General features: G+C 72.1%; 49 protein-coding genes and 4 pseudogenes. 33 read left to right on the forward strand and 20 right to left on the reverse strand.

The window, feature by feature from the left end:
• The first annotated feature begins 79 nt into the window (after positions 1-79).
• The 3 genes from J7F03_RS35870 (at position 80) to J7F03_RS35880 (ending at position 1,915) form a co-directional block, all read left to right on the forward strand.
• Positions 80-853, forward strand: a complete 774-nt coding sequence (locus J7F03_RS35870; RefSeq protein ID WP_214957022.1) for an alpha/beta hydrolase fold domain-containing protein — start codon at positions 80-82, stop codon at positions 851-853.
• 89 nt (positions 854-942) lie between these two features.
• Positions 943-1,575, forward strand: coding sequence for a TetR/AcrR family transcriptional regulator (locus J7F03_RS35875; protein ID WP_214957023.1), 633 nt, complete (start codon positions 943-945; stop codon positions 1,573-1,575).
• Entirely contained in the window at positions 1,568-1,915 is a 348-nt protein-coding gene (locus tag J7F03_RS35880; RefSeq protein WP_214957025.1) for a nuclear transport factor 2 family protein, read from the forward strand. Before J7F03_RS35875 ends, J7F03_RS35880 begins: the two co-directional genes overlap by 8 nt.
• Positions 1,916-2,006: 91 nt before the next feature.
• Here J7F03_RS35880 and J7F03_RS35885 read toward each other — a convergent pair whose 3' ends face one another.
• Positions 2,007-2,510 carry a hemerythrin domain-containing protein gene (locus J7F03_RS35885; RefSeq protein WP_214957027.1) on the reverse strand — a complete coding sequence of 168 codons (504 nt, stop codon included), beginning with the start codon at positions 2,508-2,510 and terminating at the stop codon, positions 2,007-2,009.
• A 139-nt stretch (positions 2,511-2,649) separates the two neighbouring features.
• On the opposite strand from J7F03_RS35885, the gene J7F03_RS35890 reads away from it, so the two are divergent.
• Together J7F03_RS35890 and J7F03_RS35895 are read left to right on the forward strand one after the other, a co-directional pair.
• Positions 2,650-3,192, forward strand: coding sequence for a hypothetical protein (locus J7F03_RS35890; protein ID WP_214957029.1), 543 nt, complete (start codon positions 2,650-2,652; stop codon positions 3,190-3,192).
• A 1-nt stretch (position 3,193) separates the two neighbouring features.
• Positions 3,194-3,787, forward strand: a complete 594-nt coding sequence (locus J7F03_RS35895) for a hypothetical protein (protein ID WP_214957031.1) — start codon at positions 3,194-3,196, stop codon at positions 3,785-3,787.
• A gap of 57 nt (positions 3,788-3,844) precedes the next feature.
• On the opposite strand, the gene J7F03_RS35900 is transcribed toward J7F03_RS35895, so the two are convergent.
• On the reverse strand, positions 3,845-4,381 hold the full coding sequence (locus J7F03_RS35900) for an isochorismatase family cysteine hydrolase (RefSeq protein ID WP_214957033.1): 537 nt from the start codon (positions 4,379-4,381) through the stop codon (positions 3,845-3,847).
• Between the two features lie 176 nt (positions 4,382-4,557).
• On the opposite strand from J7F03_RS35900, the gene J7F03_RS35905 reads away from it, so the two are divergent.
• On the forward strand, positions 4,558-5,367 hold the full coding sequence (locus J7F03_RS35905) for a VOC family protein (RefSeq protein ID WP_214957035.1): 810 nt from the start codon (positions 4,558-4,560) through the stop codon (positions 5,365-5,367).
• An 85-nt stretch (positions 5,368-5,452) separates the two neighbouring features.
• Entirely contained in the window at positions 5,453-5,938 is a 486-nt protein-coding gene (locus J7F03_RS35910; protein WP_214957037.1) for a DUF6328 family protein, read from the forward strand.
• Between the two features lie 57 nt (positions 5,939-5,995).
• Here the strand turns inward: J7F03_RS35910 and J7F03_RS35915 are convergent, their stop codons facing one another.
• Positions 5,996-7,540: a DUF6056 family protein gene (locus J7F03_RS35915; protein WP_214957038.1), complete on the reverse strand. Its 1,545-nt coding sequence runs from the start codon at positions 7,538-7,540 to the stop codon at positions 5,996-5,998.
• A 266-nt stretch (positions 7,541-7,806) separates the two neighbouring features.
• Here J7F03_RS35915 and J7F03_RS35920 point away from each other — a divergent pair, with 266 nt between their 5' ends.
• Entirely contained in the window at positions 7,807-9,288 is a 1,482-nt protein-coding gene (locus J7F03_RS35920) for a hypothetical protein (RefSeq protein ID WP_214957040.1), read from the forward strand.
• A 15-nt stretch (positions 9,289-9,303) separates the two neighbouring features.
• Here J7F03_RS35920 and J7F03_RS35925 read toward each other — a convergent pair whose 3' ends face one another.
• From J7F03_RS35925 to J7F03_RS35940, 4 genes are all read right to left on the reverse strand, one after another.
• The gene (locus tag J7F03_RS35925; protein WP_214957042.1) at positions 9,304-9,738 is read right to left on the reverse strand and encodes a hypothetical protein; all 435 of its coding nucleotides are present in this window, start codon (positions 9,736-9,738) and stop codon (positions 9,304-9,306) included.
• A 173-nt stretch (positions 9,739-9,911) separates the two neighbouring features.
• Positions 9,912-12,038 carry a PIG-L family deacetylase gene (locus tag J7F03_RS35930; protein ID WP_214957044.1) on the reverse strand — a complete coding sequence of 709 codons (2,127 nt, stop codon included), beginning with the start codon at positions 12,036-12,038 and terminating at the stop codon, positions 9,912-9,914.
• Between the two features lie 325 nt (positions 12,039-12,363).
• Positions 12,364-13,467, reverse strand: coding sequence for a serine hydrolase domain-containing protein (locus J7F03_RS35935; RefSeq protein WP_251073015.1), 1,104 nt, complete (start codon positions 13,465-13,467; stop codon positions 12,364-12,366).
• 254 nt (positions 13,468-13,721) lie between these two features.
• The gene (locus J7F03_RS35940) at positions 13,722-14,618 is read right to left on the reverse strand and encodes an alpha/beta hydrolase (protein ID WP_214957090.1); all 897 of its coding nucleotides are present in this window, start codon (positions 14,616-14,618) and stop codon (positions 13,722-13,724) included.
• A gap of 108 nt (positions 14,619-14,726) precedes the next feature.
• Here J7F03_RS35940 and J7F03_RS35945 point away from each other — a divergent pair, with 108 nt between their 5' ends.
• Positions 14,727-15,815 carry a helix-turn-helix domain-containing protein gene (locus J7F03_RS35945; protein WP_214957048.1) on the forward strand — a complete coding sequence of 363 codons (1,089 nt, stop codon included), beginning with the start codon at positions 14,727-14,729 and terminating at the stop codon, positions 15,813-15,815.
• Positions 15,816-15,920: 105 nt separating this feature from the next.
• On the opposite strand, the gene J7F03_RS35950 is transcribed toward J7F03_RS35945, so the two are convergent.
• Complete coding sequence (locus J7F03_RS35950; protein WP_214957050.1) at positions 15,921-16,340, reverse strand: arsenate reductase ArsC; 420 nt, start codon at positions 16,338-16,340, stop codon at positions 15,921-15,923.
• Positions 16,341-16,418: 78 nt separating this feature from the next.
• On the opposite strand from J7F03_RS35950, the pseudogene J7F03_RS35955 reads away from it, so the two are divergent.
• Both J7F03_RS35955 and J7F03_RS35960 read left to right on the forward strand, forming a co-directional pair.
• Positions 16,419-16,732 (forward strand): annotated as a pseudogene (locus tag J7F03_RS35955) (ArsR/SmtB family transcription factor).
• A gap of 34 nt (positions 16,733-16,766) precedes the next feature.
• Positions 16,767-17,321: pseudogene (locus J7F03_RS35960) on the forward strand (aquaporin); the annotation flags it as partial.
• Here the strand turns inward: J7F03_RS35960 and J7F03_RS35965 are convergent.
• Complete coding sequence (locus J7F03_RS35965) at positions 17,281-17,481, reverse strand: hypothetical protein (protein ID WP_374104443.1); 201 nt, start codon at positions 17,479-17,481, stop codon at positions 17,281-17,283. The pseudogene J7F03_RS35960 and the gene J7F03_RS35965 sit on opposite strands and share 41 nt — an antisense overlap.
• The gene (locus J7F03_RS35970; RefSeq protein ID WP_214957052.1) at positions 17,478-17,843 is read right to left on the reverse strand and encodes a helix-turn-helix transcriptional regulator; all 366 of its coding nucleotides are present in this window, start codon (positions 17,841-17,843) and stop codon (positions 17,478-17,480) included. The genes J7F03_RS35965 and J7F03_RS35970 overlap by 4 nt, the downstream gene beginning before the upstream one ends.
• 114 nt (positions 17,844-17,957) lie before the next feature.
• Between J7F03_RS35970 and J7F03_RS35975 the strand changes: the two genes are divergently transcribed.
• From J7F03_RS35975 to J7F03_RS41630, 3 genes and pseudogenes are all read left to right on the forward strand, one after another.
• Entirely contained in the window at positions 17,958-19,319 is a 1,362-nt protein-coding gene (locus J7F03_RS35975) for an NAD(P)-binding domain-containing protein (RefSeq protein WP_214957053.1), read from the forward strand.
• Positions 19,320-19,324: 5 nt separating this feature from the next.
• A pseudogene (locus tag J7F03_RS35980) lies at positions 19,325-20,506 on the forward strand (MFS transporter); the annotation flags it as partial.
• Positions 20,507-20,884: 378 nt separating this feature from the next.
• Complete coding sequence (locus J7F03_RS41630; RefSeq protein WP_251073017.1) at positions 20,885-21,310, forward strand: restriction endonuclease; 426 nt, start codon at positions 20,885-20,887, stop codon at positions 21,308-21,310.
• 229 nt (positions 21,311-21,539) lie between these two features.
• On the opposite strand, the gene J7F03_RS35985 is transcribed toward J7F03_RS41630, so the two are convergent.
• Positions 21,540-22,295, reverse strand: coding sequence for a DUF4328 domain-containing protein (locus tag J7F03_RS35985; RefSeq protein WP_214957054.1), 756 nt, complete (start codon positions 22,293-22,295; stop codon positions 21,540-21,542).
• Positions 22,296-22,576: 281 nt separating this feature from the next.
• Between J7F03_RS35985 and ctaD the strand changes: the two genes are divergently transcribed.
• Together ctaD and J7F03_RS35995 are read left to right on the forward strand one after the other, a co-directional pair.
• Positions 22,577-24,235, forward strand: a complete 1,659-nt coding sequence (gene ctaD / locus J7F03_RS35990; RefSeq protein ID WP_214957055.1) for a cytochrome c oxidase subunit I — start codon at positions 22,577-22,579, stop codon at positions 24,233-24,235.
• A complete protein-coding gene (locus J7F03_RS35995) occupies positions 24,232-24,627 on the forward strand; it encodes a cytochrome c oxidase subunit 4 (RefSeq protein WP_214957056.1) in 396 nt (131 codons plus the stop codon). Before ctaD ends, J7F03_RS35995 begins: the two co-directional genes overlap by 4 nt.
• Positions 24,628-24,714: 87 nt before the next feature.
• On the opposite strand, the gene J7F03_RS36000 is transcribed toward J7F03_RS35995, so the two are convergent.
• Entirely contained in the window at positions 24,715-26,355 is a 1,641-nt protein-coding gene (locus tag J7F03_RS36000; protein WP_374104441.1) for a cytochrome bc complex cytochrome b subunit, read from the reverse strand.
• 273 nt (positions 26,356-26,628) lie between these two features.
• On the opposite strand from J7F03_RS36000, the gene J7F03_RS36005 reads away from it, so the two are divergent.
• The 11 genes and pseudogenes from J7F03_RS36005 (at position 26,629) to J7F03_RS36050 (ending at position 34,276) form a co-directional block, all read left to right on the forward strand.
• The gene (locus J7F03_RS36005; protein WP_214957057.1) at positions 26,629-26,904 is read left to right on the forward strand and encodes an isoamylase early set domain-containing protein; all 276 of its coding nucleotides are present in this window, start codon (positions 26,629-26,631) and stop codon (positions 26,902-26,904) included.
• Positions 26,905-27,219: 315 nt separating this feature from the next.
• Positions 27,220-27,663, forward strand: a complete 444-nt coding sequence (locus J7F03_RS36010) for an LLM class flavin-dependent oxidoreductase (RefSeq protein WP_214957059.1) — start codon at positions 27,220-27,222, stop codon at positions 27,661-27,663.
• Between the two features lie 13 nt (positions 27,664-27,676).
• Positions 27,677-28,348, forward strand: coding sequence for an HAD family hydrolase (locus J7F03_RS36015; protein ID WP_214957061.1), 672 nt, complete (start codon positions 27,677-27,679; stop codon positions 28,346-28,348).
• 54 nt (positions 28,349-28,402) lie between these two features.
• Entirely contained in the window at positions 28,403-29,650 is a 1,248-nt protein-coding gene (locus J7F03_RS36020; RefSeq protein ID WP_214957096.1) for a cytochrome P450, read from the forward strand.
• A 20-nt stretch (positions 29,651-29,670) separates the two neighbouring features.
• Positions 29,671-30,150: a DUF5709 domain-containing protein gene (locus J7F03_RS36025; protein WP_214957063.1), complete on the forward strand. Its 480-nt coding sequence runs from the start codon at positions 29,671-29,673 to the stop codon at positions 30,148-30,150.
• A gap of 152 nt (positions 30,151-30,302) precedes the next feature.
• The gene (locus J7F03_RS36030) at positions 30,303-30,932 is read left to right on the forward strand and encodes a DUF5133 domain-containing protein (protein ID WP_214957064.1); all 630 of its coding nucleotides are present in this window, start codon (positions 30,303-30,305) and stop codon (positions 30,930-30,932) included.
• Between the two features lie 132 nt (positions 30,933-31,064).
• Positions 31,065-31,388: a plasmid stabilization protein gene (locus J7F03_RS36035; RefSeq protein ID WP_214957065.1), complete on the forward strand. Its 324-nt coding sequence runs from the start codon at positions 31,065-31,067 to the stop codon at positions 31,386-31,388.
• A 36-nt stretch (positions 31,389-31,424) separates the two neighbouring features.
• The gene (locus J7F03_RS36040) at positions 31,425-32,501 is read left to right on the forward strand and encodes an NAD-dependent epimerase/dehydratase family protein (protein WP_214957066.1); all 1,077 of its coding nucleotides are present in this window, start codon (positions 31,425-31,427) and stop codon (positions 32,499-32,501) included.
• A 68-nt stretch (positions 32,502-32,569) separates the two neighbouring features.
• The gene (locus tag J7F03_RS36045) at positions 32,570-33,370 is read left to right on the forward strand and encodes an SDR family oxidoreductase (RefSeq protein WP_214957067.1); all 801 of its coding nucleotides are present in this window, start codon (positions 32,570-32,572) and stop codon (positions 33,368-33,370) included.
• A gap of 90 nt (positions 33,371-33,460) precedes the next feature.
• Positions 33,461-33,679 (forward strand): annotated as a pseudogene (locus J7F03_RS41635) (SDR family oxidoreductase); the annotation flags it as partial.
• A gap of 201 nt (positions 33,680-33,880) precedes the next feature.
• Positions 33,881-34,276 (forward strand): hypothetical protein, encoded by a 396-nt coding sequence (locus tag J7F03_RS36050; RefSeq protein WP_214957068.1) that lies wholly within the window; start codon positions 33,881-33,883, stop codon positions 34,274-34,276.
• A 27-nt stretch (positions 34,277-34,303) separates the two neighbouring features.
• On the opposite strand, the gene J7F03_RS36055 is transcribed toward J7F03_RS36050, so the two are convergent.
• From J7F03_RS36055 to J7F03_RS36070, 4 genes are all read right to left on the reverse strand, one after another.
• Positions 34,304-34,492 carry a hypothetical protein gene (locus tag J7F03_RS36055; protein ID WP_214957069.1) on the reverse strand — a complete coding sequence of 63 codons (189 nt, stop codon included), beginning with the start codon at positions 34,490-34,492 and terminating at the stop codon, positions 34,304-34,306.
• 23 nt (positions 34,493-34,515) lie between these two features.
• Positions 34,516-35,094 (reverse strand): DUF6328 family protein, encoded by a 579-nt coding sequence (locus tag J7F03_RS36060; protein ID WP_374104442.1) that lies wholly within the window; start codon positions 35,092-35,094, stop codon positions 34,516-34,518.
• A 123-nt stretch (positions 35,095-35,217) separates the two neighbouring features.
• Complete coding sequence (gene rox / locus J7F03_RS36065) at positions 35,218-36,657, reverse strand: rifampin monooxygenase (RefSeq protein WP_214957070.1); 1,440 nt, start codon at positions 36,655-36,657, stop codon at positions 35,218-35,220.
• A gap of 298 nt (positions 36,658-36,955) precedes the next feature.
• A complete protein-coding gene (locus tag J7F03_RS36070) occupies positions 36,956-37,279 on the reverse strand; it encodes a hypothetical protein (RefSeq protein ID WP_214957071.1) in 324 nt (107 codons plus the stop codon).
• Between the two features lie 227 nt (positions 37,280-37,506).
• Between J7F03_RS36070 and J7F03_RS36075 the strand changes: the two genes are divergently transcribed.
• The 4 genes from J7F03_RS36075 (at position 37,507) to J7F03_RS36090 (ending at position 39,655) form a co-directional block, all read left to right on the forward strand.
• Positions 37,507-37,743: a hypothetical protein gene (locus tag J7F03_RS36075; RefSeq protein ID WP_214957072.1), complete on the forward strand. Its 237-nt coding sequence runs from the start codon at positions 37,507-37,509 to the stop codon at positions 37,741-37,743.
• A gap of 276 nt (positions 37,744-38,019) precedes the next feature.
• A complete protein-coding gene (locus J7F03_RS36080; RefSeq protein ID WP_214957073.1) occupies positions 38,020-38,595 on the forward strand; it encodes a DUF2231 domain-containing protein in 576 nt (191 codons plus the stop codon).
• Between the two features lie 116 nt (positions 38,596-38,711).
• On the forward strand, positions 38,712-39,047 hold the full coding sequence (locus J7F03_RS36085) for a hypothetical protein (RefSeq protein ID WP_214957074.1): 336 nt from the start codon (positions 38,712-38,714) through the stop codon (positions 39,045-39,047).
• A complete protein-coding gene (locus J7F03_RS36090; protein WP_214957076.1) occupies positions 39,044-39,655 on the forward strand; it encodes a hypothetical protein in 612 nt (203 codons plus the stop codon). Before J7F03_RS36085 ends, J7F03_RS36090 begins: the two co-directional genes overlap by 4 nt.
• A gap of 103 nt (positions 39,656-39,758) precedes the next feature.
• Here the strand turns inward: J7F03_RS36090 and J7F03_RS36095 are convergent, their stop codons facing one another.
• The 4 genes from J7F03_RS36095 to J7F03_RS36110 all read right to left on the reverse strand — a co-directional run bounded on the left by J7F03_RS36095 (position 39,759) and on the right by J7F03_RS36110 (position 42,343).
• Positions 39,759-40,112, reverse strand: a complete 354-nt coding sequence (locus tag J7F03_RS36095; RefSeq protein ID WP_214957078.1) for a VOC family protein — start codon at positions 40,110-40,112, stop codon at positions 39,759-39,761.
• Positions 40,113-40,363: 251 nt separating this feature from the next.
• Positions 40,364-40,567, reverse strand: a complete 204-nt coding sequence (locus tag J7F03_RS36100) for a hypothetical protein (RefSeq protein WP_214957080.1) — start codon at positions 40,565-40,567, stop codon at positions 40,364-40,366.
• A 48-nt stretch (positions 40,568-40,615) separates the two neighbouring features.
• A complete protein-coding gene (locus J7F03_RS36105; protein ID WP_214957082.1) occupies positions 40,616-40,909 on the reverse strand; it encodes a hypothetical protein in 294 nt (97 codons plus the stop codon).
• Positions 40,910-41,422: 513 nt separating this feature from the next.
• Entirely contained in the window at positions 41,423-42,343 is a 921-nt protein-coding gene (locus tag J7F03_RS36110; RefSeq protein ID WP_214957084.1) for a DUF3626 domain-containing protein, read from the reverse strand.
• A gap of 152 nt (positions 42,344-42,495) precedes the next feature.
• Between J7F03_RS36110 and J7F03_RS36115 the strand changes: the two genes are divergently transcribed.
• Both J7F03_RS36115 and J7F03_RS36120 read left to right on the forward strand, forming a co-directional pair.
• Positions 42,496-43,509 (forward strand): GlxA family transcriptional regulator, encoded by a 1,014-nt coding sequence (locus tag J7F03_RS36115; RefSeq protein WP_214957086.1) that lies wholly within the window; start codon positions 42,496-42,498, stop codon positions 43,507-43,509.
• An 81-nt stretch (positions 43,510-43,590) separates the two neighbouring features.
• Complete coding sequence (locus J7F03_RS36120; protein ID WP_214957088.1) at positions 43,591-44,340, forward strand: MBL fold metallo-hydrolase; 750 nt, start codon at positions 43,591-43,593, stop codon at positions 44,338-44,340.
• The last annotated feature ends 274 nt before the right edge of the window (positions 44,341-44,614 follow it).

Consider the following 44,614-nt stretch of genomic DNA (forward strand, 5'->3'; position numbering starts at 1 on the left):
ATTCGGAAAGACTCGTCTAGGACTCGTCCGGCCTTGACCGGGGGCTCCTCCTCGGTCAGGGCCGGCCTGACCGGCGCCCATGTCGGCGAACCCCGAACTGGGCGGGGCGTTGGCGGCCTTGGGCGACGGGGCGAGGGAGCCGTTCACCCGGGAGAACCTGGCCGCCCGGCAGGAGCGGGACGCCGCGGCCCGGCCCAGGCCGACGCTCCGCGATCTCCGGGCCGACGGCCGCGTCGAGGTGGACGAGCTGCGTGTGCCGGGAGCGCCGGGCGGGCCGGACGTCACGCTCGTGAGCGCACGGCCCGCCGGGCCGCTGCCGTTGCTGTACTACAAGAGTGCCGGCGGCGGACTCGCGGCGGCACTCGCCCTGCTCACCCGCGATCGGGGCGGGCCCGCACCGATCGGGCAACTGCTCCTCTGCCCGATGCTCGACGACCGCGACGCCACCTTCTTCAGCCACCAGATGGCCGGCATCGACACCTGGGACCGAACCTCCAACGCCACCGCGTGGCAGGCGCTGCTGGGCGACCGGTACGGGGCCTCGGACCTGTCGCCCTACGCGGCTCCGGCCCGTGCCACTGATCTGTCCGGGCTGCCCCCGGCCTACATCGAGGTCGGGTCTGCCGAGACCTTCAGGGACGAGGACGTGGCCTACGCCAATGCGATCTGGCAGGCCGGCGGCCAAGCCGAACTGCACGTATGGCCCGGAGCCTTCCACGGCTTCGACACCCTCGCGCCACGGGCGGCGCTCAGCCAGGACGCCCGCAACGCCCGCTCCCGCTGGCTTCGGCGCGTCCTTGCGCAGTCCGCCGCGCACGCGGTCGAGGCTGAGTGTCCGGCTGATCTTCCTTAGCGATTACGGCATTTGACCGAGCGTGTGGCGCCGGCCGGGTCGTCGCACGTGCTAGTTTGTGAGCGATCGTTCAACTACGGGGAGCGTCGATGGGTCGTCAACAGGTCTGGGACCAACGAGAGGTACTGACCTCCGCCATGCGGCTGTTCCGCCGTCGCGGATACCTCGGCGCCTCGCTGCGCGACCTCGAAGAGGCGACCGGAATGCACCCGGGCAGCCTGTACCGGGCGTTCCGGAGCAAGGAGGGACTGTTCAGCGCCGCGCTGGACGCCTACAACGAGCAGGTGGTCGAAGGCCGGGTCCGCGTCCACCTACGGGAGACCCCGGACCCGGTGGCCGGCATCCGCTCGTTCTTCACCTCGGCGTTCGAGGCGCACGCCGGTCCGGAACCCGATCCGGGGTGCCTGCTCACCAACACCGCGGTGGAGTCGTTCACCGTTCCGCAGGCCGTGGCCGGCGTACGCCGGGGGCTGGAGACGATCGAGTCCGGTTTCGCCGACGCGCTGACGCGTGCCCGCGCACAGCAGCTCCTGCCTGCGGAACTCGACGTAGAGATGTCGGCCGCCCAGCTCCTGACCCTCTACCAAGGCCTCCTGGTCCTCGTCCGCTCCGGCACGGCCGCCGCCAAACTCCACGCCATCACGGACGGAGCCCTGACCTCGATCGGGGCGGGCAAGCCAACCAACCCGACCAACCGAACCAAGAGGAACAGCGATGAGTGACCAACAGCAGCTCTGGAACGACTACGCCGCGTGCTGGTCGGCCGACCCCGCGATACGCCTCGCCGCGCTCGGCGCCGTCGCGGTGGACGACGTCACCTACCGGGACCCGGGAACCGAGGTCGCCGGTCTTGCCGAACTGGACGCGTACATGAACGGCTTCGCCGGGGCGTTCCCCGGACACCGCTTCCGCATCGACGAGGTCCTCGACCACCACGGCCGGTCGCTGGCCCGCTGGACCCAGGTCGGCCCGGGCGGCGAGACGTTCATGACGGGTGTGAGCAGCGCGGTGCACCGCGACGGCCTGCTCGCCGACGTGACCGGGTACTTCCTCCCCGCCTGAGCGCTTGAGGCTGCCCCGCCGCCTCGATGGCGCAGGTCATCGAGGGGACCGGGCGGGCTGGCCGTCCGCCGGAAGCCGCAGGTCGTCGCGGTCATCCCCGTACGACCGCGCGTACGTTCTCGATGCTGCCGCAGTCGGACGCGAGCTGCCGCTCCCGCTCCTGCAGGAACGCGGCACCGAGCTCGGCCCGCCGCTCGGCCGGGACGTTTTCCCGGGCGCCGTTGAGGATGGTCCGCTCCTCCTCGTCGATGTGGTGGGAGACCGCCTTGACCAGGTCCTCCAGGCGGGAGTCCCACTGGTCGGAACCGACCTCGGACACCTCGAGCAGTGCCAGCAGCGCCTCGTTGCCCTCGGCGTGCTCCTCGGCCCCGTGCTCGACCTCCTCGTTGTCGACGTCCCTGAACCTCTTCAGGGCGCCGTACACCTCGGCCTCCTCCGCCTCGCCGTGCGCGACGAGGAGCGCGGACAGCTTCGCGAGGGCGCCCGCCCTGTCCGCCTCCACACTGCGCATCCGACGGAAGAGTTCCTCCATCGTGCGGTGGTCCTTGAGGATCACGGCGACGACATCCTGGTTCTCCTGCTTGTCCGCGGCCATACGACGTTCCTCCTGTTGTCGGGCTTTCCCGGGCGCCTGCTCGTTGGCGGTGAGTTCAAACCCGGGTGTTTGCGGGGCGCCCACCCGGGCAGCCGCGTCAACGGAGACGAGGACGAGGAGCCCCCGGACGGAGGCCGAGATGTCAACCAACGCACTGATAGCCGTCATCGTCGTGGCGGCGGTCGTCGTGATCTTGTTGGCGGCACTGATGTGGACGCTGGCCCGACGACGCCACCTGCGTGAACGGTTCGGACCGGAATACGACCGCACCGTGGAGGAAAGGGGCGACAAACGGTCCGCCGAGCGCGATCTGCGTGCCCGCGAGGACCGGCACGACCGACTCGACATCAAGGAGCTTCCGGTCGAGCGCCGGCACGAGTACGCGGACGCGTGGACCGGCGTGCAACAGCGGTTCGTGGACCGGCCGGAGGGTTCCGTGGCCGAGGCCGACGAGCTGGTGACCCGGCTGATGAGCGAGCGCGGCTATCCCACCGAGGGATACCAGGGGCAGCTGCGGGACCTGTCGGTCGAGCACGGCCGCACGCTGGAGGAGTACCGGGCCGCCCACGACGTCAAGGTGCGCAGCGGTGACGGAGAGGCGACGACGGAGGAGCTGCGCGGGGCGATGGTCCACTACCGCACCCTGTTCGAGGACCTGCTCTCCGACGAGAGGAGCCGATGACATGCAGAACCGCGACGAGAAGGCAGGACGAGGGACATCCGAGCCCGTCCTGACGACGGAAGACCTCGCGCATCCCGCGCCGCCCGGTGACCGGGACCCGGCCGTCTACCCGGGCGAGGCCACGGGCGGGCGGAGCGAGACGGGGCAGACCCCGGCGCCGGCGGACGGGCCCCCCGGGAGCCCGGAACCGGATCGCGACCGGGGGCTTGAACCGGGACTCGTGCCGGAACCCGGCCGAGACGAGTTCGGGGAGCGGGACGCCGAGCAGAAGTCCGACGTCGACCGGGCGGCCTTCACGGAACCGGACACCGGCTCCCGGAGCGACGGGGAACCGCTCATGGACGCTGCGGAGGCCGAGCGCTACCGCACCACGTGGAAGGAGATCCAGGGCCGATTCGTGGACGACCCCCAGGAGGCGGTCCGCTCGGCGGACACTCTCGTGGCCGAGGTCATGCAGACGTTCGCGGGCACCCTTTCGGAACACCGGAGCGGACTGGAGAAGCAGTGGGACCGCGGTGAGCAGGTCGCCACCGAAGACCTCAGGCAGGCCCTGCGCGCCTACCGCTCGCTGATCAACCGGCTGCTCGACACCTGAGCCCGGAGCGGGCGGACCCGGCCGCCGAGCGACGCGTGCGGTGGAACCGTGGGGCGTTCACCGCAGGGCGTCGGCGGCGGGCACGACGCGGGCGGACATGTTGACCTCCATCATGCGCAAGGCAGCGTCGGCCAGATCCTCGTGGATGTGGGCGACGGCGTCACGCGCGACGGTGATCGACAGACGGCGGATGTGCGCGTCGAGGGCCGAGTAGAGCACGCACTGCTCGGTGACCTGCCCGCACAGCACGAGGTGGTCGACGTCCAGGGTGCGCAGCAGGTAGGCGAGCGGCGTCTCGTAGAACACGGAATGGCGGGCCTTGACGATGAAGTACGAGTCCTCGTCCGGCCTGACGGGCTCGACGAGGTCGGCGTGCGGGCCGGCGAGGGCCGCTTCCAGGATCTCGCCGAGGTGGGAGCGCCACTTTCCGAAGTTGTCGTTGGCGTAGATGACGGGAATCCGCCGGTCGCGCGCCTGCTCCAGCAGGTTCACCACCGCAGGAAGCGCCCGGGCGACGGAGGGAGTGAGCCGATCGGCATCGTCGTGCTCGTACGTGTTGAGCATGTCGATGATGACAAGAGCGGTCTTCGCCATGGCCACAAACCTCCCAGATCCTGGGGCGGGAGGCCGGTGACCGGGCCGGAGGAGGTCACCCGTCCCGCCGGTGCGCGCGGATCGGCACGACGGATCGGCGGGCGCGGTGCGTGGCTCGCGGCCCGGCGACGCCGACGGGACTACGGTGGAGAAGTCGTGTCCGAAGCCTGCGGCGGATGAGGTGGGCAGCTGTGTCGACGTGGACGTCGAGTCACGAGGTGTCGGGTGCGCCGTGCTGGGTGAGCCTCACGGCCCGGGACCTGGCCGCCGCCGAGCGGTTCTACGCTGCCGTGCTGGGCTGGGAATTCCGCCGCACCCGCCTCGGGGAGGACTTCTCGATCGCCTCCCGGGGCGGGGCTCCCGTCGCGGGCATCGGCGCACTGGCCGGACGCCTGGGCCTGCCGGTCGCGTGGACGCCGTACTTCGCGGTGGAGGACGCGGACGTCACCGCAGCGCGGATCCGGGAGCGCGGCGCCACCATGGCGGTCGGCCCCCTCGGCTTCGTCACCGGCCGGGCCGGCCTGGCCGCCGACCCCGCGGGGGCCGCCTTCGGGTTCTGGCAGGGCGAGGTCATTCCCGACTGGACGGTGGGCCGGGAGAGCGCGCCGGCGTGGCTGGAACTGCGGACGCGCGACGCGTTCGCGGCAGCCATCTTCTACGGTGAGGTCCTCGGCTGGGCCGAGGAGGGGTCGGGCTGCTGCACCGTCTCCTACGAGCACGACCACGTCGTGCTGCGTCACCGCCGCGTCACCGTCGCCCGCATCAGCGGGGGAGCCCTCGAAGAGGACCCGGACCCGCAGGTCCGCCCCCGCTGGCACGTCCACTTCACCGTGCCCGACCTGGAGGCGGCGGCCGAGGCCGCCACCCGCATGGGCGGGAGCACCGCCTCCGCCGTCGCGACCTCCAGCGTCAGCCGCGAACTCGTACTGGCCGACCCCGACGGGGCGCTCTTCACCGTCGTCGCACCCCAGGACACCGCCGGCTGAGGCGGCTCCTCGTGCGGCTCCGGGAGCATGAGGAGGGGGCTGCGGGGTAGGTGCTGTCGGACGGGACATTTCAGGGAGGCACGTCATGCCGGGAGGTACCCGGGAGGGTCGGGACGAGACCGCGGAAGAGCGCGCGGACCGGCAGTGGCAGGAGCTCATCCAGGAGATCCGTGTCGCCCAGACGGGAGTCCAGATCCTGTTCGGCTTCCTGCTCACAGTGGCCTTCACACCCGTCTTCGAAGGGCTCGCGCAGACCGAGAAGACGATCTACATCGTGACGGTGGTGCTGGGGTCGCTGGCGACCGGCGCGCTGATCGGGCCCGTCGCCTTCCACCGCATCGTCTCGGGGCGCCGGATCAAGCCCGAGGCGGTCGCGTGGGCCTCGCGCCTGACCTGCGCGGGCCTCGTCCTGTTGCTGGCCACCTGTACCGCGGCCCTCTTCCTCGTCCTGCGCGTCGCGGCCCACAACGGCCTCGTGCCGTGGCTCGTGGGCGGCGTGCTGGGCTGGTACCTGCTGTGCTGGTTCGTGCTGCCCCTGTGGGCGCGGATCCGCTACACGGCGGAGCACTGACCCCGGGGACCAGGACCCGGCCACGTCTTCGTAGGCCGGCGCGTGGTCGCGGAGAGCTCAGCCGCGGTGGATCCGGTCGATGCCGTACCACTTCGACACGCAGGCGGCGACCCAGTCCCGCTGGTAGTTCCGCGTGAAGAAGGGCTCGGCGAGACTGCCGATGTACAGGGGCTGGTAGGCCACATCCGTCGCGCCCCGCGCTGCCTCGCTCCGGATGCGGGCGTTCTGGGCGTCCCAGGCCACGGAACGGGTGACGGTGGCGGTCGTGAGGTCCTGGACGGCCGGTACGAGCACGGCCACCGAGGCCAGCGTCAGGCCGCCCGCCGCCACGGCGCTGGTCACGAGGACCGCGTAGGCCCTGTGGCTGCCCGCGAGCCACCGGCCGCCCCACGCCCCCAGCAGGGCCCCGTAGCCGCAGAGCGCCAGTTCCATCGGTACGAGATAGCTCGTCCACGTGCGGGCGTACGTCCACCCGGTCGGGCCGTAGCCGCTGCGCAGGCCCACCACCACCGCGAGCGACCCCAGCACCACCACGGGCACGGGGAGCAGCAGCAGGGGGATGAGCACCTTGCGCGGGACGGTCCGCCGCGGCTCCAGCATGCGGGGCGCGGGCCCGCGGAACACGCTCGCCAGGCCCAGCAGGACGCCGACGGCCGCGGCTCCGAGGTAGGCCCACTGGCCGGTGACGGAGTCCCACATGTGCAGCCAGTCCCGGATGGTGCCCTTGAGTTCGCCCGCGGAGAGCAGGGACTCCTTGGCCGGCTGCTGGGCCCGGCGCCACCGGGCGCCCGGGGAGGTGTAGAGCACGACCAGACCGCAGACGAGGCCGGAGCACCAGAGCAGGCACCAGGTGAACGGACGCCAGTTCCGCGTCAGGCCGAGAAGGGGCAGGCAGAGCAGCCCGACCGCGCCGGCGAGCAGCCCGCTGACGAGTGAGAACGGCTCGCTGAGGGTGCCGAGCGCGAAGCCGATGAGGAACGCCGAGACGAAGCCGGCCACGCGGACGGCGGTACGGGGATGGCGGACGGTCCGGATGGCCAGCAGGAGCGCCCACAGCCCGATGACGCTCGGAACGGTGTGGGAGATCGTGGCGGGGGCCCACAGCAGTACCTGGTAGCTGCGGGTGCCCGCGAAGTAGACGAGGGCCTGGACGACCAGGGCGCAGGCGGTCAGGAGCAGCAGCCGGGGTCTGCCGCCGAGGAACCGGACGAAGTCACGTCCCAGCAGGACCAGTACGACGGTGAAGGCGACGGCGATGACCGTCGGCAGGATCTTGGTCCCGGCCAGTCCGTCGCCGTAGACGACACCGCTCAGGAAGGCGTTGGCGATCCTGCCGTTCTGGGTCATGTAGAAGTCGGAGGTGATGCCGAAGACCCCCATGTCGCGGGATTTCCACGCGGCGCACCAGTCGTCGGACGTGGGCCGTACGTAGAGCCCGAGGAAGCACCCGACGGAGACCAGGGCTCCCGCCGCCGCGACGAGCGTCGCCCCGGCCGCCGGGAGGAGCCCGCGCAGGAAGGGGCGGCGGCCGGTTCCCCGGCCCGCCGCGGAGGGAGGGGGCTGGACGTCCTCGCCCTCGCCCTTGCCCGCAGCAGTGCTCATGTACCAGCCCTTCGCAGCGCGGCCGGGCCGAAGAGGCGGCCGATGCGGCCGCCGGGTGAGGTGACCGCACGGCCCGCGAACACCCATGATGTGCACGGCCCGCCGCCACCGGCATCCCGGGTGCGCCCGGACGGTCACGGAGCCGCGAAGCCCCTCGGGAATTCCCGCTCACCCGCGCGGCGGCGTGCCGTGGCAGCCTCCGCACGGCTCTCCCAGGATGGGGAATCCGGGGCCACGCGCAGGCGGTCCCTCCGGAGGGAGTGTCGATGCCCGGTGTCCTGCTCGGCCGTTGGGCGGTCGTCACGGTGGCCTTGGCCGGCCTCGCCGTTCCCCTCTGCGCCGGGGGCGACCACGCCCGCCGGCACCCGGGCGCGGCCGCGCGGCCGGTGTACCTCGTCCCGCCCGCGGGCCACCAGAGCCGTGGTCAGGCCGTGCTCCGTTACGCGGCCCTGCCGACGCTCGCCGCCCCCAGCGTCGGCCTCCTGTCCAACACGACCGCCGCCGAAGGCGTTCCGGCGTCCCTCGCCAAGGGCGCGCGGTACATCGAGGGCAGCAACGTCCTGCGGCTGTCGACCGGCCGGTGGATGTACCTTCCCGCCGCCGCGACGTCCTCGGCCGTGGTCGCCCCCGGCCATCCGCCGGCACGGCAGCAGATCGAGAAGAGCCGCGCCTGGCTGGCCTCCGGCCGGGTCCCGGGCAGATCGCCCGCGCAGCGCGCGGCAGCCGGGCGGGCCCTCCTCGCCATGCGCGCGCTGCTCCGGCCGAACGGCGCCATGGCGGCGGGGTGGAGCTACGGCTGGCAGTACTCCTGGCCGCGCGACTCCGGCTTCGCCGCCGCCGCGTTCGCGCACACCGGCCACGACGGCGAGGCCTACCGGATCCTGCGCCACAGCGCCGCGACCCAGCGCGAGGACGGCACCTGGGAGGCGCGGACGAAGCTCGACGGATCCGGGCCGCCCGACGGCAGGCGATGGCAGCTGGACGCCAACGGCTGGGTCCCCTGGGCCACCTGGCAGTGGTACCGGACGGCCCCTGGGCCCACCCGCCGCGCCCGGCTGCTCACCCTCTACCCGATGATCCGCAAGGCGGCCGACCACGCGGCGGGCTCCCTGCGGGCCGACGGGCTGCCCCCGGCGTCCCCCGACTACTGGGAGCTGATGACGCCCACCGCGAACATCGGCACGGCCGCGCCGCTGCTCGCCGGGCTCAACGCCGCCGCGGACCTCGCCCGCCAGGCGAACCGGCCGGACGACGCGGCGCGCTGGGGCCGGGCCGCCCGGCGGCTCTCCGCCGGGATCTCCGCGCGGTTCCGTCCCGAGGGCTACCAGCGCACCGCCGACGGACGGCACGGGCGCGACAGCGCGATCACGTTCATGGCGCCCCCCTTCAACGCGGCCCCCGCCGGCCTGGCCGGGGAGCTGGACGCCACGTACCGGGCGCTGCTCCTGCCCAATGGCGGACTGACCCCCGGGAACGACCCCAAGGCGCCCTGGGGCGGAAACGCCTGGACGCCCAGTACCGCCTTCTTCGCCCTCGCGTGGGCGGGTACGGGCCAGCCGGCGAAGGCCGGTCAGGTCCTGGACTGGATCCTCTCCAAGAGGAACCCGCTCGGCGAGCTGCCGGAGAAGGTGGACAAGCAGGGCAGGCCCTCCTCGGTCGCGCCCCTCGCGTGGACGGGCTCGATCGCCGTCCTGTCCCTCGTGGCGCTCGACGGCCCGGTGCTTCCCACCCCGCCCCTGCGGCCTTAGCGCGCAGGGCAAGGCTCAGACGGGCTCCGTCCCGTCGCCAGGCGGCGGCGCGGTGCGGAGCCGCTCCAGCGCGGCCAGGAGGTGGCGGTAGGCGAGCCTTTCGGCCGCCACCGCCCGCCCGAGGGGGAGGTGGTGCGGATCACGGCGTGACCGGGCCTGCGCCGCGGCGGCGAGGCGGAGCTCCCTCGCCCGGGCCACCTCGGCCCTGGCCTCGACGTACGCGTCGTCGAGGAGCCGGTGGTCGAGTACCTGGGCGAAGGCGCGCTCCTCCACGGCGTCGAGCCGGTCGAGGCCGGCGGCGCAGCTCGCGGGGGACGTCCCGGCACAGCCGTCCTCCAGGGCCCGGGACAGGGATCCCAGGGTCGCACCGAGCTCCGGGTACCCCCAGACCGGCGCGGCGTCGTTCCTGCACCCGGTGGCGAGGAACACCAGCACGGCGACGGAGGCCATGGCGCGGACCGTTCCCGGAGCCGGGCGCCCGCGCACGGCGCGGCAGGGGGAGGGAGCTTCCCGCACGGTGGAGCAAGGGGTCATGGGAGCCCCGATCGCCGGTGGTCAGGTGGGTCGGGCGCCGGCCTCGGCCGGGCCCCGACGTGGTGCGTAGCCATCGTGGCCCGCACCGGTCAGCGCTGCCACCCGGAGTCCGCGCGCCCGGCCTGCGCGAGGGTCGGGGGCTGGACCGCCCGGTGCCACGGGGAGGAGGGCGGGCGGCTGCCGGACGGCTCGGATCCGGCCGGGGGAGCCGTCGTGACGTGCAGCCCGGCGTCCAGGCCGAGGGCCGCGGCGACGGCCGTGCCGTCCGGCTCGGTCACGGCTGCCGGTGCGCCCGTATAGAGCATCTGGGACTCGTACCAGGACGGCGCACCGTCGGGGCCGGACACGCCGACCGTGCCGGTGCCCGCGCGCCCCGCGAGCAGGTGGCCCGCGACGCCGACGGCGCCGTAGCCGCCCTCGCCGCCCGTCTCGGTGACCGGGGAGAAGGCCGGCGCGGTTCCGCCCGCGGTGGCCAGGGTCGTAGCGACGGTGCCCGTGCCGGGGCGGCGGAAGTACAGGCGGACGCCGTCGCCCTGCGAGCCCGTCGAGAGCGGACCGGTGGTCGCCGGCAGCCCGGTCGGGAAGGGGCCGCCGACCGGGGCGTCCGGGGCCGGCTGGACCCAGGCCAGCACGCTCTTCGCCGTGGCCGCGAACACGTGCCGCCGCCCCGCCGCATCGGTCGCGGTGACCGGGTCGCCCTGCAGGCCGGCGCCGCCCAGGGCCTGCCACGCGCCGAAGGCGCCGTCGGGGGTGGCCTGGGCGCGGGCGCGCAGGGTGCGCCGGGAATCGCGTACGTAGACGGTCGCCCGGCCCGTGCGGTCCAAGGCGACGGACGGCGCGCTGATCGCCGAGGTGCCGGATATGTCGTCCGTGTCCGGGGTGCCCAGCGACTGCCACGGGCCGAAGGGGCCGTCGGGAGCGGCCTGGACGGCGTACACGAGCTCGCGCCCGTACTTCTGGGGCGTGGTGCCCAGGGTGGTGCGGGTGGCGAAGACCGAGATCCGGCCGTCGGGGAGCCGGACCGCCGTCGCACCCGCGTCGATCCCGGAACCGGGGAGGAACTCGGGCCCCTGCCAGGTGGCCTCGGGGCCGCCGCGCGACCAGTACGCCATCCGGCCGTCCAGGACCGCGAAGGCCCACAGCCGGCCGGCGACGCCCTCGGTCATCCAGGAGGTGCCCTCGCCCCGGCTGTAGCGGATGGTCTGGCTCCATCCGGCGCCGGTGGGCCGGGTGGCGGTCTTGCGGTCGCCGCAGCCGGCGGGGCTGCCGCACCAGTCCTGGTGGTCCGTCCAGGCGTAGGTCTTGAGGTAGCCGAGCTTCTCCTCGGCCGCCTGCGGGTCGAGCGTCGGGGGCAGGGCGCTGTTGGGATAGCTCACGTAGTTCTGGACCGAGAAGTGCGGCCGGTCCGCGGACTTCGCGTAGCGCTCGGCCGCGGCCTGCACGAAGCGGGCGCCGTACATGTGGTCCTGGTGGTCGAAGAAGGCGCCGCCGCCCTGCGACCGGCCGGGCGTCGGGTCCTGCGTGCGTATCGTCGTGGGCCGGTACATCGCGAAGACCTCCGCGATGGCCTCGACGGCCTGCTCCCTGGTGTACGAGAACGAGGGCTTGACCGGCGACCCGGAGGCCAGCTGGGCGCCCAGGGCGGAGACCCTGCCGTCCCACAGGCCACGGAGGCTGTCCGGATTGTCGCCGGAGATGCTGCGGGCCTCGCGCAGCTGCATCCACACCAGGTTGACCTCGGGCCTGGCGACGAGGACGTCCAGCTCGACGCTTCCCCCGCCGACGGTGGGTATGGACTTGCGCTGCCAGGCGCTGGTGCGGTTGCCGGTGGCCATCTGCGCGTAGGCGGCCCGTATGCCGTTCTGCCGGGCCTCCGCGTAGGCGGCGTGGTCGGCGGGCCCGGCCGGGTCCTCCAGGTGCGGGCTGTGGGCCTCGTTCCTGCCGTCGGACTCGCCGGAGGTCAGGTAGACGGTGGCGACCTCGACGCCCGTCGATATGGAGCGGCTCAGGTCGGGGTTCATGAAGAAGAGGTCGTCGTCGGGATGTGCGACGACCTGGAGGACCGTGCCCTCGGTCACACTCGGGCGCACGACCGCCTCGGGGGTCGCCGGCGCCTGGGCGTTTCCGTGTCCGTAGGCCCAGGTCGTCACCCCGGCGCCGCCGACGGCGAGCGTGGCGAGCAGGGCCGCGAGGCGGGTGCGGCTGGCCAGGGACATCTGCAACGCCTTGAGGATCGGTCCGGTGCGGAATTCCGCCGAGGGGGTGGGTCGGTGCCCCGATGGCCCCACCGCTTCCGGAGACGACCGGGCCCGATTATGCCTCGCGCGATTGCGACTGACACACCCTCAAGAGGTGTATGCGGTAAACCAAGTTGAATGCGGCATATGGTCTATATGTCTTATTTTGTATTACTTGGCCGAGTCGATCGGGAGACGGCACCCGCCACCCGGGATGTGGCCCGAACGGCCCCGCTGCCGCGCACGGTGAAGTCGGTCACATGCGCGGCAGCGGGTGCGGTCCGTCATTCCGTAATGCCGCTTCCTACCGCTTCGAGGTCTGCGAGCCGCTCTCCCCCTGGGCGTTCGCGTCGCCGCACATCGCCTGCCCGTAGAGCCTCTCCAGCGCGCCGTCGATGGGGTGGGGCTGCGGATTTCCCGAGGAGTCCGGCTTGTTCCACCTCTGGAGGTTGACCGCGACGGACATCTGGCGCTTGCCGTCGGCCCGGGTCAGGGACAGGGTGCCGGCTCCCCAGGCCGATCCGTCGTGGCCCCAGAAGGTGCCGCAACCCTCGATGTCGACCCTGTGCAGACCGAGGCCGTACTCGATCGTCGTGCCGTCCAGGCCGCGGAAGACCGGGAGCGTGCGCTGCATCTGCGCCAGCGACGACGGGTTGACTATCTTGCCGTCGAGCAGCTTGGCGTAGAACCGGTTGAGGTCCTCCATGGTCGAGACCAGAGCGGCCGACGGCCCCACCCAGGACATGTTGTAGACGCTGTAGTCGCGCGGCGGGTCGATCAAGCCGTAGAACGCCTCGTACAACCGCGAGTGCGGTCCCTTGATGCGGGGCCCGGTCGGGAACTCGGTGTGCCGGAGCCCGGCACGCTCGATGACGTTGCGGGTGATGTACTTCTCCGCCGTGGTACCGGTCACGTGCTCCAGGAGTTGGCCGAGGAGCAGGTAGTTGGTGTTGGAGTACACCCCCGTCGGGCCTCCGGGCTCGCCGACGGGAGGCGCCGTGAGCCCCATCTCGATCAGCTCGGCCGGACGGAATTCCGTGAACCGGTTGTCGTCCAGGCTCTTCGTCGACATGTCCGGCAGGGAGGGGAACCCCTGGAGGGACGGGAAGGCGTAGGGGAGGTAGTCGGGGATGCCGCTGGTGTGGTTGAGCAGCATCCGCACCGTGATCTTCCTGCCGCGCTCTCCCGGCACCAGCTCCGGCAGGTAGTCGCCGATCGGCGCGTCGAGTCCGATCCGGCCCCGCTCGACCTGCTGCATGACCGCGGCGGCGGTGAAGGTCTTGGTGACGCTGCCGACACGATGGCGCATGTCGGGAGTGACGGGGCGGCCGGTCGCGACATCGGCGACCCCCGAAGCGCCGCGCCACGTCCGGCCGGTATCGCGCACCTCTGCGTACACCCCCGGCATCCCCGCGCGGTGGACATCGTCCGCGGCGGAGTCCAGCTCCGCGGGATCGAAACGGGCCGACGGGCTCGCGCCGGCGGCCGACACGTCCCTCGTCCCGTCCGGGGCGGGAGCCGCCGCCGCCGTGCCCGCGCACACGCTCAGCGCGGCCGCGCTTGCGCAAATCGCCAGTCGGATCCTCATGACATCCGTCCTTTCATGATCAATGTGTACAACGGGCAACGGGGGCTCTCGCCGTGCTGTGCGACGTCCACGGCTCACCCGGCCAGGGCGCGGCGCAGGGTGGCGCCGAGTTCTGCGTTCTGCCGCTGCGAGACCTCGGCGGACAGCAGCGCCTGCGATCCGTGGAAGGTGCCGGCCCATTGGTGGAGCTCGACCGACACGCCCGCCCGCATCAGCCGCAGCGCGTACTCGATGCCCTCGTCGCGGTTCGGACAGAACTCCGCGGTGGCGATGTAGGCCGGTGGCAGGCCGGAAAGGTCGGCGGCCCGCGCGGGGGCGGCGTACGGTGTCGCGGGCTGCGAGCCCAGGTAGGCCCGCCACGCCGCGGAGAGCTTGTCGCGGTCGAACCACGGCGTGTCGGTGAAGTTCCGTGCCGACCACGTCTCCTGCCGGTCGTCCAGCCCCGGCTGGTTGAGCAGCTGGAAGTGGATCGCCGGCCCCTGCCGGTCGCGGGCCCGCAACGACACCGCTGCCGCGAGGTTCGCGCCGGCACTGTGCCCTCCGACCGCGATCCGCGCCGGGTCGATGCCGAGTTCGCCGGCGTGCTCGGCCGTCCAGGCCAGTACGGCGTAGGCGTCGTCCAGGGCGGCCGGGAAGGGGTGCTCCGGCGCCAGCCGGTAGCCCACCGAGATCACCGCCGCCCCGGAGAGGTCCGCGATCCGGGCGGCCCACGGATGTTCGGTGTCCAGGTCGCCGAAGACCCCGCCGCCGCCGTGCAGCCAGACGATGGCGCCCTGCGCCTGGTGCGGTCGATAGACCCGCACCGGCACGTCCGGATCGGCGGACACCGTGCGGTCCTCGATCTCCATGTCCGAGGTGTCCGGCGCGGGCGCCGCGGCGGCCCGCTCGGCGAAGGTCTTGCGCGAGGCGACCGGGTCGTCCAGGTCGAGTTGAGGGAGGAACGGGATGAACGCTTCGAGTTCGGGATCCATGACGACCATCCTCACGGTCGCCATCCAGGGGGTCATCCGCCATCCGTCGCGCATCCCGCCCCGATCCCGCGACGGTCGGCGCACTCCTGTCCTCCTATCCTTACTGCCATGGAGGCACTGGCCGTACGGCTGTCGGGACTTGATCCGTACGTGGACGGTGCGATCCGCGTCATCGCGTTCTACGACACCCTGATGCGCCGGCGGGTGGACCTCCCGGCGCTCGCACGGGTCTCGGCGGGCCTGGCGGAGTGCGTGGCGGGGCTTCGGCTCCACGGCACGGGCCGGGTCATCCGCTTCGCGCCCGATGGCAGGCCGGCGCCCGACCCTCCGTCACCCGCGTCCACCACGGTGGCGATCACGCTCGACGAGGAGGAGATCGGCACGGTGTGGCTGGAACGTCCCGGCCCGGGACGGGAACGTCCTGGCGCGGGAGTGGAACGCCCCGGGCCGCCGAGTCCGCTCGATGAAGTGCTGCTGGACCGGCTCGCCATAGCCGCCGCGGCCGTCGCCGAGCGGTACGGCCCGACCCGCACCACCATGGCCGACCCGGCCCTCGTGGAACTGGCGATCAGCGCCGACAGCGACGAGGCCTCCAGAGCCCGGGCGTTGCGGCTCCTGGGTTTCGCCGCCGTCCTGCCGGTCCGCGTGGTCGCCGTACGCTCCTCGATCCAACTACCGCTCCCGCTCGACCAGATAGGCGCACTGGTCTGCCCGGCGGGCATGGTCAAGGCGGCACCGCTCGCCGACGTCGGCGTCCTCCTGGCCACCACCATCGACCCCGCCCGGATTCCGGCAGGCGTCCGGGCGGGCATCGGCGCCGCCGAGACCCCCGACAGATCCTGGCGACAGGCCCGCACCGCCCTGCGCTTCACCGGCCCGCGCGAACCCGTCGTCCGCTACGTCGACTTGGGCGCGCTGGCGCTGCTGGCCGAGGTGCCCGAGGACATCTCACGCGACAACGCCGACGTGGCCGCCATCGCCAAAATCGCCGGCAGCGCCGAAGACATGGAGACCCTGGACATCTACTGCGCCACCGGCTCCCTGCGCCGTGCCGCCGACCTCCTCCACCTGCACCACAGCAGCGTCGCCCGCCGCATCGACCAGATCGCCAAGACCCTGGGCATCGAACTCGCCGAACCCACCGGCCTGATGAGGGCCAGGCTCGCCCTCACCGCATGGCGGCTACTCGCCGATTGAGGAGATCCACGCGCGCCACGGGGGCGAGGACTCGGCAGGACTCGGGTTGCCGCTGGTCGTCTTCCTGGAGGAGGCCGGGCTTGCGACTCTGCGCCGGTCGCGGGGTCACGCCTGCTTCTCGGCGTCGATTTCCGCGATCAGACCCTCGATGAGGCCCTTGATCTCGTCGCGGATGGGGCGGACGGCCTCGATGCCCTGGCCGGCCGGGTCCTCCAGCTGCCAGTCGAGGTAGGTCTTGCCGGGGAAGTACGGGCAGGCGTCGCCACAGCCCATGGTGATGATGTAGTCGCAGGCCTGGGCCGCCTCAGGGGTGAGGACCTTCGGCTGCTGGTCTGAGATGTCGATGCCCAGCTCCGTCATGGCGGCGACGGCCGAAGGGTTGACCTGGTCACCGGGTACCGAGCCGGCGGAACGAACCTCGACGCGGTCGCCGGCGAGGTGACGCAGGAACCCGGCCGTCATCTGGGAGCGGCCCGCGTTGTGGACGCAGACGAACAGGACGGAGGAGGCGGGAGCGGAGAACATCTGTTCTTCCCGTTCAAAGGAGCCAGTGAGGTCAGCTCAGACTGGTATCAGCCCCAGCTGATGTGAAAGTATCAGCACATGATGACGTCAGTCGACACTGAACTGATCCGAGTCCTGGCCGACCCCCTCAGGCTTCGGATCGTGACCCTGCTCTCCGCGAGACGCTGTGCACCACGCACCTCGTGGAGGAGACCGGTGCCAAGCAGACCAACCTCTCCAACCACCTGAAGGTGCTCAGAGAAGCCGGGGTGGTGGAGACGGAACCGTGCGGCCGTTTCGTCTACTACAAGCTCCGCCCGGAAGCCATCGAGGCCATGGCCGGTCAGTTCGCCGACCTCGCTCGGACCGCGCGCGCCACCGCCGAAGCGAACCTCAAGCGGTCCTGCCCGTAGCTCGCCTTCCCCCTCACCTGCCCGAGGAGAACCGTTGTCCGTCACCGAGCCCGTCGATGCCGCCCCCGCGGCGGTTGCCGTCATACCCGTCGACGCGCCCCCGCCCGCACCCGGTGCGGGCCCGCCTGACATTCCGCTGATCGCCCGCGCCGCCGCCGAACTCGTCGGAACGGCCGCGCTGGTCGCGATCGTCGTGGGCTCCGGCATCCAGGCGACGAAGCTCACCCAGGACGTCGCGCTGCAGCTGCTGGCCAACTCCACCGCGACGGTCTTCGGACTCGGTGTCCTGATCACCCTCCTCGGCCCGGTCTCCGGAGCCCACTTCAACCCGGTGGTCACCCTCGCCGAGTGGTGGACGGCCCGCCGCGGCGGCGCCGGCGTCACCGCCCGCGAGGTCGCCGCCTACGTGCCCACCCGGATCGCCGGTGCGATCGCGGGCGCGATCCTGGCCGACGCGATGTTCGGCGAGCCGTTGGTGAAGTGGTCCACGCGCGACCGCTCCGGCGGGAACCTCCTGCTCGGCGAGGTCGTGGCCACCGCCGGACTGATCATGCTGATCTTCGGCCTGGCCCGTACCGGCCGGGGCCGACCGCGCCGAAGCGGTGCTCGGGCAGCCGGCCGGCGTCGAACTCCGCCCAGCTGGGGGCGGAGGTCTCGAAGGTGGCGTTCCGCTCGTCGATCCCGGCTTGGTAGATCGCCAGGACTCCGTCCGCGTGGGCCCGGGTCAGGGGCTCGATGCGCAGGCTCATGCCCTGCCGGCCCGTGTCAGCAGGGCGCCCATGGCGGCGAGCACGGCAGGCTCCACCCGGTAGTACACCCAGGTCCCGCGCCGCTCGGAGGACAGCAGGCCGGCGTCCTTCAGCTTCTTCAGGTGGTGGGAGACCGTCGGCTGTGAGACGCCCACGTCGGAGATGTCGCACACGCAGGCCTCCCCGCCCTCGTGCGAGGCCACCAGCGAGAACAGCCGCAGCCGCACCGGGTCACCCAGGGCCTTGAACATCAGCGCGGTCCGCTCGGCCTCGTCGGCCGTCAGGGGGCGCTCCGATAGCGGCGGGCAGCACGGCACCGCGGAGTCCGGCTCCAGCAGTGGCAATGGCTTCGTGGTCGGCATGTGCCCATCATCCCCAGAAATTAGATGAATGTCTATGTTGACGAACGTCGATACAAGGCGCCAAGCTGTAGTCGCCAGGACATCGACAAACGTCAAAGCAATACGGGAGCCGTCGTGAACGCATCCACCGAAGCCCTGCCCGTCGTCGTGATCGGAGCCGGCCCGATCGGCCTCGCGGCCGCGGCCAGGCTCATCGAGCGGGACATCCAGCCCCTCGTGCTGGAGGCTGGCCCCGCCGCTGCCTCCGCGGTCCGCGAGTGGGCGCACCTACGTCTCTTCTCCACCTGGGGCGAGGTCGTCGACCCGGCCGCCGAGAAGCTCCTCGCCCCCACCGGCTGGGTCAAGCCCAACGCCGACACCTACCCCTCCGGCGGCGACTGGGCCGAGCTCTACCTCCAGCCCCTGGCCGACGCCCTCGGGGACAAGGTCCGCTACGGCACGACCGTCACCGGCGTCTCCCGCACCGGCCGGGACCGCATCGTCGACGCCGACCGCGAATCGCAGCCCTTCGTGATCCAGTACACCGCGGCCGGCGGCCACGAGGAACGGATCTTCGCCCGAGCCGTCGTCGACGCCTCCGGCACCTGGTCCACCCCCGGTCCGGCAGGCGGCAGCGGACTCCCGGCCCTCGGTGAGAAGAGCGCGGCCGACCGCGTCACCTACCGCGTCCCCGACCTCAAGGACCCCGCCGTCCGCGCTCGCTACGCAGGCAAGCGCACCGCCGTCATCGGCTCCGGAGCCTCCGCCTTCACCGCGCTCGCCTACCTCGCCGATCTCGCCCGGGCGGACGACGGCGGGGGAACGCACGGGCTGTGGATCCTGCGCCGCGGCATCTCCGGTTCGACGTTCGGCGGTGGCGAAGCCGACCAGCTCCCCGCCCGCGGGGCTCTCGGCCTCGCCGCGAAGGCCGCCGTCGACGGCGGCTACGCCGACGCGGTCACCGGCTTCCGCACCGGAGCCGTCGAGCGTGACGGCGACGGCCGGCTGGTCCTCGTCGGCGAGGACGGCCGCCGGCTCGACCCGGTCGACGAGGTCGTCGTCCTCACCGGTTTCCGCCCCGACCTCACCTTCCTCGACGAGCTCCGCCTCGGCCTCGACGAGCGCCTCCAGGCCCCGACCGAACTCGCCCCGCTCATCGACCCCAACCAGCACTCCTGCGGCACCGTCTACCCCCACGGTGCGAGCGAGCTCTCCCACCCCGAGAAGGACGTCTACCTCGCCGGCATGAAGTCCTACGGCCGCGCCCCCACCTTCCTGGCCATGACCGGCTACGAGCAGGTCCGCTCCATCGCCGCCGCCCTCGCCGGCGACCGCGAAGCCGCCGAGCGCGTCGAACTGACCCTCCCCGAGACCGGAGTCTGCGGCGGCGCGGGACTCTTCGACCAGCCCGCGGCAGCCGAGGAGGCCGGCGGAGGCTGCTGCGCGACCCCGACCACCCTCACCATCGGCGTCCCCGCCTCCTCCGGCGGCTGCTGACCGGCGTGGCCGACACCCAGGCCGACGCGGCCGCGACCGGGACGGGGGTCCCGTCGCGGCCGCGCGCCGTACTGCCCGCCCTGTGTGCCACCCAGATCGCCGGTTGGGGGATCATCTACTACGCCTTCCCCGTCCTGCTTCCCCGCCTGACGGCGGACACCGGCTGGTCCGTCAACGCCGCCACCGCCGCCTTCTCCCTCGCACTCCTCGTCTCGGCCGTCGCGGGCATCCCCATCGGCCGGATCCTGGACCGCCGGGGCCCGCGCGGCGTGATGACCGCCGGGTCGGTGACCGGCACCCTGGCCGTCCTGCTGATCGCGGCGGCCCCGAACCTGCCCGTCTTCACCTGCGGTTGGATCCTCGCGGGCGTTGCCATGGCCGCCACGTTCTATCCACCGGCCTTCGCCGCCCTCACACGCTGGTGGGGCCCCGACCGCGTCCGGGCCCTCACGATCGTGACCCTCGCCGGCGGACTGGCCTCCACGCTCTTCGCGCCGCTGACCGCGGCCCTGGCCCAACACCTCAGCTGGCGAGCCACCTACCTCGTGCTCGCCGTGATCCTCGCCGCCGTCACCATCCCCGCCCATGCCCTCGCCCTGCGCGCCCCCTGGCCCCCGGCCCCGCCCGCTCCGCCTTCAGCCGACCACACCCCGGTGGCCCGCACCCGCCCCTTCCTCCTCCTGGCCGCCGCCTTCACCCTCTCCGGCTTCGCCATGTACGCCGTCGTCATGGGCCTGATCCCGCTCCTCGGCGAACGAGGCGCCGATGCGACAACCGCCGCCTGGGCACTGGGACTCGGCGGCGCGGGGCAGACCCTCGGTCGCACCCTGTACGCCGGCCTGTCCGCCCGTACCTCGGTCACCACCCGCACCGTCACCCTGATCACCCTGGGCGGCGCCACCACGGCGGCCCTCGCCCTGATCCCCGGACCGATGCCACTACTGATCGTGCTCGCGGTCCTGGCCGGTGTCGTACGGGGCAACTTGACCCTGCTCCAGGCCACGGCGGTCACCGACCGCTGGGGCACCACCCACTACGGTCGCCTCTCGGCCCTCCTGGGTGCCCCGGGCCGACTGGCGGCCGCGCTCGCCCCCTGGGCCGGCGCCGCGTTGGCCGCTCCCCTCGGCGGATACCCCCAGCTGTTCGCCGCATTGGCCGCTGTCTGCGTCGTGGCCGCCCTGCTGGCTTCGGGCGCCGGCGGCAAGGAACGCGCCATGGCCGACGGGCGCCCTTACGGACACGCGTCGTCTTGCCCAGACTGCTGCTCGGAGACGGGGAGGAACCGGGTGGCAGCACGCAAAAGGCAACGCCGTTCGGCATCACGGAAGCGCCGGGAAGCCCGGCTCAAGGCTGGTGCGTGGAGCGGCCTCGCGGCCCTGGCACTGCTCCTGACGTTCTGGTCGGTGATCTGGCCTTATGCCGTCGGGGTGTTGGCGCTCGGCGCGGTCGGCGGCGGTGGTCGGTGGCTTTGGAAGACGGACCGCCTCGCCCGGGCCGGCGACCGGACGTGGCGCCACGAGAACGCGGTCGGCGCGGGCCATCGGACGCTCGCCGAGGTGGACATGATGGACGGCACGCAGTTCGAGGACTTCGTGGCCGACCTCTGCCGGCGGGACGGCTGCACGGAAGTCCGCCGTGTGGGCCGCACGGGCGATGACGGCGCCGACGTACGAGGCCGGCTGCCCGACGGCCGCACCATGGTGATCCAGTGCAAGCGGTACGACCCGAAGCGGAAGATCTCCAACGGAGCGGTCCGCAACCTCCTGGGCTCCCAAGTGCACTTCAAGGCCGAGGTCGCGATCTTCGTCACCACCACGTACTTCAGCGCCCCCGCCGAACGCTGCGCCGTGCAGAACGGTGTCGTCGCCGTCCACCGCGATCACCTCGGCCTGTGGAACAACGGCACGGCGCTCCCGTCACTCACCGCGGTGAACGGCGCCGGCCAGGGAGACCGCCGCCACCGCGCCCTGCGGAAGGACACGTACGAGTAGCTCCGGCTCTTCTCAGCGCTGCTCGACGATGTCGAGCTCGTCGCTGCCGAGGGGTTCGGTGTGGCTCGCGCTGCCTCCAGGTTCGCCGGGACATCGATCAGAGCCACCTCGATGATCCGGTCCACGCCGTCGGGGGCGTACGACCGGATCTGCCCGGCGGGGGTCCGCGCCGTGGCGCCGGGCGCGGAGATCGCGCCCGGCCGTTCGGTCCGCGCTCGCCCCCTGAGCGTCAGGCTGCGGCGTTCGGGCCCTGCGTGGCCTTGACGCGCTGCAGTGCGGTCAGCTTGCGCACGAAGACGATGGCCAGCACGGCGGCCACGACGCTGCTCAGGTCCGACACCGCGCCGAAGGAAGAGACGTCGCGGATGGCCTCGGGCGTCTCGGCGTTCGTGTACCGCAGCGAGAGGACGCGGTTGAGGATCATGCTGGCGACGAACGCCAGCCACCAGGCGACCACCGGGGTGCCCGAGACCTGGCGGTAGGAGCCGTCGGGCGCGTACTGGGTGCTGGCGTCCCAGGTCTCCCGCGCCGTCCGGTACGGGAAGAAGAGATTCGCGAATGGGACGAACCAGCCACCGATGGCCCAGCCGGCGGACTGGCTGAAGCCGTCGGGGCGGAACACCTGGCCGTTGCAGCGGACCCGGTGGAACCAGAGGATGAAGACCACGCCCGTGACCAGGCGGAGGACGTTCTGCGCGAAGCCGGTAAGGGTGCTGAGGGAGTCGGACAGGTTGAGGCTGTCGTTGTCGATGGTCGTGGGATCGGCGATGAAGTCCTTCATCAGCTTCCAGGTGTACAGGCTGACCCCGGATGAGAAGACATCGACCGCGGCCCCCACGGACAGCAGCGCGGTCAGGGCTGTTGCCAGCCCCTGCGGAGAACGCAGGACCTGGGCGGCCTGCGGCAGGTAGGGCCCCGGTGGCGTCGGCGCGGCTCCGGGCTGCGGGGACGGCGATGGAGACGGACCGGGTGCGCTGATGGACATGACGGAGTACCCCCCACGGGAACGTGTACGACATAGACATGCAAAGGGGCCGCCTGAACGGGCGGCCCGAACCGACCGAAGATATGTCATGCCCGTGCTCACCGTCTACGGGGTTCCGTTGCGAGGGCGAACGGTTCGGCGAGCGCCCACGTGATGGGGGATGCGGCCGACCGGGGACGGCTCGCGGTCCGGGTGCCGGGCGGCGGCCCGGGGGAGTGCCAAGGTGGTGGGGTGACACGAGCCCCGGCCGACCCTGATCCGTACGTATCGCGGGAGGCCCGATGACGTCGGTGGACGAGTCGCCGAGCGTGACGGAGCCGGCTGCGGGAACCGGCCGGCGCGTGAGATCCGGCAAGACCGTCCTGAGGCTGCTGTCGACCACGGACCACAAGGTGATCGGCAACATGTACCTGGTCACCGCGTTCGCGTTCTTCCTGTTCGCGGGGGTGCTCGCGCTGATCATGCGGGCGGAGCTGGCCCGGCCCGGTCTGCAGATCGTTTCGCGCGAGCAGTACAACCAGCTCTTCACGGTGCACGGCACGGTCATGATGCTGCTGTTCGCGACGCCCACGTTCACGGGCTTCGCCAATGCCGTGATGCCCTTGCAGATCGGAGCGCCGGACGTCGCCTTTCCCCGGCTGAACGCCTTCACCTACTGGGTCTACCTGTTCGGCGGGCTCATGGTGGTCAGCGGGTTCCTCACCGCGAACGGGTCCGCCTCCTTCGGCTGGTTCGCCTACGCCCCGCTCAACGACGCGATCCACTCCCCGGGCGTGGGCGCAGACCTGTGGGTGATGGGACTGGTGGTGTCCGGGCTGAGCACGATCCTGGGGTCGGTCAACTTCATCACCACGATCGTGTGCCTGCGCGCACCCGGCATGACGCTGTTCAGGATGCCGATCTTCACCTGGAACGTGCTGCTCACCTCGATCCTGGCGCTCCTGGCGTTCCCCGTGCTGACCGCCGCGCTCCTCGCCCTGGAGGCCGACCGCAAGTTCGGCGCCCACGTCTTCGACCCGGCGAACGGCGGAGCGCTGCTGTGGCAGCACCTCTTCTGGTTCTTCGGCCATCCGGAGGTGTACATCGTGGCGCTGCCGTTCTTCGGGATCGTCAGCGAGGTCCTGCCGGTGTTCAGCCGTAAACCGATCTTCGGCTACGTGGCCCTGGTCGGCGCCACGGTGGCCATCACCGGCCTGTCCGCCACGGTCTGGGCCCACCACATGTTCGCGACGGGCGCGGTCCTGCTGCCCTTCTTCTCCCTCCTGTCCTTCCTCATCGCCGTCCCGACGGGAGTGAAGTTCTTCAACTGGGTCGGGACGATGTGGCACGGCTCGCTGTCCTTCGAGACGCCGATGCTGTGGTGTGTCGGCTTCCTGGTCACCTTCCTCCTCGGTGGTCTGACGGGCGTGCTGATCGCCTCGCCGCCGATGGACTTCCACCTGACCGACAGCTACTTCATCGTGGCGCACCTGCACTACGTGCTCTTCGGCACCATCGTCTTCGCCACCTTCGCGGGGTTCTACTTCTGGTGGCCGAAGCTCACCGGCAAACGCCTCGACGAACGCCTCGGCAAGATCCACTTCTGGTCCCTGTTCACCGGATTCCAGCTGACCTTCCTGGTTCACCACTGGCTCGGCGAACAGGGCATGCCCCGCCGGTACGCCGACTACTTGGCGGCGGACGGGTTCACGCTCCTCAACACGCTCTCCTCCATCGGCGCCTTCCTGCTGGGCCTGTCCACCCTGCCCTTCCTCTACAACGTGTGGCGCACGAGCCGTTACGGCGATCCGGTCGACGTCGACGACCCCTGGGGCTGGGGCCGTTCACTGGAGTGGGCCACCAGCTGCCCGCCGCCCCGGCACAACTTCACCGAGCTGCCCCAGATCCGCTCCGACTCACCGGCATTCGACCTGCACCACCCGGAAGTGAGGACTCCATGAAGGCCGAGGCCTGGCTCTTCAGCGGCGTCGCGGCCTTCTTCGCCGTGACGGGCGGTGTCTACGGGTGGTTCTCCAGCGACCCGGCCGGAATCGCCGCCCTCGCGGTCTCGTTCCTGATGTCCGGCCTCGTCGCGGGCTTCCTCTGGCGGCAGTGCGGCCGGCTCGGCCCCCGCCCCGAGGACCGCACGGACGCCCTCGTCCGAGAGGCCGGAGACCGGCGGTTCTTCTTCCCCGCCCGCTCCTACGCCCCCGGTGTCTCGGCCGTGGGCACGGCCCTCGTGGGTCTCGGCGTCGTCCAGGGACTGTGGCTGGCACTCATCGGCTTCGGCGCCCTCGGCCTCGGCGTCTTCGGATTCGTGTTCCGGCCCGCCGAAGGCGACAGCGGGACCTGAATGCCGGCCGACGGCGACAGCGGGACCTGAGCGCCCGCCGACGGCGACAGCGGGCCCCGAGGCCCACCGCTGCACCGCTCACCCGCGTCAGCCGGTTTCCCGCGCGTCCGGGCCCGCGAGGACCGCGTCGACCTTGCGCCGGTCGGCGTCGGCCATCGGCGGCGCCGCCGTGTCCTTGTAGTACCAGTGGCTCAAGGCGGCCCGCAGGCGCCGGACCCGCCCGGCCCCGCCCCGTTCCGCGGCATCCGGTACCAGCGGCCCCGGCGCCGGCCGCACCAGCAGCCGGTACCGCTGCGCGGTGCTCAAGGCGCGATGGGACGGCAGGTATCCGCCCTCGACCGTCTGGCGTACCTCGTCCCCCTCCACACCCTGCTCCAGCGCTTCGGCGTCCTGGTGCTGCAATGCCAGGCAGAGGCGCCGCGTCAGCCAGAAGACACCGGGCGGGAGGAGGAGGAACGCGCACCGCAGGGTCCATGTCAGGGCCGGGAGCGGGACCTCGAAGATGAAAGCGAGGAGGTCCTGTGCGCCCGCCACCAGCAGCACCGCGTAGGCGGAGAGCACCGACATGCCCAGGGCCGTCCGCGCGGGCCGGTTGCGCGGCCGGTCGCACAGGTGCTGCTCGCCCCCGTCGGGGCTGATCCAGCGTTCGAAGAACGGGTACGCGTACAGCCCCGCGAACAGGAGCCCGGGCAGCAGCACCCCCGCGACGAGGGGGTTCCACATCAGGGTGTGCCCCCACAGCCTGGTCTCCGTAGCGGGCATCAGGCGCAGGGCGCCTTCCAGGAATCCGACGTACCAGTCGGGCTGCGAACCGGTGGAGACGACATCCGTCCGGTACGGGCCGTACGCCCACACCGGATTGATCTGCGCCACGGCTGAGAGAACACCTAGCACTCCCGCGACCATGAAGAAGAAGCCCGCCGACTTCGCCGCGTACCGGGGGAAGAAGGGCTGCCCGACGACGTTGCGGCCCGTCCTGCCCTGAACCGCCCACTGGGTGTGCTTCAGATGGACGACCAGTACCAGATGCAGCGTCACCAGTGCGAGGAGCAGCCCGGGAACGAGCAGGATGTGGACCGGGTACAGCCTGGACACGATGTCCTCGCCCGGGTATTCGCCGCCGAAGACGAAGAAGCTCAGGTACGTGCCGACGATGGGCAGGGAGAGCATGATGCCCTGGGCCGTACGCAGTCCGGTACCCGACAACAGGTCGTCGGGGAGCGAGTAGCCGGCGAAGCCCTCGACCAGGGCCAGCACGAACATCGTGAGCCCGACCATCCAGTTGACCTCGCGCGGCCTGCGGAACGCCCCCGTGAGGAAAACGCGCAGCAGGTGTGCCCCGATCGCGGCGGCGAACAGCAGCGCCGCCCAGTGGTGCATCTGACGGATCAGCAGGCCGCCGCGCACCTCGAAGCTGATCCGCAGCGTGGACTCGTACGCCGCGGAGACGCGCACGCCGCGCAACGGGGCGTACGGGCCCGTATAGGTGACCTCACCCATGGACGGTTCGAAGAAGAGCGCCAGATACGTGCCGGTCAGGATGAGCACGATGAAGCTGTAGAGCGCGATCTCGCCGAGCAGGAAGGACCAGTGGTCCGGGAACACCTTCCGCAGCCCCGCCTTCAGGGCCTCGGCCAGCGGCAACCGGTCATCGAGCGCGCGACCCGCCCGTCTCCCGGCCCGTCGCGCCGCACGAGCCGTCCGCGCCCTTCGCCGTCCCAGCAGCACGCTCTCAAGCCTCCCACCGAAAGCAGCCCCGTCCCGGCGGTCGGGCCGCGGGGGCTTCGGATCCACCGTCGAGCATGGCGTCCCCGGGAGCCGTCGCCGCGAAGGCGCGCAGTCCGCGTCACCTTCACGGTCGGCGGCCGGCGCCCACGCTCCGGCGGCCCCGTCCGGACGGGTGACGCGGCCCGTCGTTCGGCGGGTCGCGGGCCGGGGACACCGCGGGCGGTCAGGATGTCCCCGGCCCATGGTGCCGTCCATGACGTAGAGGAGTGCCTCATGCTGGAACGACAGCGACGCAAGAACGCCACCGATGTCACCTTCGTACTGCCTGACGGCGACCCGCCCGGCCCCGTCAGCGTCGTGGGCACCTTCAACGGCTGGCAGCCCGGAGCCCATGTGTTCGAACCCCGGCCCGACGGGACGCGCGCGGTGACCGTTGCCCTTCCCGCCAAGGTCACGCACGCCTTCCGGTACCTCGCCGCGGGCGACTACTGGTTCAACGACGAGAGCGCCGACGGCCGCGAAGGCGCCAACAGCTGCGTGCACACCTGACCGTTCACGGGGCCGGAGGCCGGCGAGTCGTCGCGCCGGTGTCGCAGGGGACTTCCGCTCCGACCCCGACGACTGCGAGAGCTACGGACGCGATCTGCTCACCGGCGCCGCGCTGAGCCGGGACGAGTGCCGCAGGTTGCACCCGGACGGGAAGGCCACCCTGCGCACGGCCCCGTACATGCCGCCGGACGCGGTTCCCGACCCGCGCCACCCGCTGTGGCTCACCGCCGGCCGCCGTCGCCGCCTGAGTCGCGTCAGGGAAGATCCCGCGCGGTGGAGGGTTTCGGGAGGAGCGATCGCGGCAAGGCGCCACGTATGGTGCGAATCGGATACACGATGATGACCGAGCAGGCCGGACCGCGTGAGCTCGTGTCCCACGTGGTGGGAGCGGAGGAGGCGGGATTCGATTTCTCGGTCGTCTCCGACCACTCCTTCCCCTGGCTGCGATCGCAGGGGCACGCGTCGTACGCGTGGAGCGTCCTGGGGGCGGCCGCGCAGGCCACCTCCCGGAGCTGGAAGGTGAACCCCGAACTACCCGGCCCCGCCGGCTTCGAGCAGGCATCGCAGCACACCCGGCCCGAAGACGTCGCCGAGGCCATCGCGTGCGGCGACGACGTGGACGCGTTCGTCGACGCCGTACGCCCGTACGCGGAAGCGGGGTTCACCGAGGTCGCCCTGGTCCAGATCGGCGGCGACCGGCAAAAGCCCTTCCTGGCATGGGCCGAGGCCGAACTGCTGCCCGCGCTCCGCGACCTGTGAGGAGACCGCCGCCATGAACCGCGCTGCCCTCTTCGACGTCGACGGCACCCTCACGGACACCAACCACCTCCACGTGACGGCCTGGTGGGAAGCGCTGCGCCAGTGCGGCCACCGGGTCCCCATGCACGCCATCCACCGGGCGATCGGACTGCCCGGCGAAGACCTCCTCGACCACCTCCTCGGCGAGGACCGCGACCACGGCGACGACGACCGGCTCAGCGGCGCCCACGACACCCTGTACGCCACCTACTTCGACCGGCTCCCCGCCCTGGAGGCGGCCGCCGACCTCCTGCGCACCCTCGCGGGGGCCGGGTGGAAGGTCCTGCTCGTCACCTCCGCCAAGGACAGCGAACTGGGCGCCCTGCGCCGGGCCATCGACGCCGACGACGCCATCACCGACACGGCGACCTCCGACGACGTGGAGGAGGGCAAGCCCGCGCCGGACCCCGTGCACCACGCCCTCGAACTGGCGCGGGTACCGCCCGAGCGAGCGGTGTTCGTCGGCGACACCGTCTGGGACATGAAGGCCGCCGTCCGGGCCGGCGTCGCCGGAGTCGGCCTCCTGTGCGGCGGAATTCCCCGCTACGACCTGGAGGAGGCGGGAGCGGCCGCCGTCTACGGGGACCCGGCAGATCTCCTGGCAGCACTCGGTGACAGCCCGTTCTCCGACGTGCCCGCCGCGTGAGCCCCGCCGAGGAATGCGAGGGACGAGCCCGGGTAGGCGCTGGACATGCTTCGAATGATCGACAGCACGGTTCCGCTGCTGGTCCAGGGCTACGGATGGCTCCCCGACCTGCGTAGACGCCGCGGCGGTGCCACCGTCGTGCGCACGCGGCTCGCCGGCCGCAGGGCCGTCGTGCTGCACGGGCCCGAAGCTGTGGAGTTCTTCTACGACGAGCGTCACGTGGTACGGCACGGAGCGCTTCCGACACCCGTCCTGGACACCCTGTTCGGCCGGGGCGCCGTGCACACCCTCGACGGTGACGCCCACCGCGTCCGCAAGGACATGTTCGTCACCCTGCTGATGGCCGACCGGGGCGTCGAAGCGCTGCTCGCCCGGGTACGCCGCCACTGGAGCCGGGCCGTCGAGAGCTGGGCGGGGCACGAGGTGGTCCTCTTCGAGGAGACGGCCCGCGTTCTGGCCCGGGCGGTCTGTGACTGGACGGGCCTGCCCGTCTCCCAGGCGCAGACCCTCGAGCTCGCCGACGACTGCCTGGCCATGGTGGACGGATTCGCTACCCCCGGCCCGCGCCACTGGAGGGCGCGCGGCGCGCGGCGCCGGCAGGAGAGGTCGCTGGCCCGCGTCATCGAGGAGGTACGCGGGGGAGTCGTCCACCTGGACGCGGCTGCCCGCGCCGACGACAGCGCGGGGAACCGCAGGGCTCTGGAGACGGTGGCCTGGCACCGGGATGCGGGCGGGAGACTCCTCGATTCCCGCACCGCGGCCGTCGAGCTGCTCAACATCATCCGCCCGACCGTCGCCATCGCCTGGTTCGCGGTGTTCGCCGCGCACGCCCTCCACCGCGATCCGCGGCGGCGCGACGAACTCCGGGCGGACACCGGCCCGTACGCCAGGGCCTTCGCCCACGAAGTGCGTCGCTTCTACCCCTTCGTTCCCTTCGTGGCCGGTCTCGCCCCGCGCGACGCGGTCTTCCACGGCGAGACGATCCGGGAGGGGACGCTCGTCGTCCTCGACGTCTACGGACACCACCACGACCCCGCGCTGTGGCCCGACCCCTACCGCTTCGACCCGCACCGCTTCCTCGGCGCCACGACCACGCCCGGCGACCTCATCCCGCAGGGCGGCGGTGACGCCCGGACCGGCCACCGGTGCCCCGGCGAGGACATCTCGATGGCGGTCCTGAGCGAACTCGCCACCGCTCTGGCGGGCCTCGACCTCGACGTCCCCGAGCAGGACCTCACCATCCCGCTCGACCGCATCCCGACGCGGCCGCGCAGCGGCTTCGCCATCGTGCCGGCCCTCTGATCGAGAAGGAGGAAGAAGTCATGAGCAGGACCACACCGTACGGCGACGACGTCTACCAGCCGCTCGACCCGGACGACCCGGCCGATGCGCAGCCCGACATGGAGAACGCCCTGGACGAACCCGGTCTCGACGAGAACCTGGACACGGGGTACTCGCCGCCCGAGAGGCCCTACGCGGTCAACGACCACGGCACCACCGCGGAGGAGCGGCACGTCGGTGAGAGTCTCGAGCGGCGCCTCGCCCGCGAGGTTCCCGACATCGACGTCGACGTCGATGCCGAGGAGCGAACCTGGGACGATGCCGCCGACGAAACGGGAGGAGCCGCCCAAGCCGGTCCGGTACGGGCCGGACGGCTGGCCCCGTCCGGGGAAACCGCTCCCGGACACCCCCTCTCCGTCCGTGCCCGCGACGTGGGCGTGAACGGAGGAGCCGCATCGGCGGAGGAGGCCGCCGTACACCTCATCGAGGAAGAGGACGAGGACCTCACAAGCGGTTCCTGACCCGCGACGTCAGCCGGGAGGGTCAACGGCGGGGGGCCGTGCGCCTCAGATTGTGGGACCCGTCGACCTGGCTGCCGCGTGTACGCGCTCCAACCGGGCAGGGGGATGTTAGACAGCGGCTTCACCCATAGCGGAGCCCGAGGAGCGGTCGGATGAATCAGACCCCATCACCCCACCGCCCCCCGGCCGTGCCGGACGCGGTACCGGAAGCCGACGCCGATGTCGAAGCCGACGTCGAAGCCGACGTCGAAGCCGACGTCGCGCCGGCCCGGGACACACTGGGCCCCGCGATCGGGATCCTGATGGCACTGGTGCCCTGTACGTCCGAAACCGCCCGCCGCATCCTCGCCGACGCGGCCCGGGCGGCGGGCGCCACGCCCCAGCTCATGGCGCGGACGGCCATCGCCACGCGCGCCCACCCCGGGGAGGCCGGGGCCGACCCGGTGCTCGAACGGGCCCTGCGCACGGTGATCGCCCACGCCCGGACCCCCTCGTCCGCCCTGGAGCCCGCGCCCGCCGGCATGCTGCCGGCCCCCTTCGTGTTGCGCCAGCACCTGAACCACCTGCGCGCCGCGCGCCGCCGTACTCTGGCCGCACCCGACGATCCCGCCCTGCGCGCCGAACTCGACAGCGCCACGTACACGCTGTGCGTCCTGATGGGCGCGAACAGTGCCCACGGCGCCCTCCTCGCGGCCGAGGAGGCGGTGGCCGCCCACCGCCTCCCCGCGTCCGCTTCCGAGGGCCCCGCTCCCGTACGGCCATCCGCGACCGGTCCCGCCTGACGGCGCCGCGAATGCGGTGAGGAATGCGGCCGGGTCGAGCGGGTAGGCGCAACCCGCCGAGGGACGACCCGTCTCGCGCGCACCGCGCAGCGGCTTCGCCGTGTCGGCATCGATACGAGCCAGGGAGCCAGCATGCCTCGCGGTTCCAGCCCCAAGCGTGAACGCCAGTACGAACACATCAAGGAGAGTGCCGAGAAGCGCGGCGAGAGCGCCGGGCGCGCCAAGGAAATCGCGGCGCGGACGGTGAACAAGGAACGGGCCCGCTCGGGCGAGTCGAAGACGGCGAGCAAGAGCTCGATCGAGGACATGTCCTCATCCAAGCGGGGCGGACAGCGCTCCCACAGCGGCTCCGAGGGCCCGACGTACGACCAGCTGTACGCGGAGGCCAAGCGCCGCAACCTGCACGGCCGCTCCTCCATGGACAAGGCCGAACTGAAGCGCGAGCTCGGCCACTGACCCGGCCGCGGCACCCTGACGGAAGGAGCCGAGCAGATGACACCGCACCCAGCGGCCGGGCAGGCGGAAGGCGCCACGCGCGTCGTGGTCGTCGGAGCCACCGGCAACGTGGGCACCAGCGTGGTGCAGGCCCTGTCCGAAGACGCCTCCGTGGCCTCCGTGCTCGGCCTGGCCCGGCGCGTGCCCGGCTGGCGGCCGCCGAAGACCCACTGGCAGGCGGTCGACATCGAGCCGGGCGGCGGCGACCTCGTGCCGCTCTTCACCGGCGCGGACGCCGTCATCCACCTCGCCTGGAAGTTCCAGCCCACCCACCATCCGGACGAGACCTGGCGCACCAACGTCCTCGGCAGCATCCGCGTCTTCGACGCCGTGGTCGCCGCGGGCGTGCCCGCCCTCATCCATGCCTCCTCGGTCGGAGCGTACTCACCCGGCCCCAAGGACCGGGCGGTCGACGAGTCCTGGCCGACCCACGGCTGGCCGCAGGCCGCGTACACGCGGGAGAAGGCCTATCTCGAACGGGTACTCGACGCCTACGAACGGGCCCACCCCGACATCCGCGTCGTCCGAATGCGCCCGGCCTTCCTCTTCAAGCGGGAGTCGGCCTCCGAGCAGCGCCGGATCTTCGCCGGACGGCTGCTGCCGGGGCGCCTCGTACGGCCCGACCTCATCCCCGTCGTGCCCGACCTGCCGGGGCTGCGCTTCCAGGCCCTGCACACCGACGACGCGGCCGCCGCCTACCGGGCGGCCGTCACCCTTCCGGTGCGCGGTCCCTTCAACCTGGCGGCCGAACCGCCCCTGGACGCAGGAGTCCTGGCCCGGGTCTTCGACGCGCGGAGCCTGCCGATGCCCGCCGGTCCGGTACGGGCGGCCCTCGCCGCGGCGTGGCGGCTCCACCTGGTGCCCGCCTCCCCGGACCTCTTCGACGCCGTCCTGCGCCTGCCGCTGCTGGACTGCACCCGCGCGCGGGAGGAACTCGCGTGGGAGCCGCACCGCACGTCGGTGGAGGCCTTCGAGGAGTTCCTCGCCGGACTGCGGGGCGGAGCGGGCATGGACACCGCGCCGCTGGCCGCCGACCGGGCCTACGCCTCCTCCTCGCTCCTGGCCGGTGCGTGACCGTGCCCCTGCCCGGGTCCGGGAGCGTGAGGGGGTGTGCGAGGTCTCCGGGCGGGTAGCCGCAGCTCATGGACACTCCACGCCCCTTGGCCGTCGTCACCGGAGCCTCCAGCGGCATCGGCTTCGAACTCGCGGGTGAATGCGCGCGCCATGGATACGACCTCGTGATCGCAGCCGAGAACGACCTCCTCCACGACGCCGCGGACCTGCTCCGCGTGCACGGTGGAGCCGTGCACGCCGTGACCACCGATCTCGCCACGTACGACGGCGTCGAGGCTCTGATGGGCGCGCTGCGCGCCGACGGGCGTCCCGTGGGCATCGCAGTCCTCAACGCGGGCATCGGCCGGGCCGGCGCCTTCCTGGAGACGGATCTGGCGGACCTGGCCCGGGTGATCGACGTCAACGTCTCCTCGACGGTGCACGTGGCCAGGCGCCTGCTGGTGGACATGGCCGAGCGAGGTGAGGGCCGAGTGCTGATCACCTCGTCGGTCGCCGCCGAGACGCCAGGCCCCTACAACGCCGTCTACAACGCCTCGAAGGCCTTCCTCCAGTCCTTCGCCCAGGCCGTGCACGGCGAGCTGCGGGACACCGGCGTGACGGTCACCGCCCTGATGCCCGGCGCGACCGACACGCGGTTCTTCGTCCGGGCGGGCCTGCTCGACACCCGCGTCGGGCGGTCGAAGAAGGACGATCCCTCGCTCGTCGCGCACCAGGGGTACCGCGCGCTCATGGCCGGCCGGTCCAGGAAGGTGGCCGGCTCCTGGCGCACCAGGGCACAGGAGCAGCTGGTCCGCCGGCTACCCGTCCCCGCCCGGACCGCTCTGCACGCCCACCGGACGCGGCCCCACGGGAGCGGCAGCCACCTGTAGGAGGCATCCACCGTGGACGGACACTCCGGCGCCCGGTCCCAAGGAGCGCCCGCCCCCCACGGGCGGAAGGCAGCCGTGGCCCGCCTCGACCTGGCCGGCCAGGAGGACCGTGACGTTCGCCGCGTCTCCCGGCCGGGCGTCCCGCTGGGCCGGCCCGGGGACGCCCGCGGGGTGGCCGCCGTCATCGGATTCCTCGCCGGGGAGGGGGCCTCGTACGTCACCGACGCCTCCTGGGCGGTCGACGGAGGCATGCTCCGCATGGGCCCGATGGCCGGCTCCCACCTGGAGGACGACCGCCGGCGGCGCCCGTCACGCCCGGTGTGCCCCCGTAGACCGTGTCCTGGCGGCGTCCGGTTGCCCCGTGAGCCGGTCGGGCCCCGACCGTCCGCGCAACGGGTTCGGTGCCCGCACGCGGGGTAGGCGCCTTACAGATCCGCGCTCCGGCCGGTAGGGGCGCGGCTCCCGGACGGAGGGATCCCCATGCACACCACGGCGGCGAGGACCTTGGGCGTGGCCACCCTCGTTCACGGCGTGGCGGTCGCCTGCCGGCCCCGGCCGGCCCGCCCGCGCGGCCTGCCCGAGCAGGCCTCCTCCGCGCTGCTGGTCCGCACCCTGGGAATCAGGGACGCGGCCATCGGCGCTCTGATGGCCACCGCCTCGGGCGGCACGCCGCAGCGTACGGCGGTCGTCTGCCGGACCGCGGCCGGTCTCTGGGACGCGCTCCTCTTCGGCGGCCTCGTGCCCGGCCGGGCCCAGCGCGCCAAGGCGGCCTCGGCCGCCCTGGCCTGGGCCGCCCTGTGCGGTTGGACGCTCACGGGCGAGGACCGGCCGGCCGCACCGCTCGCGGAGGACGCGACGATGGCCGCGCTGCGCGTCGTCCAGTCCACCACGCGCGCGAGAACCTGACGCACGCCGAGCGGATCCGGGTTCCGTTCATCGGAGCCGTCGGCGGTACCAGCGGCGCAGCATCACGGCGGCGAGGAGCAGGGTGGCCGGCCACGCGAGGGCGAAGGCGGTGATCCACGCGGGGGAGCTGGTGGCGACGGCGAGGGTCAGCAGCACCAGGCAGGCCAGCAAGCACGTGACGAGCAGAAGACGAGGGGCCAGAGGCGGCGGGTCCATGACGGTTTCCTGGTCGCGAGGCGTCAGATGCGGCGGGCTGCCCTGCGGCGCAGCCTCAGGGGGAGGACGTACCAGCACAGGGCGAACCAGACCATGACGGTGGCGACGATGACCTGTGCGAGGGGCTGGGGGAGGACGACGTTCAGGATGAGGAGGAGGGTGCAGGCGATGGTCAAGGCGAGAAGTACGAGGCCGCAGGCCATCATGCGGCCCGCGGCCTCGACGACGTCGTCCTTCATCCGCAGACCGGACAGACAGCGGTGGATGGACACCGGCGCGATCAGGGCGGCGGTCGAGGACGCGGCGAGCACGACCGTGATCACGTACAGGACGCGGTCGAACGTCGTCAGTCCCTGGAACGGAGAGGTGAAGGCGATGCTGAGGAGGAATCCGAAGAGGATCTGCACGCCCGTCTGGGCGACGCGGGTCTCCTGCAGGATTTCGGCCCACCGCCGGTTCACGCGCTCACGGGCGCTTTCCGGAGGCCCCTCTTCGACACTTGGCTCGGCACAGGCGCTCGGCCCGACGAACCGGAGGGGCACTCCGGTCGGTTCGCCTGCGTCACGGTCCGTGTCGGCTCTCCGGCTCGCTGCGGCAGTCATGGAATCCTCCTCGGCCACCCGGACGCCTACCCGCCCCGAGGCCCCGCATTCCAACGAACGGGTGCGCCGACGGGCCCGGGGGACCGCACCTCACACCGACGCCCGCCGGTCACAGCGGCGCGCTCAGCCGGCGGCGGCACCGAACCACTTCGGCAGGTGCTCGAGCAGATCCCGCTGATCTTCACCGACCCACGCCACGTGGCCGTCCGGCCGCAGCAGCACCGCGGGCACGTCCAGTTCCTCGCTGACGTCGACGACGTGGTCGACCCGGTCCGCCCAGCCCGCCACCGACAGCCGGCCGGTCCGGTCGAGGAGGAGCCCGCGCCCGTCGTGCATCAGCGAGTAGAGGCGCCCGCTCTTCAGCTCCACGTCCCGCATCCGCCTGCCGAGCAGTTCGTGGCCCTCGCCGAAGTCGTAGCGGACCCCGACCGCGGTGATGAGACCGGTCACGTACCGGTTCACCTCCTCGAAGTCCATCAGCTTCGAGAACAGCTCCCGCAGCGCGGTCGCACCCGGATCGGCCCCCAGCAGCGTGATCTGCGCGCGGGTGTTGTCCAGTACGGCGGCGCCCACGGGGTGCCGTTCGGCGTGGTAACTGTCCAGCAGACCCTCCGGCGCCCAGCCGTTGACCTCGGCGGCCAGCTTCCAGCCGAGGTTGAACGCGTCCTGTACGCCGAGGTTGAGCCCCTGCCCGCCGGTCGGCGGGTGGATGTGCGCCGCGTCGCCGGCCAGCAGCACCCGGCCGACCCGGTAGCGCTCGGCCTGCCGGGTGGCGTCGCCGACCCGGGACAGCCAGCGCGGCGAGTGCACGCCGAAGTCGGTGCCCGCGAAGGCCCGTAGCCGCCGCTTGAACTCATCGAGGGTCGGCGCGGCCGTACGGTCCTCGGCCACACCGTCGGCGGGCACGATGATGCGGTACGTGCCGTCGCCGTTGGGGATGGTGCCGAACCGCAGTTGGGTCTTGCGGACTTCCGCCACGACGGCGGCGACCTTCTCCGCCGACTCGGTCATCTCCATGTCGCCGAGCAGCGTCTCGACCTTGGCGGGCTCACCGGGGAAACCGACACCGAGCCGCTTGCGCACCACGCTGCGGCCGCCGTCGCACCCGACGAGGTAGCGCGAGCGAAGCCGTGTTCCGTCCGCCAGCGCGACGGTCACCCCGTCCCCGTCCCCGTCTTCGTACTGACTCAGCCCGACCACTTCGCAGCCGCGCCGGATCTCGGCACCGAGTTCGACGGCGCGCTCGTTGAGCAGCCTTTCGGTGACGGGCTGCAGAGTGGACAGGCCGTACGGGTGCGCGGTGTCCAACTTCTCCGGCCACGGCTTGGCGATGCCGCCGAAGAAGCCGCCGACCTGGAACTTCTCACTGACCGCGAGGAACCGGTCCAGCAAGCCGCGCTGGTCCGTCATCTCGACGCTGCGCACGTGCAGGCCACGCCCGCGGGACTGCTCGGTCGGCTCCGCCAACTTCTCCAGCACGACCACGTGGACACCGTGCAGACGCAGTTCGGCGGCCAGCATCAACCCGGTCGGTCCACCGCCGACAACGATCACGTCGATCATCAAGAATCCCCATATCCGCAGGTCCTGGCTTCAGCCGCCGATTCTGCGGGACGACCCGGGTCTTGCCGCAAGACCCCCGGTGCGCTATACCTTGAGCGTGGCAAGGAGTGGTTCACCTCCTTGCCTTTTCTTTTTGTTCGATGCCGGCCTTCAGGGCTGGGCCGACCGAGCTTCCGCCGATCCGCTCCCGGCGCTCGCGGGTGTCGATCCCGGATCGCCGCGCGGTTCCGGGAGTGGAAGCGGCCGACTGCGGCCGGCAGCCGCCGCATCCCCGTCGCGCCGCATGCATTCGCTGGATCTACTCGCGCTGGGCGGCCAGCTCGAGCGCGACGTGCTGGAGGACCTCCTGCGCCGCGCCCTGCCGCCCGGCCTCCGAGTCGTAGGCGTCGGCCACCGCCTCGAAAGCCAGCATGAAGCCGTTGACCAGTTCACTCCACGGGCCGGACAGCTGCTCCAGCGTCGCGCGGGCGACCTCCTCCGGGCCGGCTCCCACCGGGACGCAGAACGTCGAGGGTGTCACCTCGGCGCACAGGCTGGACACGTACTCCGGGCCGACACCGCTGCGCATACCCGTCAGTACCGCGATGGCCTTCAGTTTGATCTCGTTGTCGCCGGCGATCACGGCTCCTCCTCGGGCGGACACTCCGCTCGGTAGCGCCTTCCCCCGGCCCGCCATGCCAAACGGGCCGCGGCACCGTGCTGCGCCCGCGTCCCGGGCTGTGCGCGGCCGTGACGAGGCGCTCGTCCTCGTCTGAATGAGCCGCGCCTACCGGGGAAGGCGCAGTAGGGATCCGGTGGATGCCCGGTGGGTCAAGCCCGAGCGCGAACGCCAGTGGAGGCGAGCTTCGCATGACCGAGAGCGCGAGTCCCTACCTCTCCGCGGCGCGGGTCACCGTACTGGGCGTGTACCCCGGCGACCCGCCGTTCCGCATCGTGGAGATCGACGGTGAGTTCGTCAGCACCGCCAGATCCATGACGGACGTGATCCTGACCGCCGCGGCTGCCGGCATCACGATCCACGACCTGGACGACCCGGGCGAGGTCCGGTGGGTCGGCGGCGGCAGGTTCCACTGGAGCAGGCCCTGAAGCGGTGATGCCCGCTGCCCGAAAACCTCGATCCAGGACGCCCCTCGCCGCGTGACCATAGGAGACGACCGTGAACGACAACGGACGCGCACAAGACCGAGAACCGGAGCGACGCGTTGCCGAACTGCCCGATACGGGCGCCATGGTGGACGAACACGGCCGACCGCCCGGGGTGCCGTCGCGCACGGGAACCGGCTCGACCGCGCCACCCGCCGATCCGGAGCGTGTGGAGCGGGCCGCCAGAGCCGCACCCGCTTCAGAGGGACGGTGACTCGGATGAACACACAGATCGGGTCCATCGAGACGGGCCTGCCCGCGCCCCTCGATACGGCGGCCGTCGGGTGGCTGAAAGCCGTGGACCACATCGAGCGGGCCACGGTCGCGGATCCGGCGGTTCGCGTCCTCCAGCGGGGCATTCGAGCCCTTCCACTGGGCGGGGCACGCGATCTTCTGCGCGGCAGGCCGCTGGGCCATCCGCTGCATCCCGTGCTGGTACAGGTGCCGATCGGCTGCTGGCTGTCGGCCGGCGTCATGGACCTCGTACCCGGAGGGCGGCCGGCGGCCACGACGCTCACGGCCGTCGGACTGGCGGGGGCCGGTCCGGCGGCCGTGGCCGGCTGGCTGGACTGGGCGGATCTGCCACCGCAGCAGGCTCGGGTCGGATTGGCCCACGCGGTGTCGAACGTGGCCGTGATCGCCTGCTACGCGTTCTCCCTCGCGGCGAGGGTACGGGGCCATGCGGTCAAGGGCCGGGTCTGGTCCCTCGCCGGCCTGACGGCGGTCGCCGTGAGCGGGGCGCTGGGCGGACACGTGGCCTACCGGCAGGCCATCGGCGCGGATGCTGTGGCCTAGGCAGGGCTCCGGCATCGGTTGGTGTTGGTGGTTGGTGGGGCGAGTGAAGGGCGACCCATCCGGCGAACGTCAAGGTTTCCTTGACAAAAGGATCATGTCAAGGAAACCTTGACGCCATGAACCCCACGCAGGACACGCCGACCGAGGCCGGCTCCCCGGGAGCCGCCCATTCCGCCCTCTCCCTCGCCCTGGGCCTGCTCGCCGTCGCCATCAGCCTGATCGCCGTGGCCATGTCCCTCGAAGACGACCTCGGCGCGGGCGCCACGGCCGCGCTCATCGGTGCGGACGTCGTCCTCATCGCGGTGATGGGCGCACTGTTCGCCACCCTGCGGCCCCAGCCCGCCCGCGGCGGCTCCCCGGCCGGTCCGGCGCAACGGGTGCACGACGAGGAACTGCTCGATGCGCTGGAGCCGTTGGGCGCCTCCCGCGGTCCGGGGGGAGAGGGGCGATGAGCGACGCCGAACTCCTCAGCCCGCAGGAGATCGCAGCCATCCGGGAAGAGGTCGCGGGCGCCGTACTCGGTGCTCCCGAAGGACTCGCCGAATCGCTGGAGCGCGACCCGGAGAGCTTCCTCCGCTTGGTCGCCGCAGCCCGAGTCGGGGCCGAGGAATCCAGCCGGCTCCTGCGGGAGGCCATCCAGGGAGCCAGGGCGGCGGGCCACAGCTGGGACAGCGTGGGCGGGGTTCTGGGAGTCAGCCGGCAGGCAGCCCAGCAGCGGTTCGCCGCCAAGTCGCCTGCCCCGCAGTCTGGTTCCGTGACGGGTGCGGCGGACCAGGCGGACGGCGCGCCGGCGCGCCGGGTCATCACCCCGGTCACCGCGTTCAACGAGATGGCCGAACTCGACGCGGCCGCGAGGGACGGCTGGCACCTGGTGGACTACGGACCGCTCTTCCTCGTGGTGGAAGCCTCCGACCGGACCTGGGAACACCGGCGGGCCTTCGGCGGCCAGCGCCGGCGTATGAAGGCTGAAGGATGGACGCAGGTCGGTGCGGGGTCCTTCCCCTGGCGCTACTACAAGCGCCCCACGGACGGGGTGCCCGGCAACGGCCCCGCCCGGTAGCGGCCCGGGTGCGCGGGCGCAGGCCTGGTCGTCACGGGACGGCGAACCCGCCGGCAGTCGGTCCGGCGAACACCAACAGATCTTGGCCCAGCGCCCGCCGCGGTCAGGCGGGCTGCCACAGCTCGATCCGATTGCCCTCAGGATCGGTGACCCAGCCGAATCGGCCGACACCCTCCATGTCCTGCGTTTCACTGGCCACGTCCGCTCCCTCGGCACGCAATTGCGCGAGCATCGCATCCAGGTCGCGGACCCGGAAGTTGAGCATGGCTTGCTGGGCGCGGGACCCGAAGTAGTCGGTCTCGGACTCGAACGTGGCGAACACCGTCGGCCCGGCTCCCTGATGCCACAGGCCGTTCTCATCGACGTCCAGGCCCAGACAGTCGCGATACCACGCGCTCAGGGCCGCCGGGTCGGCGGCCCGCATGAAATATCCACCGATTCCAAGCACGTGTTCCATGTCGCCATGTTGCCAGGACGGCGATCGGGCGGACCGGCACCACGCCACTCCTGGCGGCCGGCCGCCGAGGTGACGCCCACGAAGTCCGCGCCGCCCAGGGCGGGAAGGCGCTGAGCCCGGGTGGCCCGCCGCCCCTCCGGACCCCGCAGGCCGCTCCGGTCCTTCGCGCCGCGACTCGCGCCGCGACCCCCGCCGTCGGAAAGGCGTTGCCGGCAGGCGCCCGGCACCGTTTCATCGGATCCCGGCCGGGGTCAGTCGCGGCGGAAAAGGTCGACGTCATGGTGAGCCGGCCAGGGGGCGGGGCTGCGCGGGACTTCTCGCCCCTGTTGGAGCCACAGCCGCTCGACCGCGTCGTAGATGGGCGTCTCCACCGGCGAGAGGCCGGCTCCCGTGGCCGGGCCGGACGGCCGGGAGGAGGCGTACTCCGCCCCGTGCGGGTCGGTCTTCACGGCCATCTGGTCACCCGCGCCACGGCCTGGGGCAGCCGCGACCGGCGCGGCTGTTCACCGCGGGACCTTGCTGGAGGATCGTTCCTGCTGCTGGTGATCGACGACACCCGCGATGTCCGGGACGGGCAGTGCCCGGCCGAGCTCTTCGCGGAGAAGGGTGAGAAGACGGGGTTTCCAGTCGGCTGTCTCCAACGCCACGCGGGCCCCGTCGTCGGCGACGGCCGGCAGGACCACTCCACCGGTGACGGTCATCGGGTACACGCCGTCCAGGATGTCGGCCCCGGGCGCGAGGCGGTCCACCGCGATGTCCCATGCGGTGGCGAGGGAGGGGGCGAAGGTGTCGGGCACGGGGGTTCCTTCCGCAGGCCGGGCAATCAGGGACATGCTCGCGGCCTGGAGGAAGCGGGGGATGCGGAAAGGCCTCTCGGGGACCGAAAGGGGTGACATTCCCGGGCCTGTTCGAGCCGACGCCCGCACGGTGGGTGCGGGCCGGGTGAAGCTGCCACGGCGGATACGACGGGCCGCGGCTGGAATCCGGGCCCACCGGCACGACGCATGGAGGTACACCGAAAGCGGAACCGATTCTTCCGATGCTCGTCAGCCGTGGGTGCGTCCATTCATCTGGCCGGTCGCCGAGTCCCGGCCAGACCCGCTCCGCCGTGCGGGCCGGATGTGACTGCTGTGGGTGCCCTCGTCGGCGGGGGCACCCACCCCAGGGCGAGCCCCGGCGAACGCCCCTCGCTCCTGGGTGCGGGCTCGATCGCCGGACCGCTGACCGCTGACGCTGACCGCTGACGGCTCGCGTGGCCGGGAAACGGCACGCATGTCGTCCCGTAAGTGCTGCTCACGGGTGCCGCGTCGCTACCTTGACCGGGGTGACCGCGGCGTCGGAGCAGCCCCGGACAGCCCTGCTCGCAAGCGCGCCGGGTTCTCGCCGTACTGCAGGGCACTTCCGAAGCGCGCCACGTAGTGCCACACCCGCTTGAGTGCTTGTTCGTCGTGGTCGCCGGCACGGGCAGCGTCGCCGACGACGCGCGGATCGAGTCGCCCGTCCGCCGCGATTTCCACGCCCAGGTCGACGTACTCCTGCCCCCGGTAGGAGGCGTGGCGCCGGAGCTCCTCGACGGCGAGGCTGAATCCAGGGTGCCATTCGACCGGGCAGGGAAGACGTCGGGCCGAGGCCTCCACTGCCGTGCCGCGATAGCAGGGGTCCAGAACCACAGCCTCCACGTCGCGGTGCAGCCGGACCGGCCCGTGCACTTGCGCCTCGATGTAGTCGTCGAGCGCGTCCTGACTGTCGGCCTCGGCCAGCTCGATCAGCGGCATGCAGGCCGCGACGCCGAAGTCCGTCGGCTCCAGGAAGCTGTCGGGATAGCAGAACGTGGTCCTTGTCAGCGTCTCGGCGGCCAGCCGGAAGTGGGCGGAGCCGAACCGTGGCGCCCCGCCGACCGGCTTGCGGCGGAAGTTCAGTGCCCCGTAGACCGGTCGCTCATCCGCGGGTGCCTCGTCGTACGCCCCGCCGAAGATCCGACTCTCCCAGCGCCACCGGTCGCCGCCGGCGTGGGCGGTCAAACCGCCGTTGCTCGTCCCCGTGACGAACTGCGAGTGGTAGACGCCGTCCTGAGCCAGGGCATCCAGTATCGGCTTGTCTCGCACCAGGCGGTCCGGATGGAAGTTGAGGGTCACGCGCACCGCCGGATCCACAGGACCTCCGGACGACTGCTCCGCGACGTGGTGGAGAGCCTGTTCGTACGCCGCCAGGGCGGCGGTTGCGGAGTTCATCGGAGCAGTGTCACTCCACCCGATCAATCGGTGCACCCGTATTAGCGCTGCGCCGGGGGACGTGACGCCGTCAGCGATGTCGGAACCGGCGTGTCCGGATGTGAGACAACCTCGTCATTGCGGACATGGACGTGGGGCGAAAAGATCGTCACATGCCCGCACCGCACCGCGTTGTCATCGTCGCCTTCCCCGGCGTGGAACTCCTGGACATCACAGGCCCGGGCGAGGTGTTCTCGGTCGCCTCCCGGGTAGCCGGCTCCGCTCGACCCGGCTACCGGGTGCAGATCGCGACGGCCGACGGTGGCGCGGTCACCACCTCCAGCGGTATCCGGCTGCTGGCCGACCTGCGGCTCGACGAGGTGGACGAGGCGGGGGGACGGGTGGACACCCTGCTCGTGTCCGGCGCGGTCACCCACCAGGAGGGCGGCGGCGCCGAAGCGGTCGTCGACCCGACGGTCACCGACTGGCTGCGCGGGGCCGTGCCCCGCGCGGGCCGCACCGGATCGGTCTGCGCCGGGGCGCACCTCCTGGCCGCGGCCGGGCTGCTGGACGGCAGGGCCGCCACGACACACTGGCTCACCGCCGCCCAACTGGCGGCCGCGCACCCCGAGATCACGGTCGATCCGGACCCGATCTTCATCCGGTCCGGGCGGGTGTGGACGTGCGCCGGGGTGACGTCGGGGATGGACATGGCGCTGGCCATGGTGGCCGAGGACCACGGCCAGGCCGTCGCGCTCGCGACGGCCCGCATGATGGTCATGTACGTCAAACGCTCCGGTGGACAGAGCCAGTTCAGTGTTCCGCTCTCCGTGCAGGCGCCGACCGGCGACCGGATCGACGAACTGTGCCAGTGGATCACCGAGCATCCGGAGGAGGACCTCTCCGCCGAGGCGCTCGCCGAGCGCGTCAACCTCAGCGCACGCCACTTCTCCCGCCTCTTCGCGCAGCGCACCGGCACCACACCCGCCGCCTACGTCGAGTCCACGCGCCTGGAAGCCGCCCGCCGCCTGCTCGAAGAGTCCGACGGCAGCCTTCCGCAGGTCGCCGCGGCCAGCGGCCTCGGCTCCGTGAAGACCCTGCACCGCAGCTTCCGGCGCCGGCTGGGGACCACCCCGGCCGAGTACCGCCGCCGCTTCCGCCAGAGCCACCGCCCCCTACCGGCCTGACCCTCCGCTGCCCGCAGCCCATCCGAGCCCAGCGGACCGCGAAGCATGCCCGGATCCACCTCACACGCGAGGGAAGACACCATGTCCCGCACGAAGATCATCCCGATACCGGTCCTCGGCAAGCACGCCGTCAACGCCTACCTGCTGCTGGGGAGCCGCCCCGTCGTCGTCGACGCCGGAACCCCCGGCAGCGCCCGTACGATCCACGACCACATGGCCCGGCACGGCGTCGACCCCGCCGACCTCGCGCTGATCGTCATCACCCACGGCCACATCGACCACTTCGGCTCGGCCGCGGAACTGCACCGGCTCACCGGAGCCCGGATCGCCGGGCACGTCGCCGACCTGGGCCCCTACCGGACCGGCCGGGTCCGTGAGCCGTATTTCCCGACCGGGCCCATGGGCCGTCTCATGGCCAAGAACAAGAAGTTGCACGTGGAGGCGGACCCCTTCGATCCGGACGTTCTGATCGAGGGTGAGACGGACCTGACGGACTTCGGTATCGCAGCCCGCGTCATGCCCACTCCGGGGCACACCGCAGGCTCCATCTCCGTCCTCACCGACGACGGGGACCTCGTCGCGGGCGACCTCGTCGCCAACTCCTTCATGGGCCTCATCCCCGGAAGACCGGCCAACCCTCCTTTCCACGACGACCCCCACCGCAACCTCGCCAGCCTGCGCGAGATGCTCGCCCTGAACCCCACGAGCCTCCACGTCGGCCACGGCACACCCCTCGACCCCGACCGCGTACGTCGCTGGGCGGACCGTGAGCAGCGACGCCTGGACCGGCTCGCCACCCGAGGCCGCCTCCGAACCCGCCCGCGGGATTAGCGCGCGGCGGTGGATGACACCCCCGCACCCGCTCTCCCCGCCTGCCCTGTTTTTACAAGCTCGCGCGACGAGCCATCCGGACGCCCGATGTCTCCTGCGACGAGGACCGCGAGGCGATCGACCCCTTCTGGGGCCAGGTCGCCACTACCCGTGGGACGCCACCGGCGGCCTCGCCCTCGGCGAGCAGGTCGCGAACCAGGTCTTCACCACCGGACTCCGCACCCTGTGACATGACCGGAGGGGCGGGGGTCCCGGGCGGTTTCTAGGGATCGTC

This window comes from Streptomyces sp. ISL-43 (assembly GCF_018614195.1).
GTDB lineage: Bacteria > Actinomycetota > Actinomycetes > Streptomycetales > Streptomycetaceae > Streptomyces.

Coding starts and splice junctions, on each gene's coding strand:
- J7F03_RS35880 (WP_214957025.1), top strand. CDS start 1,568: ATGAGTGACCAACAGCAGCTCTGGAACGACTACGCCGCGTGCTGGTCG.
- J7F03_RS36015 (WP_214957061.1), top strand. CDS start 27,677: ATGAACCGCGCTGCCCTCTTCGACGTCGACGGCACCCTCACGGACACC.
- J7F03_RS36120 (WP_214957088.1), top strand. CDS start 43,591: ATGTCCCGCACGAAGATCATCCCGATACCGGTCCTCGGCAAGCACGCC.
- J7F03_RS35995 (WP_214957056.1), top strand. CDS start 24,232: ATGAAGGCCGAGGCCTGGCTCTTCAGCGGCGTCGCGGCCTTCTTCGCC.
- rox (WP_214957070.1), bottom strand. CDS start 36,657: ATGATCGACGTGATCGTTGTCGGCGGTGGACCGACCGGGTTGATGCTG.
- J7F03_RS36080 (WP_214957073.1), top strand. CDS start 38,020: ATGAACACACAGATCGGGTCCATCGAGACGGGCCTGCCCGCGCCCCTC.
- J7F03_RS35945 (WP_214957048.1), top strand. CDS start 14,727: ATGGAGGCACTGGCCGTACGGCTGTCGGGACTTGATCCGTACGTGGAC.
- ctaD (WP_214957055.1), top strand. CDS start 22,577: ATGACGTCGGTGGACGAGTCGCCGAGCGTGACGGAGCCGGCTGCGGGA.
- J7F03_RS35910 (WP_214957037.1), top strand. CDS start 5,453: ATGCCGGGAGGTACCCGGGAGGGTCGGGACGAGACCGCGGAAGAGCGC.
- J7F03_RS41630 (WP_251073017.1), top strand. CDS start 20,885: ATGGACGGCACGCAGTTCGAGGACTTCGTGGCCGACCTCTGCCGGCGG.
- J7F03_RS36005 (WP_214957057.1), top strand. CDS start 26,629: ATGCTGGAACGACAGCGACGCAAGAACGCCACCGATGTCACCTTCGTA.
- J7F03_RS36020 (WP_214957096.1), top strand. CDS start 28,403: ATGATCGACAGCACGGTTCCGCTGCTGGTCCAGGGCTACGGATGGCTC.
- J7F03_RS36115 (WP_214957086.1), top strand. CDS start 42,496: ATGCCCGCACCGCACCGCGTTGTCATCGTCGCCTTCCCCGGCGTGGAA.
- J7F03_RS35915 (WP_214957038.1), bottom strand. CDS start 7,540: ATGAGCACTGCTGCGGGCAAGGGCGAGGGCGAGGACGTCCAGCCCCCT.
- J7F03_RS36075 (WP_214957072.1), top strand. CDS start 37,507: ATGACCGAGAGCGCGAGTCCCTACCTCTCCGCGGCGCGGGTCACCGTA.
- J7F03_RS36090 (WP_214957076.1), top strand. CDS start 39,044: ATGAGCGACGCCGAACTCCTCAGCCCGCAGGAGATCGCAGCCATCCGG.
- J7F03_RS35900 (WP_214957033.1), bottom strand. CDS start 4,381: ATGGCGAAGACCGCTCTTGTCATCATCGACATGCTCAACACGTACGAG.
- J7F03_RS35885 (WP_214957027.1), bottom strand. CDS start 2,510: ATGGCCGCGGACAAGCAGGAGAACCAGGATGTCGTCGCCGTGATCCTC.
- J7F03_RS35920 (WP_214957040.1), top strand. CDS start 7,807: ATGCCCGGTGTCCTGCTCGGCCGTTGGGCGGTCGTCACGGTGGCCTTG.
- J7F03_RS35890 (WP_214957029.1), top strand. CDS start 2,650: ATGTCAACCAACGCACTGATAGCCGTCATCGTCGTGGCGGCGGTCGTC.
- J7F03_RS35930 (WP_214957044.1), bottom strand. CDS start 12,038: ATGTCCCTGGCCAGCCGCACCCGCCTCGCGGCCCTGCTCGCCACGCTC.
- J7F03_RS35875 (WP_214957023.1), top strand. CDS start 943: ATGGGTCGTCAACAGGTCTGGGACCAACGAGAGGTACTGACCTCCGCC.
- J7F03_RS36045 (WP_214957067.1), top strand. CDS start 32,570: ATGGACACTCCACGCCCCTTGGCCGTCGTCACCGGAGCCTCCAGCGGC.
- J7F03_RS36060 (WP_374104442.1), bottom strand. CDS start 35,094: ATGACTGCCGCAGCGAGCCGGAGAGCCGACACGGACCGTGACGCAGGC.
- J7F03_RS36010 (WP_214957059.1), top strand. CDS start 27,220: ATGGTGCGAATCGGATACACGATGATGACCGAGCAGGCCGGACCGCGT.
- J7F03_RS36085 (WP_214957074.1), top strand. CDS start 38,712: ATGAACCCCACGCAGGACACGCCGACCGAGGCCGGCTCCCCGGGAGCC.
- J7F03_RS36055 (WP_214957069.1), bottom strand. CDS start 34,492: ATGGACCCGCCGCCTCTGGCCCCTCGTCTTCTGCTCGTCACGTGCTTG.
- J7F03_RS36030 (WP_214957064.1), top strand. CDS start 30,303: ATGAATCAGACCCCATCACCCCACCGCCCCCCGGCCGTGCCGGACGCG.
- J7F03_RS35965 (WP_374104443.1), bottom strand. CDS start 17,481: ATGAGCCTGCGCATCGAGCCCCTGACCCGGGCCCACGCGGACGGAGTC.
- J7F03_RS35935 (WP_251073015.1), bottom strand. CDS start 13,467: ATGCCGGGGGTGTACGCAGAGGTGCGCGATACCGGCCGGACGTGGCGC.
- J7F03_RS35950 (WP_214957050.1), bottom strand. CDS start 16,340: ATGTTCTCCGCTCCCGCCTCCTCCGTCCTGTTCGTCTGCGTCCACAAC.
- J7F03_RS36035 (WP_214957065.1), top strand. CDS start 31,065: ATGCCTCGCGGTTCCAGCCCCAAGCGTGAACGCCAGTACGAACACATC.
- J7F03_RS35870 (WP_214957022.1), top strand. CDS start 80: ATGTCGGCGAACCCCGAACTGGGCGGGGCGTTGGCGGCCTTGGGCGAC.
- J7F03_RS35925 (WP_214957042.1), bottom strand. CDS start 9,738: ATGGCCTCCGTCGCCGTGCTGGTGTTCCTCGCCACCGGGTGCAGGAAC.
- J7F03_RS35905 (WP_214957035.1), top strand. CDS start 4,558: ATGAGGTGGGCAGCTGTGTCGACGTGGACGTCGAGTCACGAGGTGTCG.
- J7F03_RS35970 (WP_214957052.1), bottom strand. CDS start 17,843: ATGCCGACCACGAAGCCATTGCCACTGCTGGAGCCGGACTCCGCGGTG.
- J7F03_RS35895 (WP_214957031.1), top strand. CDS start 3,194: ATGCAGAACCGCGACGAGAAGGCAGGACGAGGGACATCCGAGCCCGTC.
- J7F03_RS36025 (WP_214957063.1), top strand. CDS start 29,671: ATGAGCAGGACCACACCGTACGGCGACGACGTCTACCAGCCGCTCGAC.
- J7F03_RS36040 (WP_214957066.1), top strand. CDS start 31,425: ATGACACCGCACCCAGCGGCCGGGCAGGCGGAAGGCGCCACGCGCGTC.
- J7F03_RS35985 (WP_214957054.1), bottom strand. CDS start 22,295: ATGTCCATCAGCGCACCCGGTCCGTCTCCATCGCCGTCCCCGCAGCCC.
- J7F03_RS35940 (WP_214957090.1), bottom strand. CDS start 14,618: ATGGATCCCGAACTCGAAGCGTTCATCCCGTTCCTCCCTCAACTCGAC.
- J7F03_RS36095 (WP_214957078.1), bottom strand. CDS start 40,112: ATGGAACACGTGCTTGGAATCGGTGGATATTTCATGCGGGCCGCCGAC.
- J7F03_RS36110 (WP_214957084.1), bottom strand. CDS start 42,343: ATGAACTCCGCAACCGCCGCCCTGGCGGCGTACGAACAGGCTCTCCAC.
- J7F03_RS36100 (WP_214957080.1), bottom strand. CDS start 40,567: ATGGCCGTGAAGACCGACCCGCACGGGGCGGAGTACGCCTCCTCCCGG.